General features: G+C 63.8%; 53 protein-coding genes and 1 riboswitch (1 of these 54 only partly in view). Of the genes, 21 read left to right on the top strand and 32 right to left on the bottom strand.

The genetic code is table 11. The features are described from left to right. Window positions 1-154 precede the first annotated feature (154 nt). Entirely contained in the window at window positions 155-1,099 is a 945-nt protein-coding gene (locus A6B35_RS21860; protein WP_006203327.1) for an alpha/beta hydrolase fold domain-containing protein, read from the top strand. A 95-nt stretch (window positions 1,100-1,194) separates the two neighbouring features. Here the strand turns inward: A6B35_RS21860 and A6B35_RS21865 are convergent, their stop codons facing one another. Next, entirely contained in the window at window positions 1,195-2,094 is a 900-nt protein-coding gene (locus A6B35_RS21865) for a LysR substrate-binding domain-containing protein (protein ID WP_006203326.1), read from the bottom strand. Between the two features lie 12 nt (window positions 2,095-2,106). After that, entirely contained in the window at window positions 2,107-2,304 is a 198-nt protein-coding gene (locus A6B35_RS35695; protein ID WP_139032226.1) for a hypothetical protein, read from the bottom strand. Here A6B35_RS35695 and A6B35_RS21870 point away from each other — a divergent pair. The 3 genes from A6B35_RS21870 to A6B35_RS21875 all read left to right on the top strand — a co-directional run bounded on the left by A6B35_RS21870 (window position 2,297) and on the right by A6B35_RS21875 (window position 4,225). After that, the gene (locus tag A6B35_RS21870) at window positions 2,297-2,482 is read left to right on the top strand and encodes a hypothetical protein (protein ID WP_006203324.1); all 186 of its coding nucleotides are present in this window, start codon (window positions 2,297-2,299) and stop codon (window positions 2,480-2,482) included. The genes A6B35_RS35695 and A6B35_RS21870 overlap by 8 nt on opposite strands. A 330-nt stretch (window positions 2,483-2,812) precedes the next feature. After that, window positions 2,813-2,947 (top strand): hypothetical protein, encoded by a 135-nt coding sequence (locus A6B35_RS37210; RefSeq protein WP_081482193.1) that lies wholly within the window; start codon window positions 2,813-2,815, stop codon window positions 2,945-2,947. 339 nt (window positions 2,948-3,286) lie between these two features. Further along, window positions 3,287-4,225, top strand: coding sequence for a GlxA family transcriptional regulator (locus A6B35_RS21875; RefSeq protein ID WP_246800940.1), 939 nt, complete (start codon window positions 3,287-3,289; stop codon window positions 4,223-4,225). A 53-nt stretch (window positions 4,226-4,278) separates the two neighbouring features. Here the strand turns inward: A6B35_RS21875 and A6B35_RS21880 are convergent, their stop codons facing one another. The 14 genes from A6B35_RS21880 to A6B35_RS21945 all read right to left on the bottom strand — a co-directional run bounded on the left by A6B35_RS21880 (window position 4,279) and on the right by A6B35_RS21945 (window position 21,391). After that, a complete protein-coding gene (locus tag A6B35_RS21880) occupies window positions 4,279-4,626 on the bottom strand; it encodes a peptidase inhibitor family I36 protein (protein ID WP_006203321.1) in 348 nt (115 codons plus the stop codon). Window positions 4,627-4,861: 235 nt separating this feature from the next. After that, window positions 4,862-5,710, bottom strand: a complete 849-nt coding sequence (locus A6B35_RS21890; RefSeq protein WP_040583085.1) for a DUF1194 domain-containing protein — start codon at window positions 5,708-5,710, stop codon at window positions 4,862-4,864. Between the two features lie 104 nt (window positions 5,711-5,814). After that, complete coding sequence (locus tag A6B35_RS21895; protein ID WP_006203319.1) at window positions 5,815-6,933, bottom strand: hypothetical protein; 1,119 nt, start codon at window positions 6,931-6,933, stop codon at window positions 5,815-5,817. Window positions 6,934-7,114: 181 nt separating this feature from the next. Continuing rightward, window positions 7,115-7,261: a hypothetical protein gene (locus tag A6B35_RS35700; RefSeq protein ID WP_006203318.1), complete on the bottom strand. Its 147-nt coding sequence runs from the start codon at window positions 7,259-7,261 to the stop codon at window positions 7,115-7,117. 64 nt (window positions 7,262-7,325) lie between these two features. Continuing rightward, window positions 7,326-8,273: a metalloprotease gene (locus A6B35_RS21900; RefSeq protein WP_081482186.1), complete on the bottom strand. Its 948-nt coding sequence runs from the start codon at window positions 8,271-8,273 to the stop codon at window positions 7,326-7,328. A 28-nt stretch (window positions 8,274-8,301) separates the two neighbouring features. Beyond that, window positions 8,302-10,863: a GcvT family protein gene (locus A6B35_RS21905; protein ID WP_006203316.1), complete on the bottom strand. Its 2,562-nt coding sequence runs from the start codon at window positions 10,861-10,863 to the stop codon at window positions 8,302-8,304. 277 nt (window positions 10,864-11,140) lie between these two features. Further along, window positions 11,141-12,367: a hypothetical protein gene (locus A6B35_RS21910; protein ID WP_006203315.1), complete on the bottom strand. Its 1,227-nt coding sequence runs from the start codon at window positions 12,365-12,367 to the stop codon at window positions 11,141-11,143. A gap of 8 nt (window positions 12,368-12,375) precedes the next feature. After that, entirely contained in the window at window positions 12,376-13,806 is a 1,431-nt protein-coding gene (locus A6B35_RS21915) for an aspartate aminotransferase family protein (protein WP_244425961.1), read from the bottom strand. A gap of 71 nt (window positions 13,807-13,877) precedes the next feature. Beyond that, the gene (locus A6B35_RS21920; protein WP_006203313.1) at window positions 13,878-14,885 is read right to left on the bottom strand and encodes an NAD-dependent epimerase/dehydratase family protein; all 1,008 of its coding nucleotides are present in this window, start codon (window positions 14,883-14,885) and stop codon (window positions 13,878-13,880) included. After that, window positions 14,882-15,313 carry an EamA family transporter gene (locus A6B35_RS21925; RefSeq protein ID WP_006203312.1) on the bottom strand — a complete coding sequence of 144 codons (432 nt, stop codon included), beginning with the start codon at window positions 15,311-15,313 and terminating at the stop codon, window positions 14,882-14,884. Before A6B35_RS21925 ends, A6B35_RS21920 begins: the two co-directional genes overlap by 4 nt. Window positions 15,314-15,435: 122 nt before the next feature. Next, a complete protein-coding gene (locus A6B35_RS21930; protein ID WP_006203311.1) occupies window positions 15,436-16,788 on the bottom strand; it encodes an FAD-binding oxidoreductase in 1,353 nt (450 codons plus the stop codon). A 2-nt stretch (window positions 16,789-16,790) separates the two neighbouring features. Then, window positions 16,791-18,224 carry a UbiA family prenyltransferase gene (locus tag A6B35_RS21935; RefSeq protein WP_006203308.1) on the bottom strand — a complete coding sequence of 478 codons (1,434 nt, stop codon included), beginning with the start codon at window positions 18,222-18,224 and terminating at the stop codon, window positions 16,791-16,793. Window positions 18,225-18,471: 247 nt separating this feature from the next. After that, a complete protein-coding gene (locus tag A6B35_RS21940) occupies window positions 18,472-18,735 on the bottom strand; it encodes a hypothetical protein (RefSeq protein WP_006203307.1) in 264 nt (87 codons plus the stop codon). Between the two features lie 172 nt (window positions 18,736-18,907). After that, complete coding sequence (locus A6B35_RS21945) at window positions 18,908-21,391, bottom strand: mechanosensitive ion channel family protein (protein WP_006203306.1); 2,484 nt, start codon at window positions 21,389-21,391, stop codon at window positions 18,908-18,910. Between the two features lie 230 nt (window positions 21,392-21,621). On the opposite strand from A6B35_RS21945, the gene A6B35_RS21950 reads away from it, so the two are divergent. The 5 genes from A6B35_RS21950 (at window position 21,622) to A6B35_RS21970 (ending at window position 28,340) form a co-directional block, all read left to right on the top strand. Beyond that, window positions 21,622-22,881 carry a sarcosine oxidase subunit beta gene (locus A6B35_RS21950; RefSeq protein WP_006203305.1) on the top strand — a complete coding sequence of 420 codons (1,260 nt, stop codon included), beginning with the start codon at window positions 21,622-21,624 and terminating at the stop codon, window positions 22,879-22,881. An 11-nt stretch (window positions 22,882-22,892) separates the two neighbouring features. Further along, window positions 22,893-23,186 (top strand): sarcosine oxidase subunit delta, encoded by a 294-nt coding sequence (locus tag A6B35_RS21955; protein WP_006203304.1) that lies wholly within the window; start codon window positions 22,893-22,895, stop codon window positions 23,184-23,186. Next, on the top strand, window positions 23,183-26,176 hold the full coding sequence (locus tag A6B35_RS21960) for a sarcosine oxidase subunit alpha (RefSeq protein ID WP_006203303.1): 2,994 nt from the start codon (window positions 23,183-23,185) through the stop codon (window positions 26,174-26,176). Before A6B35_RS21955 ends, A6B35_RS21960 begins: the two co-directional genes overlap by 4 nt. After that, complete coding sequence (soxG, locus tag A6B35_RS21965; RefSeq protein ID WP_006203302.1) at window positions 26,169-26,756, top strand: sarcosine oxidase subunit gamma family protein; 588 nt, start codon at window positions 26,169-26,171, stop codon at window positions 26,754-26,756. Before A6B35_RS21960 ends, soxG begins: the two co-directional genes overlap by 8 nt. Before the next feature lie 141 nt (window positions 26,757-26,897). Continuing rightward, entirely contained in the window at window positions 26,898-28,340 is a 1,443-nt protein-coding gene (locus A6B35_RS21970) for an MFS transporter (RefSeq protein ID WP_006203301.1), read from the top strand. A gap of 51 nt (window positions 28,341-28,391) precedes the next feature. Here the strand turns inward: A6B35_RS21970 and A6B35_RS21975 are convergent, their stop codons facing one another. Further along, a complete protein-coding gene (locus tag A6B35_RS21975; protein ID WP_006203300.1) occupies window positions 28,392-29,096 on the bottom strand; it encodes a nitroreductase in 705 nt (234 codons plus the stop codon). Window positions 29,097-29,338: 242 nt separating this feature from the next. Between A6B35_RS21975 and A6B35_RS21980 the strand changes: the two genes are divergently transcribed. From A6B35_RS21980 to A6B35_RS22005, 6 genes are all read left to right on the top strand, one after another. Next, window positions 29,339-29,926, top strand: coding sequence for a helix-turn-helix domain-containing protein (locus A6B35_RS21980; RefSeq protein WP_006203299.1), 588 nt, complete (start codon window positions 29,339-29,341; stop codon window positions 29,924-29,926). 21 nt (window positions 29,927-29,947) lie between these two features. Beyond that, window positions 29,948-32,401: a GcvT family protein gene (locus tag A6B35_RS21985; protein ID WP_006203298.1), complete on the top strand. Its 2,454-nt coding sequence runs from the start codon at window positions 29,948-29,950 to the stop codon at window positions 32,399-32,401. Then, entirely contained in the window at window positions 32,398-33,297 is a 900-nt protein-coding gene (locus A6B35_RS21990; RefSeq protein ID WP_006203297.1) for a homocysteine S-methyltransferase family protein, read from the top strand. Before A6B35_RS21985 ends, A6B35_RS21990 begins: the two co-directional genes overlap by 4 nt. Next, window positions 33,297-34,478 (top strand): pyridoxal phosphate-dependent aminotransferase, encoded by a 1,182-nt coding sequence (locus A6B35_RS21995; protein WP_006203296.1) that lies wholly within the window; start codon window positions 33,297-33,299, stop codon window positions 34,476-34,478. The genes A6B35_RS21990 and A6B35_RS21995 overlap by 1 nt, the downstream gene beginning before the upstream one ends. Next, window positions 34,475-36,925 (top strand): GcvT family protein, encoded by a 2,451-nt coding sequence (locus A6B35_RS22000; RefSeq protein ID WP_006203295.1) that lies wholly within the window; start codon window positions 34,475-34,477, stop codon window positions 36,923-36,925. Before A6B35_RS21995 ends, A6B35_RS22000 begins: the two co-directional genes overlap by 4 nt. A gap of 164 nt (window positions 36,926-37,089) precedes the next feature. Further along, complete coding sequence (locus tag A6B35_RS22005; protein ID WP_006203294.1) at window positions 37,090-38,232, top strand: NAD(P)/FAD-dependent oxidoreductase; 1,143 nt, start codon at window positions 37,090-37,092, stop codon at window positions 38,230-38,232. 33 nt (window positions 38,233-38,265) lie between these two features. Here A6B35_RS22005 and A6B35_RS22010 read toward each other — a convergent pair whose 3' ends face one another. The 7 genes from A6B35_RS22010 to A6B35_RS22040 are packed head-to-tail and all read right to left on the bottom strand — an operon-like array spanning window position 38,266 to window position 44,835. Next, window positions 38,266-38,853: an NAD(P)H-dependent oxidoreductase gene (locus A6B35_RS22010; RefSeq protein WP_006203293.1), complete on the bottom strand. Its 588-nt coding sequence runs from the start codon at window positions 38,851-38,853 to the stop codon at window positions 38,266-38,268. Further along, window positions 38,853-39,434 (bottom strand): NAD(P)H-dependent oxidoreductase, encoded by a 582-nt coding sequence (locus A6B35_RS22015; RefSeq protein ID WP_006203292.1) that lies wholly within the window; start codon window positions 39,432-39,434, stop codon window positions 38,853-38,855. Before A6B35_RS22015 ends, A6B35_RS22010 begins: the two co-directional genes overlap by 1 nt. Next, window positions 39,434-40,834, bottom strand: coding sequence for an FAD-binding oxidoreductase (locus tag A6B35_RS22020; protein ID WP_006203291.1), 1,401 nt, complete (start codon window positions 40,832-40,834; stop codon window positions 39,434-39,436). Before A6B35_RS22020 ends, A6B35_RS22015 begins: the two co-directional genes overlap by 1 nt. Continuing rightward, complete coding sequence (locus tag A6B35_RS22025) at window positions 40,831-42,132, bottom strand: cytosine deaminase (protein ID WP_006203290.1); 1,302 nt, start codon at window positions 42,130-42,132, stop codon at window positions 40,831-40,833. The genes A6B35_RS22020 and A6B35_RS22025 overlap by 4 nt, the downstream gene beginning before the upstream one ends. A gap of 33 nt (window positions 42,133-42,165) precedes the next feature. Beyond that, window positions 42,166-43,017: an ABC transporter permease gene (locus tag A6B35_RS22030; RefSeq protein WP_006203289.1), complete on the bottom strand. Its 852-nt coding sequence runs from the start codon at window positions 43,015-43,017 to the stop codon at window positions 42,166-42,168. After that, entirely contained in the window at window positions 43,004-43,828 is an 825-nt protein-coding gene (locus tag A6B35_RS22035; protein WP_006203288.1) for an ABC transporter ATP-binding protein, read from the bottom strand. The genes A6B35_RS22030 and A6B35_RS22035 overlap by 14 nt, the downstream gene beginning before the upstream one ends. A 2-nt stretch (window positions 43,829-43,830) precedes the next feature. Further along, window positions 43,831-44,835: an ABC transporter substrate-binding protein gene (locus A6B35_RS22040; RefSeq protein WP_006203287.1), complete on the bottom strand. Its 1,005-nt coding sequence runs from the start codon at window positions 44,833-44,835 to the stop codon at window positions 43,831-43,833. Window positions 44,836-45,088: 253 nt separating this feature from the next. Between A6B35_RS22040 and A6B35_RS22045 the strand changes: the two genes are divergently transcribed. Next, complete coding sequence (locus tag A6B35_RS22045) at window positions 45,089-45,472, top strand: RidA family protein (RefSeq protein ID WP_006203286.1); 384 nt, start codon at window positions 45,089-45,091, stop codon at window positions 45,470-45,472. A 52-nt stretch (window positions 45,473-45,524) separates the two neighbouring features. After that, a complete protein-coding gene (locus tag A6B35_RS22050) occupies window positions 45,525-46,328 on the top strand; it encodes a creatininase family protein (protein ID WP_006203285.1) in 804 nt (267 codons plus the stop codon). Between the two features lie 110 nt (window positions 46,329-46,438). Here A6B35_RS22050 and A6B35_RS22055 read toward each other — a convergent pair whose 3' ends face one another. Next, the gene (locus A6B35_RS22055) at window positions 46,439-46,945 is read right to left on the bottom strand and encodes a tyrosine phosphatase family protein (protein ID WP_006203283.1); all 507 of its coding nucleotides are present in this window, start codon (window positions 46,943-46,945) and stop codon (window positions 46,439-46,441) included. Further along, on the bottom strand, window positions 46,942-47,997 hold the full coding sequence (cobD, locus tag A6B35_RS22060) for a threonine-phosphate decarboxylase CobD (protein ID WP_006203282.1): 1,056 nt from the start codon (window positions 47,995-47,997) through the stop codon (window positions 46,942-46,944). The genes A6B35_RS22055 and cobD overlap by 4 nt, the downstream gene beginning before the upstream one ends. On the opposite strand from cobD, the gene cbiB reads away from it, so the two are divergent. Beyond that, window positions 47,996-48,973 carry an adenosylcobinamide-phosphate synthase CbiB gene (gene cbiB, locus A6B35_RS22065; RefSeq protein ID WP_006203280.1) on the top strand — a complete coding sequence of 326 codons (978 nt, stop codon included), beginning with the start codon at window positions 47,996-47,998 and terminating at the stop codon, window positions 48,971-48,973. The genes cobD and cbiB overlap by 2 nt on opposite strands. A gap of 39 nt (window positions 48,974-49,012) precedes the next feature. On the opposite strand, the gene cobO is transcribed toward cbiB, so the two are convergent. The 5 genes from cobO to A6B35_RS22090 all read right to left on the bottom strand — a co-directional run bounded on the left by cobO (window position 49,013) and on the right by A6B35_RS22090 (window position 52,110). Next, window positions 49,013-49,627: a cob(I)yrinic acid a,c-diamide adenosyltransferase gene (gene cobO, locus A6B35_RS22070; RefSeq protein ID WP_006203279.1), complete on the bottom strand. Its 615-nt coding sequence runs from the start codon at window positions 49,625-49,627 to the stop codon at window positions 49,013-49,015. Between the two features lies 1 nt (window position 49,628). Beyond that, entirely contained in the window at window positions 49,629-50,144 is a 516-nt protein-coding gene (gene cobU / locus A6B35_RS22075; protein WP_006203278.1) for a bifunctional adenosylcobinamide kinase/adenosylcobinamide-phosphate guanylyltransferase, read from the bottom strand. Then, window positions 50,137-50,925 (bottom strand): CbtA family protein, encoded by a 789-nt coding sequence (locus A6B35_RS22080; protein WP_006203277.1) that lies wholly within the window; start codon window positions 50,923-50,925, stop codon window positions 50,137-50,139. Before A6B35_RS22080 ends, cobU begins: the two co-directional genes overlap by 8 nt. Before the next feature lie 15 nt (window positions 50,926-50,940). After that, the gene (locus tag A6B35_RS22085) at window positions 50,941-51,120 is read right to left on the bottom strand and encodes a CbtB domain-containing protein (RefSeq protein ID WP_006203276.1); all 180 of its coding nucleotides are present in this window, start codon (window positions 51,118-51,120) and stop codon (window positions 50,941-50,943) included. A 35-nt stretch (window positions 51,121-51,155) separates the two neighbouring features. After that, a riboswitch (cobalamin riboswitch) is annotated at window positions 51,156-51,350 on the bottom strand. A gap of 67 nt (window positions 51,351-51,417) precedes the next feature. After that, entirely contained in the window at window positions 51,418-52,110 is a 693-nt protein-coding gene (locus A6B35_RS22090) for a gamma-glutamylcyclotransferase (RefSeq protein ID WP_065518252.1), read from the bottom strand. A 144-nt stretch (window positions 52,111-52,254) separates the two neighbouring features. Here A6B35_RS22090 and A6B35_RS22095 point away from each other — a divergent pair, with 144 nt between their 5' ends. Then, window positions 52,255-53,436, top strand: a complete 1,182-nt coding sequence (locus A6B35_RS22095) for an aromatic ring-hydroxylating oxygenase subunit alpha (RefSeq protein ID WP_006203210.1) — start codon at window positions 52,255-52,257, stop codon at window positions 53,434-53,436. Window positions 53,437-53,439: 3 nt separating this feature from the next. Here the strand turns inward: A6B35_RS22095 and A6B35_RS22100 are convergent, their stop codons facing one another. Next, the gene (locus A6B35_RS22100; protein ID WP_006203211.1) at window positions 53,440-54,639 is read right to left on the bottom strand and encodes an MFS transporter; all 1,200 of its coding nucleotides are present in this window, start codon (window positions 54,637-54,639) and stop codon (window positions 53,440-53,442) included. Between the two features lie 260 nt (window positions 54,640-54,899). Between A6B35_RS22100 and A6B35_RS22105 the strand changes: the two genes are divergently transcribed. Both A6B35_RS22105 and A6B35_RS22110 read left to right on the top strand, forming a co-directional pair. Beyond that, entirely contained in the window at window positions 54,900-55,868 is a 969-nt protein-coding gene (locus tag A6B35_RS22105) for an acetyltransferase domain-containing protein (RefSeq protein ID WP_006203212.1), read from the top strand. Beyond that, window positions 55,865-56,154, top strand: partial view of a methyltransferase family protein gene (locus A6B35_RS22110; RefSeq protein WP_006203214.1) — the 5' portion only. 187 nt of this gene lie beyond the right edge of the window; 290 of the gene's 477 nt are visible here — the first part of the coding sequence; the start codon lies at window positions 55,865-55,867; its stop codon lies off the right edge, out of view. Before A6B35_RS22105 ends, A6B35_RS22110 begins: the two co-directional genes overlap by 4 nt.

Genomic DNA, 56,154 nt, shown 5'->3' on the forward strand with positions numbered 1-56,154 from the left:
GCTGCCGCGGCGCTGAGCACTGCCGCGTATCGCCGGCAGGATCACACCAGCGTGTTGTTTCCGGCGCAAATCTTGACATTTTTCGCGGAGATACGATCTTCGAATGAGTGGGGGATTTCTTTTAGTCGGCTCCGGCCGAAGTCCGTGTATCCGCATGCCCAGTTTCAAAAGCCACGTCGTTTCCTTTGTCCTCAGGCATAGCCGCAAAAAGGCTTTTTCCAGCCCGGAAAACCTGCAGCGCTGGATCGCCTATGCGCGCAAGACCGAGGACCACCATCCGCCGGCGTCGATGCGCTACCGCCTCGAAATAGCTGAGCGCAGCGTCAATGGCTTCCCCGTCTATGACATCGCGCCCAAGGCTGGCGAGCACAAGCGGATCCTCTATCTGCATGGCGGCGCCTATGTCTTCCAGATCACCTCCTATCATTGGGGGCTGATCGCCGAGATGGCCGAGCGGCTGGGCTATGGCATCACCGTACCGATCTACCCGATCGCGCCCGAACACGATTTCCACGCCATGTTCGGCATGGTGAGCGAAGTTTACCGCCAGATGCTCGACGAGACGGAAGAAGACATCGTCTTCATGGGCGATTCCGCCGGCGGCAACATGGCCGTGGTGCTGACCATGATGGCAGCGGAAAATGGCCTTGCTCTCCCGTCACGCCATGTTCTGATCTCACCCGGGCTCGACATGTCGCTCTCCAACCCCGAAGTGTTCGAGGCCGAGCGCAATGATCCCTGGCTCGGCATTTCGGGCGGGATGGAGGCAGTCCGGCTCTACAGCGCCGGCTTTGATCGCAGCGACTGGCATATCAGCCCGCTTTACGGCGACCTCTCGGTCTTGCCGAAAACGCTGCTCCTGACCGGCTCGCATGACCTGCTCAGCCCCGACAATTTGATCTTCGCCGAGAAGGCGCGTGCCGCCGGCGTCGAGGTCGAGGTCGTCTACGAGGAAGGCATGTTCCACGTCTGGCCGCTGATCGAGATGCCCGAAACGCGGCGTGCCAGGGACAGTATCGTGACGTTTTTGGCCGGCGAGGCCAGGACACGGCGGGCGAAAGCCGGGCAATGGTCGCTGCAAGGTCAGGCCGCGACCTGACCATCACGGGCCAACTGCGCCGTCCAGGTTACCACTTTGGCAAAAGCCCGCCCCGATCGAGCCGAGGCGGGCTATTTCGTAGCAGCGCAAAAAATTCAGAACTTGCCGGTTTCCCTGAACACTTCGAAGGTCGCCCGGATGTGGTCGGCGACAGCCTTCACCGGCGCGCTGGCATCCGGTGCCACCACCATGGCGAGATTGTAGGTGCCGATGTCAGGCATGCCGTCCTTCGGGCAAAGCTCGACCATGTCGTTGCCGAGGAAGGATTTCGGCAGCGGCGCCACCGCCAGGTCGGACATGATGGCGGCGCGCTGGCCGGCCGTGTGCGCGCTCATATAGGCGATGCGATAGTTGCGGCCCTCGCGGCCGAGCGCCTCGAGCGCCCCTGCCCGCCAGGCGCAGCCCTCTTCCCACAGCGAGACCGGCAGTGGCTCGCGCAGATGCGCGCAGCCGCCCTTGGCACCGGCCCAGACGATCGGTTCGGTGAGCAGGATCTCGGCGCCGAGCGCGCTGGTCTTGTAGGAATTGGTGAGCAGCGTGATGTCGAGCGCGCGGTCGTCCATGCGCCGGCGCAGATTGCTGCTCTGGTCGATGGTGACGTCGACCGCGATCGACGGATGCGACTGCGCGAAACGCTTCAGCACATGCGGCAGCACACGCTCACCATAGTCGTCCGGCGAGCCCAGCCGCACCACGCCGACAATGTCGGGGATGATGAACTTCGACACTATCTCGCGGTTGATCGAAAGCAGCCGGCGCGCATAGCCTAGCAGCATCTCGCCATCCGTGGTCAGCGTCACCGAACGCGCGTCGCGCGCGAAAACGGAACGGCCGAGGATGTCCTCGAGCTTCTTGATCTGCATGGAGACGGCCGACGGCGTGCGGAACACCGCATTGGCGGCCGTGGTGAAGCTGCCCGTCTCGGCAATGGCCACGAACGTGCGCAGGACATCGAGATCGAGCAGCGGCAGCGGATGATTGAGTGGGGCGTTCATCGGGATCGACCTTCAATTTTTCTGATGTGAACGATCATTCCATTTCGTTTGATTGAACATCACTTTGGGAGGATAGTCAACTCCATCGAAGTAGCAGGCATCGAAAGCGGTCACGAAACGACCACCACGCAGACCTGCAATCGACATGAAATGAAGTTGAAACATGCCGGCCCGTCCCGGCCCCAACACGAAGGAAAATGAAATGTCCATCCTGTCATCCATTGGTCGCCTCGCGACCGAATTCAGCGCAGCCCGCGCCCGCTACCAGACCGAACGCGCCATCCATTCGCTGCCGATCGAACTGCAGAAGGACATCGGCTGGCCTGAAGCCGCCGACACCAGAACCGGTTCGCGCCTCGGTGTCGGATCCTGGGCTGGAGCAAAGTAAATCGTGTGTATCAAAGTCTGAAGGCCTGCCGCAGAGATCCGGCAGGCCTTTTTATTTGCATTCAAACGATTCCTGCAGCCATGTCGCCGTTGCATGACGCATATGAGCCGCTTGCATAACAGCCCATTTTTCGAATTAACGCATTGTAAATAATCGTAAATTCTGGGCAGTTTGCCCAACAATGTCGCAATCCGTGTCGCTTTTCATATCAAGTGCTTCGCATTTGCGATTTAGTTTTTGCTCACACAAGCCTATATCAGCGCCAGCAAACGAGCTGCCCCACTCCATCAAGCGAAGGCGACCCGTCTGAGCAACCGAATGGAGATGAACATGAAGCTTTTTGCCCGCCTCTTCGCCCGCCGCGAGATGAACCTGACGACCGCCCTCGAGCGCCAGCGCCTTGCCAAGACCATGCCTGGCCAGACCGGCGCCATGAATGCGGCGCGCCTCGGCTTCGTCGCCTGAGATACCGACTTCAAGCGCAGCGCTCCCTGCCGCTGCTTCGAGGTTGACGCCGCTTCGGTCCTGCCGGGGCGGCGTTCTATTTCGGCCAGTCGGTTCGGCAATTGCCCGATCCGCTGGCACGGCCTGCCCGTCGCGCAAGACAATTGCCCATTTGCGACCCATGTCGCAAATTTAGTTGCCGCTAAGCCTTCTACCCGATTGACAGGACTGGTTTTTCCTGATGACGCTATGCTGTTCGCGACATCCTGTTCGCGTCATGGCCGCGTGAGGTTTCCCGTGAATGCCGTAAAGCATCCGATCAGAAGATCGTTTGTATTCTTCCTTGTTCCCGATTTCACCATGATCGCCTTTGCGACGGCGCTCGACCCGCTGCGGTCGGCCAACCGGATGCTCGGCTACGAGGCCTATCGCTGGCGCCTGGCCAGCATCGACGGCAAGCCGGTGCGCGCCTCGAACGGCGTCGAATGCGCCGTCAACACCTCGCTTGAGGAAGAGCGCAAGAAGATGGCCGGGCCGGACCGGCCCAACATGGCCATCGTCTGCAGCGGCACCAATGTCGAGCGCTATCAGAACAAGTCGGCCTTTGCCTGGCTGCGCGAAGAGTACAATCGCGGCGTCGCCGTCGGTGGGCTCTGCACCGGCGCGCACATCCTGGCCGCCGCCGGGCTGCTGTCGAACAAGCGCTGCGCCATCCATTGGGAGAACCTGCCCGGCTTTTCGGAGGCCTTCCCCAAGGCCAACGTCTTTGCCGACCTTTTCGAGATCGACCAGAACATCTACACCTGCGCCGGCGGCACCGCCGCCCTCGACATGATGCTGAAGCTGATCGGCGACGACTTCGACGAAAGTCTCGTCAACCGGGTGTGCGAGCAGGTGCTGACCGACCGCGTGCGCAGCCCGACCGACCGGCAGCGCCTGCCGCTGCGCGCCCGCCTCGGCGTGCAGAACTCCAAGGTGCTGACCATCATCGAACTGATGGAAGCAAACCTGTCCGAGCCGCTGTCGCTGATCGAGATCGCCGACCATGTCGACCTGTCGCGCCGGCAGATCGAGCGCCTGTTCCGCACCGAAATGGGCCGTTCGCCGGCCCGCTACTATCTGGAGATCCGCCTCGACCGAGCCCGCCACCTGTTGATCCAGTCGTCGCTGCCGGTGGTCGAAGTCGCGGTCGCCTGCGGCTTCGTGTCGGCGTCGCACTTCTCCAAATGCTACCGCGAACTCTACGCCCGCTCGCCGCAGCAGGAGCGCGTCGACCGCAAGCAGTTGCTGGCGGCCTAGAGCACTGCTCTAGCCCTGCCAGACCTTGGTCAATTCAGGTGCAGCGGCCTGCCTCAATACCGGTCGTCGCAATAACACTCGGCTGAGGAGATGCGGTCGTTCCAGCCGCTGCCACCGAAATCGCGGACCCGGCGATTGAGCTCGATCGACTCGCCCCGCATCCTCGAATGCTCATAGGCGACGAACGTGCAGCCGCGGCGCACGATCACCGACGATACGCGGTCGTTCCAAAACTGGCCGCCGCGAAAACTCACCGAGTCGTTGGACCCCATCTCAATCGCGCGGCCGCGAAAATTGGCATGCTCGAACATGACGCAGCCGGTCTCACCCTCATATTGGGCGCTGGCGGTGCCGGCACAAAGCATCGAGGCAATAGCCGTCAGGATGACAAGTTTCTTCATAAGCATTCTTCTCCTCAACCGCATTGATCTCGCCCTGCGCATGCGAGTTTGCCATTGCGCGGGCCAAACAGGCAACCCACCGCATCAGCCAAGAACGGAAGCATGCGCAGATTGAGCGTGTCCGCTCTACGCGCTTGAGCGGTTCAGCGTTTCACGGAAACGCAGAACCGCTCCATCTCTTTGTTTTGACGCAATTCCGGACGGAAAACCGCTTCGCACTTTTCCTGGAACTGCTCTAGCGGGCGTCGAACATCCAGCTGCGGTCGCGCCACATCTTCTCACCCACCTGGCAATCGGCGACTTGTATGTCCTGCGCCAGGACAACAGGCGGATGATCAGCCTCTTCCGCCGCCCATTGCGGCGAGGCCGGGCCGGCAAGTTCCAGCACCAGCTTGCGGCGGATCGCTTCGGGAAATTGCGTCCAGTCATTGACCGGGATCATGAAAGCACCAGGGCCACCGATGACACAATCGCTGTAATAGCGATCGAGATTGTTGACGTCATAGGCACCGCTGAAGCCGCCTCGCGTCATCAGCGGCAGCCCGTTGATGGTAATGCCTTGCCTGACCACCTGGTCGCGGATCAAATTGACCGGCGCGCCCTGATTGTTGGGACCGTCACCGGAAATGTCGATGACGCGCTTGACGCCCTGGAAGCCGCTTTCGGCGAAAAGGTCGCTGCCGAACTGCAGCGCGCCGGAAATCGATGTACGCCGGGCGCTGCCCGGCGGATGAGCGGAAAGCTGCGCGGCCACCCGCTCGGCATCGGCACGGCTGGCGATCACCGTCCATGGCACGACGACCTGCTGCCAGGTGGCGCCGGCCCATTCGACATAGGTGACGGCGATCTTGCCATAGGCGCCGTCGGCAATGGCCTTCAGAACACTGTCATGCGTCAACGCCGCCGAATAGCCGTGGCGCTGGATTTCGAGTTCGTCCGGCGACATCGACAGCGAAACATCGACGGCCAGCACAAGCTCGATGTCGACGGGTTCCGCTGCGAGGGTTCGCGAGGTCATGCCGAGCAACAGCGCCAATACGGCGGCGCTCGGGAGAAAATACCCTGCATGACCAGAAGCGGACATGACGCAACGGTAAGCGAGAATCGTTGCGCTACAAAGCGAAAACGCCCGACCGAGACTCGGTCTTGCCCCGGCAACTTCTCCTGATGAGAACTCGCTGGAAGCCCCTACTTTGCGACGTTCTTCTGTCCGGCCGCGCGCGCAACCTTGAACGTGGTGACGGGAACGGAATCCGGCTGCGGCGCGGCATCCTGCGGGACAGCCGCTTTCGCCGTCGCGACCCCGTTGGGAGCAACGATTTCGGCGATCCGGCGGCTCACATCGCGGGATGCGGTCAGCGACGACACCGCCTGCGCCCAGAACGGCGCTCCCAATCCAACCAGAAGCCCGCCGACCAGCAGCCAGAAGGCGTTCGCGATCGAGGGCAAGGTCCAGTTGGTGCCGAAGGCGCCAAATGAACAATCCACGGTGACGGCACCCAAAGCGCAGGACTTCAATGCGGGATTGACTTCCCAACCCACCGGCGCGCCGAGGGTCCTGAGTTCCTTGGTCTGGTTTTCAGCTTCCGTCAGTTTTTCCTGCAGCGCGGCAATCGCGCCTTTCAGGTCTTCCGTGCTTCCGGCGCCGGTCTCCGGCTTAGCCGCGGCAGCGGTGTTCAACTTCTCCATCAGCACGGCGTATTGGGCGTGAACGTCCGCGGCCTTTTCGGCAACGGCCCCGGCGATTTCAGGATTCTTGAGAAAAGCGACGGCAAGCTTGTAAGGGTGAACGTAGAACGTCCAGGCCACGAAGAACGCGACGCAGACAGAAAACAGGCGCGCCCGGCTTTCGAAATACAGGCTGACTTCCTTGCCGAATGCCTCGTATTTCTGCGAAATATCCATGACCACTTCGTCGGTCAGAACGTCGGCGGCGCCCACGAGCCGGCTGGAGGCGAGTTTTTGTGTAAACACCTCCACCGGAATGTCGGTCACCACGGCCCAATCGACAAACCAGCGCAGAAATCCGCTGATCCATCCGGTTGATGGATCGCCCTTCTCGGTGGTCGCCCGGTTTTCCATGATCAGCGCGGCGAATTCCTGCGGTGTCAGCAACTCCTTCGCATCCCCCTCCGACTTGGTAAGCTTTGGCAAGATGACCCGCGAATAGAGATTTCCGAGCATGAGCTGCATACCCTTGGCTCGCAGCCCAAAGATGCGGTGGATCATTTCCACCAGTGTCGACACGACGATCGAAAACATAAGCATCGTCGTGGCGAATGCCAGCAACGCGGTCAGCCACTGCATGATTGTACCCCCCGGGGCAAAATATCCGCAGCTCCAGAAGAGCGGGGCAATGTAAAATAGTACTCTTTATTTTAGAGAAAACAACGGGCCGCAAGTCGAACAGCCAATTCGACATGGGTCTTGCGGCGGCAACATGGTGCAAAAAAGGCAAAAGATGGCGCCTAGCCGGGCTCCTGCATTGTCATTCCTCGTCTGAGCCTGCCTTGGAAAGGTCGAGACCATCAGCTGCGTCGCTCACCGTCGCCCAGACTGCCCGCGGCGCCAGCATGGCCGCACCAAGTGCCGCGGCTCCAAGGGCCAAACTCTGACGTCTGCTGATCCCGGCCATCAGAGCCTCCCCTATGCTTGCGCATCGCTTCTGACAATTTGGGGCGTCAGAACAAGTATCATTGTTAGTCGTCTTGCCGCTCAACTCCCTGGTTGACCGGCCATCCTCCCTTGCCGCGCCATTCCACCTCGTCACCAGCGGCTTTTGCCGCTTCCCGGCGTGAACCGGTCTTCTTTCTGCCGGTGCCGCGCAGCGCCCTCCAGTTCGGCTTGAATGACGGCGGCAGCCACAGCAGGATGCCCGCCACCGCGGCCGGCAGGATCACAGCAAAACGCAATATTGAGAGCACGACACCGCAGAACCCGACGATCCGCGCCGCCCGCCCCTCGCCGAAGCGCTGCGCAAGCAAATGCCCGGCGATCATTCCACCATCGAGAGGGTATGCCGGTAGAATGTTGAGAATGGCCAGCACCCCATTCAACAAGGCGCCGACCCACAGCGTCCACGCCAGATAAGTTATCGGCATTGGTGGCGGCGCACTAAAGAGGCTGTCCGCTTCGACGGGCGCCAAAGGTCTGGCGATCAGATAATAGGAAGCAGCAAAAAACGCCGCCAGCAGGATGTTGGCCAAGGGGCCGGCAAATGCAATCCACGCCCAGCCATAGGGCGAGGTTGCGCCGCGTCTGAAGTAGGCAAGCCCGCCAAACAGATAGAGCTCGATCCTGTCGGTGCCGATCCCTTGCCGGCGGGCAGCCCATGCATGCGCCAGTTCATGCAGGAACACCGATACGAAGAACAGCGCGGCAAAGATCGATGTGTGGATCAGCGCGGCTTTGGGACGCGCCGACCACTCATGCAGAAAGGGCAGGACAACAGGAATGGCAAAGGTCCAGCTGACGCGAACCGGGATGTTCCCCTTCAGGCTGAACACCAGCGCATCGTTCTTTCGATCCCAGCCAAATCGCCGCAAATGCTTCACTCCGCCCGAAGCGACGGTAGGCGAGAACTGCGTGCTTAAAAAGAGAAAAGCCCGGCAGAGAGCCGGGCTTTCATGTGCTTGCTTGGCATCCACGCCAAAACAGCTCCGCTGTTGTCGAGGCTTAACTCCTCGGCTTCAGATTCTCCGGGTCGTAGAGCGGCTTGTAGCCGACGGAAACGACCTCGACCGGATAGGTCTCGCCGAAATACTCGACCTTGAGCCTGCGGCCTTCCTGGCAATACGCCCACGGCAAATAGGCGAGCGCGATGTTTTTGCCGATCGTCGGGCCATAGGCGATCGACGTGGTGAAGGACCGGCGGCCCAGCTCGTCAACGAGCGTTTCGCCCGTGTCCGGGTCCATTACCGGCAAGGTCCCCACGGGATAGCGGGCCACGCCCGTGGAATCGGTATTGCTCGTCATCACCAGCGTGCACAGCATGGCCGGCTGGTGCTCGCGAGCGCGATACTCCACGTGCTTGGCCTTGCCGCAGAAATCATTCTCCTTGACCTTCGGGCGGGCTAGGTCGGCTTCGAGCAGATTGTACTCGGTCAGCAGATCGGCGTTCTGCAGCCGCAGGCTCTTTTCCATGCGGCGCGTGTTGGCATAGGTCTCGACGCCGAAAGGCATCACGCCGGTCGAGCGCAGCGCGTCCCAGACGGCAAGCCCGTCCTCGTAGCGCATATGCAGCTCCCAGCCCTGCTCGCCGACATAGGAGATGCGGAAGGCGGTGACATCTTTGCCGCCGATCCTGACCGGCTTGATCGCCGCGAAGGGGAAGTTTTCGAGCGAGAGCCCGTCCGGATTCTCGACCACCTTCTGCAGGGTCGTCCGCGCATTCGGGCCCCAGATGCCGATGGTGACGAATTTTTCCGTCACGTCGGTGATGGTGACATCAAAGCCCTTATCCTGCGCGGTGCGGCGCATATACTGGAAGTCACGCGGCCCGGCATCGGCGCCGTCGATCACCCGGCAGCGATCGGCCATGCGGATCACCGTGAAGTCGGCGCGCACCATGCCTTCCTCGTCGAGGAAGTGGGTGTAGATGCCTTTGCCGATGTTGTTGTCGCCGCCGACCTTGGCCGCGCACAGCCACTCAAGCAGCGCGACATGGTCCGGACCTTCGACGTCGTACATGGAGAAATGCGACAGGTTGACGATGCCGCAATCCTCGCTCATGGCGAGATGCTCGGCATTGGAGACGCGCCAGAAATGGCGGTTGTCCCACTCGTCCTGGCGCACCGGAACGCGGTTGCCGTATTTCTCCAGGAGGTGCTCGTTGGCGGCATAGCCATGGGCGCGCTCCCAGCCGCCGAGCTCCATGAAGTAGCCGCCGAGTTCCTTCTCGCGCTCCCAGAACGGCGAACGGCGGATGTTGCGGCCCTTGGAGAAGGGTTCGCGCGGATGCACGGCCGGATTGTAGACCTTCATCGCCGTCTCGGTGCAGCGATCCCAGATGAACTGCTCTTTCATCTGATGCGGGTAGAAACGCGAGTAGTCGATGGCGTGGTGGTCGATCGCCGTGCGGCCGTCCGTCATCCAGTCGGCGATCAGCTTGCCCATGCCGGGGCCGTCCTTGACCCAGATGGCGACGGCATACCAGAGGCCCCTCACCTTCTGGCTTTCGCCCATCGACGGGCCACCATCGGTCGTCACCTGCAGCAGGCCGTTGAAGGAATGGCTCTCATTGTAGCCGAGCTCGCCGAGGATCGGCGTCAGCTCCATGGCGCGCTCGAGGGGCGCCAGGATCTGCTCCATGTCGAGGTCGCGCTGCGAGGGCGAAAGGCGCGCCTGGTCCTTCTCCAGCAGGTCGCGCGGATGGCAAAGGCGCGGATTGGTCTCTTCGTAATAGCCCCATTCAATCTGTCCGCCTTCGGCGGTCTTGGGGTCGCCGGTGTCGCGCATATAGGCCGAATTGCCTTGGTCGCGCAGCAGCGGCCAGCCGATCTCCTTGCCGGTGCCGGCGAACTCGGTATAGGGGCCGAAGAAGGTCAGCGGATGGTCGATCGGCATGACCGGCAGATCCTCGCCGACCAGTTCCGCGGTCAGCCGGCCCCATATGCCGGTGCAGACCACGACATAGTCGGCCATGATCGTGCCGCGCTCGGTCACCACGCCCTTGATCCGGCCATTCTCGACGATCAGCGACTTGGCGGACGTATTCGCGAAAGCCTGGAGCTTGCCCGAGGCGACACCCTGGTCGACCAGCTTGCCGGCCACCGTCTGCGAGCGCGGGATGACGAGACCGGCATCGGGATCCCACAGGCCGCCCTGCACCATCTCTTCCTCGATCAGCGGGAATTTCTGCTTGATCTCGGCCGGCTCGATCAGCCGGGCGCGGGTGCCGAAGGCCTTGGCCGAGGCGATCTTGCGCTTGATCTCGGCCATGCGGCCGTCATCGCCGACGCGGGCGACCTCAAGGCCGCCGATACGGGCGTAGTGGCCCATCTTCTCATAGAAATCGATCGAATAGAGCGTCGTCCAGCAGGACAGGAAATCATGGCTGGTCGTGTAGCAGAAGTCGGAGGCGTGCGCCGTCGAACCGATGTCGGTCGGGATGCCGGATTTGTCGATGCCGACAATATCGCTCCAGCCGCGCTCTATCAGGTGATGGGCGACCGATGCGCCCACGATCCCACCCAGCCCGACGATGACGACCTTCGCCTTTTCCGGAAACCCTGCCATTGCCCGCGACTCCAAGATGACATGCGGGCGCGTCGGCGCCCGTTCGATTGGCGCACAATATGCAGAGGACGGCGGTTGAGCTACCGCCTGTTTGCGACACGCCGCAGGTACGGCGCGACCCTGCCCACAAGCTCGATGTCAGAGGCTTCGCGGGCGCCGACATTGACCGTCTGGCACGGTCTGCCGCCTCAGAAGCGCGCCTTCAGCGCCGCCTTGGCGAGGAATTTTGTGCCGTGCAGCGAGGGTCCGCGATCGAGGAGCCCAGCTGGGCTCGAACCTATGGGTTGTCTCCGGGAATTGCGTGGAGCGCAGCGCGGCGAGGATTCGCCGATGCCCACAATGCCATCAGCGGGCCGGCAAGCAGCAGATAGGGTGGCAGCAGATTGGGAAAATAGATACGCGTGTCGTGGATCGGGAACACCGCGAACTTCGCCAGCACGCCGAGCACCAGTGCCGCGAGCAGGATGCCGGCGCGACGGTCGAGGCGGAAACCGGCGCGGCCCAACCCATACCATCCGGCCAGGGCCAGCACCGAGACACCGACCCAGCTGTTCATGTCGACGGCGCGAAGCAGTGAAACGGCGAACGCCCTGAAATAGGCGGCAAGCGAAAATGGCGGCTCGAACCCGTCCATATTGTAGTGCTGCTCGATACTGGAGAACCACAAATGCGGCCACCAGCCGGGATGATGAGCCCAGTGCGAGATGGCGAAGTAGGCGACGAAGGACGCGGCAAAGCCGGCCAACGCGCCCCACGCCCTCTGCCGGAACGCGATCAGCAGCACGGCGAAGATGGCAAGGAAAACAATATTGTCCGGCCGCGCCATGAAGGCGAGGAAGAGCAGGATCGCGGTTGCCGCCTCGCGTCCCCGCACATAGGCAAGCAGCCCGCCGAGGAACAGCGCCGAGCACAGCAGGTCCGGCGTCGCTGCCCGCGCCGCGTCGCCGAATTCGGCCATGATCAGCACCGCACCGACCACCGGCGCCAGCGCCAGCGCGCCCTCAGCGCGCAGCCAGAGCAGCACAATAGTGCCAAACAACAGCACCGAGAATACCTGTAGCGCCCGCATAGCCTCGACCGGCGACATGACCGAACTCATGGTCGATAGTATTTCGGCATAGAGGAACTTGATCCGGTACATGCCGAGCAGCGAATGGAAATCGGCGGCGTTCTCCGCCATGTGGCTGCGGTAGCCGCCGCCATCATCGATCAGCATCTTGTAGTCGGCCGCCGAGACGCCGGCCTTGACCGTGCTGTAGGCATAGTCGTGCAAGGCCTGCGGGTCGGGATAGTTGCCTTCCTCGGCGATCGCCAGATAGGGCAGCATGTCCCAGTTGGCGTCGGGCATGATCCACGCCATCATCGCCGTCAGCAGGATGTAGAGCGAAAAGGCAACGGCCCCGATCGGTGCTGCGAACCGTGCATAGGTCCCCTCGCCCCACGCCAGGCCGGCTTCGGTAAGCCGGTCGAGCGGGTTGTTCGGAACGGGCGACTTGGTCAGCATTGTCGAACTCAGCGAACCTGGCTTTTGACGAAATCCTTCACGATCGACACGATACCGCGCGACAGCAGGCTGTCGAAAGCATCGACGAAACCATCGACATACTCGCGCCGGCAGATCAGCGGCGGCTCGAGCCGGATGACATTGCGGTTGTATTCGGTGAAGGCGACGAGCACGTCGTAGTCGCGCAGCAGCAGCGCACCCACGAAGCCGGACAGCGAACCCTTCAGCTTGTCGTCGAGCACGCTGACGATAGGCCGCAGCACCATCGGCAAGGTCTGCGAGAAGTCGTGGAACTCGAGCCCGACCATGAGGCCCTTGCCGCGCACGTCCTTGATGATCTTCGGATATTTCTCCTTCAGCGCCTGCAGCCGCTGCAGCAGGTAGTCGCCGGTGGCGGCGGCATTGTCGATCAGCCCCTCGTCATAGAGCACATTGAGCGCCTCGATCGAGGTGACGCAGGCCTCACCCATGCCGCCGAAGGTGGCCATGGCATGGATCATCGCCGTCTTCGGCGTGCCATAGGCCTTCATGTAGATTTCGCGCCGGGCGATCATGGCGCCGACCGCCGCCTTGCCGCCGCCGAGCGACTTGGCCAGCGCCGTCACGTCGGGAACGACGCCATAATGCTCGAAAGCATAGAAGCGCCCAGAGCGGCCATAACCGCACTGCACTTCGTCGGCGACCCACAGCACGCCATACTGGTCGCACAGCGCGCGCAGCTTCTGCCAGTATTGCGCCTCTGCCTGGATGATGCCGCCACCGCCCTGGATGGTTTCGAGCACGATGACACCGATCTCGGGATCGTTGCGGAACGCACGCTCGACCGCCTCGATGTCGGCAAAGGGGATGCGGACCGTATTGTCCGCCATCTTGAACTCGGCGCGGTAGAGCTGGCCGTCGGTGATGCCCAGCACGCCCTTGGTCTTGCCGTGAAAGGAGTTCTCGGCATAGACGACCTTCGGCCGCTTCGGGCCGGCGGCGCGCTCGGCGAGCTTGACCGCCGCTTCCATCGCTTCCGAGCCGGACGAGCCGAGGAACACCATGTCGAGGTCGCCGGGCGAGCATTTGGCGATGTTGTGCGCAAGTGCGGCCGCATATTGCGACATGAACGCGATGGCGATTTCCTGGCGCTTTTCCTCCTGGAACTTGCGGCGCGCTTCGAGGATGCGCGGATGGTTGTGGCCGAAGGCCAGCGAGCCGAAGCCGCCGAAGAAATCGAGGATCTTGCGACCGTTCTGGTCGATGTAGAACATGCCTTCGGCACGCTCGATCTTGATCTTGTGGAAGCCGAGCAGCTTCATGAAATGCAGCTGGCCCGGATTGAGATGCGCCTTGAACAGGTCGGTCATCCGCGCCACGTCCATCGTCTTTGCCTGCTCGACGCTGATCAGGTCGGGCTTGGCAATGGTGGCGGGCGACAGCGACGGCGCGTCGACCATGGTGCGCGCGTTCGTGTGCTCGGGTTTGGCCATGACGGTCATCTCAAGAATCCTCTGTTCGGCGGAGCCCGTTATTCGGCAGGCACATGTTTGGTGGCGACGGCGTGGCCGTCCTTCTTGGCGCGGTATTCGCTGTAGGCGGCGATCAGCATGTCCTCGTCGCGATATTGCGGCACCCAGCCGAGCTGGCGCCCGGCCTTGGACACGTCGAGCACGCACTCCTCGTCGGCGATCAGGTACTGTTCAGGATCCATGATCGGCAGGTTCATGAGGTCGAGCAGGTCGAGCGTGCGCTTGACGGCCCAGCCTGGTGTCGGGACCAGCAGCGATTTCGACCCGGCATGCTTGATCAGGTCGCCGAGCAGCTTCTTGACCGGAGGCGGGTTGAGCGAGCCCAGATTGTAGGCCTCGTTCGGCACGCCGGCCTTCCAGGCGGCGCGTGCCGCTTCGGCGCAATCGAACACCGATATGAACTGATAGGGGTTCCTGCCCGAGCCGATCATCGGCACCGGAAAATTCCAGTCGATCAGCTTGAACAGTTTCTCCAGGATGCCGAGGCGGCCGGGGCCGATGATCAGGCGCGGCCTGAACAGCGAGATCGACATGCCGCGCTTGCGCCATTCGGCCGCCAGTTCCTCGGTCTTCTGCTTCGACCAGCCATATTCACCGAGCGGCGCGACCGGGTGCTCCTCGGTCATCGGCATCGTCACCGTATGGCCGTAGATCATGTCGGTCGTGTAGTGGACCAGCTTCGAGGCGCCGGCCTTGTCCATCGCCTGCATGATGTGTTCGGTGCCGTGGAAATTCACCGGGAAGAAGAAATCGTGCCGCTTGGCGCGCACCTGGATCGGCGACAGCATTTTCGCCGAGAGGTTGTAGACCATGTCGTCGCCCTTGAGCCCAACAGCGGCGACCGAGGCCGGATCGGTCACGTCACATTTGACGAAGCGGACCGGGCGGTAGTGCGGCAGGTCACTCTTGACGATGTCGGCGACGACCACCTCCTCGCCGTCGGCCACGAGCTTGGGAGCAAGATGACGGCCGACGAAACCGTCGCCTCCGAAAATCACATGTCTCATCGAACGATCTCGCTGTGAATCTTGTCGGACGAAAGGGAAGCCGTTTCCTCCTCATGCCCTCGACCACTCTGCGCGATCAGCACCGTGCCGACACAGATGCAGGCAATGCCGGCGATGCGCCAACTGTTGAGGTCTTCGCGGAAGACGAAATAGGCGAAGATCGCGACCGCGACATAGGCAAGGCTGAGGAACGGGTAGGCGAAGCTGAGCTCGACCTTGGACAGCACATAGAGGTGCGAGGCCATCGAGATGACGAAGGTGCACAGCCCAAAGAACACCCAAGGGCTGAAGACGATCTGCAGCAGCTTCAAAAGCGGATTGGTGCCTTCGAACGAAATCGGCCCGAGCGACATCATGCCTTGCTTCAGCATCAGCTGCGCCGCGGCATTGGTCATGACTGTAAAAAGAATGAAGACGATGTATTTCATGGTTGCCACCCGCCCTGCAGCGGTCCTACTACAAACCTGCAAAGATTTCGTGAAGTCACAAGAAAGTTCTGAGTAAACCTCGATATTTACGTTTGATTTACCAAGATTTATTCAAGTTCTATCTATTCCGCAGCCTCGACCGTTCCTCGCCGCACATCCAGTTTCTTCGCCGTCCGCGCCCAGAAGTCAGACATGAAGGCAGGGTCGCGAAGCGCTTCCAGCCGCTGCCATTCCGGAAAAGATGCCGCGAACGTTTCGGCGCCCATGCGGGCGTCCTTGTAAGGATTGACCGCGCCACCCGCCTCGACGGTGATACGGTCGAGTTCCCTGAGCAACGCCAGCGTCTTTTCACCCCGGTTGGGGAAATCCAGCGTCAGCGTAAAGCCCGGTCGAGGGAACGACAGCAGCGCCGGCGAGCGGACGGTGCCGAAGCGCTTGAGCACGGTGAGGAAAGACCCCTGCCCGGCCCGTCTCGCCGCCTCCAGCAGCGCCGGCACGGCGCGGCGGGCAGCATCTTCCGGCACCACGCTCTGGTGCTGGAAAAGCCCCTTCGGACCATAAAGCCGGTTCCAGTCTCCGACGCCGTCGAGCGGAAAGAAAAAACCCTGGTAGCCGACCTGGCGCGGCGCCGGCGAGCGGCCCTTCTTCCAGCGATAGGCGGCGTTGAAGGCGGTCAGGAACGGCCGGTTGAGAACATTGAACGGCGGCTGGAACGGCACCGAAAGGCGCCCGCCGGCGCGAGAGGCCTTGTGGGAGCCATGCTCGGCATGGTTGCCGGTGAACAAAAGGCCGCGCCCGCGACCATGGCTGGCGGCAAGCTGGTCGATCCAGGCAACGGCATATTCGTTGGCCTGGTCGGCGGCTTCCGCCAGGTCGAAGAACTCACCGAGATCGCGAAACGGCGTCGCCTTCTCGACGATGTCGAGCGAAGGCACCCGCATCAGCCGGATCGAGGCCGACAGGATCAGGCCGGTCAGCCCCATGCCGCCGATCGTCGCCCGGAACAGCCTTGCATTGCTTGCATCCGAGCAGCGGTAGCTGCGCCCGTCCGACCGCAGCAGCGTGAAGGAAACGACATGGCAGCCGAACGTGCCGCGCCGATGGTGGTTCTTGCCATGAACGTCATTGGCAATCGCCCCGCCGAGCGTCACGAACTGGGTGCCGGGAACCACTGCCGGAAAGAAGCCGTAGGGCGCGGCATGGGCGATGATGTCGGACAAAAGCACGCCGGCATCCGCATCGAGCACACCGGTCTCGACATTGAAGGCGCGGATGCGGTTCAGCGGCCGCATGTCGACGACCGAGCCCGCCTCGTTCTGGCAGGAATCGCCATAGGAACGGCCATTGCCATAGCCGAGCAGCGAGCCGTTCTTCGCCGCGCGGCCCTTGAGCAGCGCGATGGCGTCATTAGCCGCAATCACGCGCGGCGCCGGCAGCGTGGCGCGGCCGAAACTTCCGAAGCGCTCCGCCGTCATCCCTACCAGCCTCCGGCGACCAGCAGCGCGGCGCCGATCAGCACGACGATCTGGCTGCGCCAGTCGCGGATGATGAAGACGACAGGATCGTCGTGCATTTCGTCGCGGCGAGCGAGGATCCAGACGCGCATGGTGAGATACAGCACGATCGGCGCCAGCGGCCAGACCAGCCAGGGATGCGGATAGAGTTCGCGCACCGAGACACTGTCCATATAGAGAGCCAGCACCAGGGCGGAGGAAAAGGCCGAGGCCATGCCGGCTTGGGCGACGATCTCCTGGTCTTCGGTGCGATAGCCACGACCGGCAATGCGCTCGCCGGCCGGAATGGCGGTGGTGCGCAATTCGACATAACGCTTCACCAGCGCCAGCGACAGGAAGAAGAAGATCGAGAAGGCGAGCAGCCAGAACGAGACGTCGACACCGGTCGCCGCCGCACCCGCCAGAACGCGAATCGAATAGAGGCCGGCCAGCGTCAGCACGTCCACCAGAAGCATGCGTTTGAATGACAGCGAGTAGGCCGTCGTGACGACTATGTAGCCGCCGAGCACGCCAAGGAACTCAAGCGACAGGAACAGGCCGGCGGCGATGCCGATCGACAGCAGCACCAGGATCGCGCCCATTCCGAACGGGATCGACAGCGCGCCGCTGGCGAAAGGTCGGTTGCGCTTCGTCGGATGCCTGCGGTCCAGCGCGAGGTCGAAGAAATCGTTGAGGATGTAGATGGCGGACGCCACCGCGCAGAACGAAACGAACGCCACCGCGCATTCCCAGATCATATCGATGTTGAAGTATTCGTGCGACAGCACCATCGGCACCGCGATCAGCACGTTCTTCAGCCATTGATGCACACGCAGCATCTTGACGAAGGTCTTGAGCGTCGGTTTCGGCGTCGGCACCATCTCGGCGCCATGGGCGGCTTGCCAGCGCGCGGCGTGACGGTCTGGCGCCACGACGATCGCGCTGCGCGCCGCATCGAACACCCTGACATCGTGCCGGCTGTTGCCAGCATAGTCGAAGCCGCCATCGCCATAGGCGGCAACGAGCGAGGCGCGCTTCCTGCCCGACGTCATGTTGTGCGGACCGTCGGTCGCCAGCACGCGATCGAAAATGCCGAGATGGGCTGCGATCGCCTCCGCGAATTTGCGTGGCGTACCGGTCGCCAGCACGATCTTGCGGCCTTCGCCATGCTCCTTGCGCAGCCGCTCGAGCAGGACCTCGCGGTAGGGCAGCGAGGCTGGATCGATGTCGATGCGGTCGGCGATCGCCTGCTTCAGCCGTGCCGGGCCGCCGGCGAGCCAGAACGGCACCAGGAAAACATAGAGCGGATTCTTCTTGAGAAGGATGAACAGACCTTCCCACAAAAGGTCCGTTGCAATCAGCGTGCCGTCGAGATCGACCGCAAGCGGGATCGCGTTCCTGTCCGACCTCGCGTCCATTTTTCCTGCCCTGCCTGAAGCGCATGACACCGAATGCCGGTTCGGATGGAGTCATGCGCAGATACACCCGCGCCCTGTTTCGGCGTCTTCGTATCGGATATAGCGGGAGATGACGTAACGATCGTTAAAACGCCCGGTTGTGGCCGAGCGGCGCGCCGGTATTTCCCGCGTCATTGTTAAACAAGTCCTACCGGAAACAATAAAAGGCCGGGCATTGCCCGGCCTTGCAAGAGATGCTGCCCGACGTTTACTTGATGCGGGCGACGCCGCCCGAGATCTCGACCGTTTCGGAGCCGGTCAGGGCTTCGAGGTCACCATTGGGCAAGGTGACGAAACAGCCGTTCGGGCAGAATTCCACGGTCTCGCCGGCGGCCAGCGCCAGCTCCGTCTTGCCGCCGCCCTCGGTCACGATCAGCGTCCGGGTCTCGGCGTCCTTGTTGATCGCGCTGGCGGCGAAAGCCGAACCGTCCAAGGCAAGAAAAGCGATGGCGGCGACGACAGACTTCCACATTTTGCAATATCGGTGTTTCAACACCGCCTCTGGTTGCATTTTGCAAGGCATTCTCGCCCTTTGCATGCGAGCTTATATGACTTGCAAGCTGAACCGCAACTGAATGCCGCATTCATGCCGCAATTGGTTTGGTGGCACGAGAAGGCGGGCTCGCGGGCCGGGATCAAGAGACCTAATCCGGGTCGGGCTTGCGGCTCTTGCGCTTCGACTTCGCCAGTCGTTCCCGCTCGATCGCGGCTGCGGCTTCCGCCTCCTCGCGCTCAGCGAACTCGGCCTCGATCTTGTCGTCGTCGATCGGCCATGCCTCGTGCTTCTTGACCTCGGCGCGCGGCGTCGAGGGGATCTCGATATGCTCGCTATCGAAAACATCGAGAACTGTGAAGCGGATGTCGTTCTGCACGATGGCGCCGTTCAGCACATCGGCGAGAAACACCCGGATCTCGAATTCGAGCGCCGCCGCGCCGAAATTGGTGAACAGCACGAAGGGCTCCGGGTTCTTCAGCACCAGCGGATGGTTGCGTGCAATGTCGAGCAGGAGGGCGTGTACCCGTTTGACGTCGCTGCCATAGGCGACGCCGACCTTGATTTCGACTCGGCCGAGCTTGTTGCGGTGCGTCCAATTGCCGACCGCGTTGTTGATCAGGTTCGAATTGGGCAGGATCACCGACTGTCGCTGGAACGTCTCGATCTCGGTGGCGCGCACGCTGATCTTCTTGACGGTGCCGCTGATTTCGCCGGCAACGATCCAGTCGCCGACCTTGAACGGTCGCTCGGCGAGCAGGATCAGGCCCGAAACGAAGTTCGACACGACATTCTGCAAGCCGAAGCCGATACCGAGGGAAAGCGCACCGGCAACCAGCGCCAGGTTGGACAGATCGATGCCCGCCGCCGAGACGCCGACGAGTGCTGCCAGCGCGACGCCGGCATAGCCGACCGCCAGCCGGATCGAATTGCGCACGCCGGTGTCGACCCGGCCGCGCGCCATCACCGAGCCGTCGAGCCAGCCCTGGAACCAGCGCGTCAGGAAGTAGCCGATGACGAAAACGACGATGCCGCTGAGGATGCCAAGGACCGAAATGGTCACCGAACCGATGGTGATGCCGGTCGCCAGCTTGTAGGCCCAGGCCTGGATGTCGCCCGGCTGGAACCCCCACATCAAAAGAATCAGCGGCAGGAACACCAGCACGATCATCACGTTGATGGCGATGCTTACGACCAGGCCTAGTTGGTCGAGTGCGGTTTCCTCATAGCTGGAATTGGTCGAAAGCCAGCGCCCGACCGAGGTGTCGGCGAAGCCGCCTTCCTCGCCGATCGCCCGCGCCGACAGGAAGCCGATATAGGCAGTGATCAAGACGGTGCCCGTGACCACGACCTGCAGCGCGACGAAAAGGGCCAGGCCGATATAACCGAGCAGCGCCGCCGTAATGGTGAAAAGGCCGAGCGCAATGGCAGTGTAGCGCAGCCACGCAGGCCAGGGGCGCCAGCTTTCGTCGCGCGCCTTGAACGGTTTCAGCAACGCCATCAGGATCAGGATGACGCCGAAGATGATCGTGGCGACAAAACTTCTGACGATGGTAACCGACAGCGGCGAGCCCATCTTGTCATTGACCACCGCCAGGAAATTGTTGACGCCGATGACAATCGCCATGGCCGTTGTCAGCCGCACCAGCCTACGCGCCGGACCGGTCTCGACCGGTATCAGGCGCCAGTTCGGCAGCCGCGGCTCCAGCGCCGCATTGGTCAGCCGGTTGACGCAGAACACCACAGCGATGACGGCAGCCAGCGCGTTGAGGAAAACGCCGATATCGCCGCGCAGGACGTTGTAATAATTGAACAGGAATACCGTCGAAGCGAGGAAGGCGCCGACGGCCAGTGTCGGCAGCAATGTCGACCAGAACGCCACCGACAACCGGCTGAGATAGGAAGGATCCTCGATCGACGCATCGGCTTCGAAGATACGCCCGAACAGGCGGCGGCCGCCGACCAGCAGCACCACTGCTAGCGCCAGCGCTATGAAGGTCGCCGCCAGCATCGCCTTGAACTTGAACTTGAAGGCAAAGCTCAGCCAGGACGACACAGCCTTGTAAAGGTTGACGTATTCGTCCTGAGCGTCGGAAACGACCTGCGGGCTCAGTGCATCGGACAATTCGTAGCGCTTGGTGAGCAGATTGCGAAACAGCTCGCTGCGCATATTGCCGATCTTGTCGATCAGGCCGTTGATGCGGATCGACAGGTTCTGCGCAGACGCGATGACGGCATTGATCTCGGCCTTTTCCGAGGCCAGCGCCTGGCGTTCGCCGGTGACGATGTTGGGCTCTTGCGGCTGCCCCGCGGCCGGTGGCGGCCCGAGCGTCTCGATCCGGTTGTTGATGTCGGTGAGCCTTGAACGGAAGGCGAGCGCGCTGGTCAGCGCTGCCCGAGACATTTCCTCCAGCTGCAGCCGGATTTCCACCAGCGAGGCGTCGTCCTCGCCGTCCTCCTGGATTTTCTTCTCGAGCCCGTCGGTCTTGGCGGTCAGATCTTGGATGGCCTTCTGCTGGTCGGTGATCAAACCGGCCGCGCCCTGGCCGATCGCCTGCGCCAGCGCGTCGAACGACGGCGGCGCCGCGACGACAAGCGCAAGGATCAGGATCAGGCGGAGCAATCGAAAAAACATCTGTGGTCTGGCGACTCGCGGCAAAGGCCGGTTCAGAAAACCCATCCTTGATAAAGACGCTGATATGATGGGGCAAGCCATCCCGGGCGGCGCGCTTTCGGAGTCGGCCAGTCGAAAAGCGATGGCGTAATCTTGGCTTTGCGGCAGCGGCCTGCTCTATAGTCTGCCGCATCGCACAAACGGATGGCTGCAACGCGGTCCCATCCGAAGCTCATGACAGGCTCCAAAGAATGGCCGAATACTCAGCCCTTTCGCTCCTCAAGAACGCTTTCACCGGAAACAAGGACTGGAAGCCCGCCTGGCGCAAGCCGGACCCTAAAGCGTCCTACGATGTCATTGTCATCGGCGGTGGCGGTCACGGGTTGTCGACGGCCTACTACCTCGCCAAGGAGCACGGCATCACCAATGTCGCGGTGCTGGAAAAGGGCTGGCTCGGCTCCGGCAATGTCGGCCGCAACACCACGGCGGTGCGCTCCAACTACCTCCTGCCGTCCAACACGCGCTTCTACGAACACTCGATGAAGATGTGGGAGAACCTGTCGCACGACCTCAACTACAACGTCATGTTCTCGCAGCGCGGCTGCCTGAACCTCGCGCATACGCCGGCCCAGTTCGATGACTACGCCCGGCGCGGCAACGCCATGCGCCATCTTGGCGTCGATGCCGAACTGATGACGGTGGCCGAGATCAAACGGCTGGTCCCGGCTCTGGACGTTTCCGGGTCGGCGCGCTTCCCGATCTTGGGTGGGCTGATGCAGCCGCGTGCCGGCAGCGCCCGCCACGACGCCGTCGCCTGGGGCTACGCGCGTGGCGCCGACCGTCGCGGCGTCGACATCATCGAGAATTGCGAGGTCACCGGCTTCCTGCGTAACGGCGACCGCATCACCGGCGTGTCGACGACGCGCGGCGAAATCCGCGCCAAGAAGGTGGCGCTTGCGGTCGCCGGAAGCACCGGTCGGGTCATGCAGCTTGCCGGCATCGACAAAATGCCGATCGAGAGCCACGTGCTGCAGGCCTTCGTGACCGAATCGCTGAAACCCATCATCGATACGATCCTGACCTTCGGCATGGGTCACTTCTACATTTCGCAGTCGGACAAGGGCGGCCTCGTCTATGGCGGCGACCTCGATGGCTACAACAGCTACGCCCAGCGCGGCAGTCTGCCGATCGTCGATGAGGTGATGAGCGAGATGCTGGCGCTGTTTCCGGGTCTCGCCCGCGTGCGCATGCTGCGCTCATGGGGCGGCGTCTGCGACATGACGATGGACGGTTCGCCGATCATCACCACCGGGCCGCTGCCGGGCATGTATCTCAACTGCGGCTGGTGCTACGGCGGCTTCAAGGCAACGCCGGCCTCCGGCTGGTGCTTTGCCTGGACTATCGCCAAGGACGAGCCGCACGACTTCAACGCGCCCTTCACGCTCGACCGTTTCTATCGCGGCCTTGTCATCGACGACAAAGGCCAGGGCGCGACGCCCCGGCTGCATTAGGTAGAAGAAAAATGCTGATCACCTGCCCCTATTGCGGCCCGCGCGACGTCATCGAATTCACCTATCAGGGTGACGGCAACCGCCAGCGTCCGCAACCTTCTTCGCAGGACCTCGACGCCTGGAACGCCTATGTCTACGACCGGCTGAACCCGGCCGGCGACCACAACGAGATCTGGCAGCACTCCGGCGGCTGCCGCGCCCATCTCAGGGTCGTGCGCAACACGCTTACGCATGAAATCTCGAGCAGCGGCTTCGCACGTGGCGACCACAAGGCCGCCCGGCACAGACTGGAGACCAAGTCGTGAGCCCGCGCCGCACCGAGACCGGCGGTCGCATCGACCGGCTGCGCACCATCCGCTTCACCTTCGACGGCACGCCCTACACCGGCTATGCCGGCGACACGCTGGCTTCGGCACTGCTCGCCAACGGCGTCACGCTGTTCGGGCGCTCGTTCAAGTACCATCGCCCGCGCGGCGTGCTGACCGCCGGCGTCGAGGAGCCGAACGCACTGGTAACGGTGCTGCGCGGCGAGGTTCGCGAACCGAACATCGCCGCCACCATGGTCGAGATCTATGACGGGCTGGTGGCCGTCAGCCAGAACCGCTTCCCGTCGCTTGCCTGGGACGTCAACGCCATCAACCAGCTCGGCGGCAAGATCCTGTCGGCCGGCTTCTACTACAAGACCTTCATGGGTCCGGTGATCGGCCCGCTGAAAGGCACCCGCTTCTGGATGTTCTGCGAGCACTTCATCCGCCGCGCCGCCGGCCTCGGCAGAGCCGGCACCGCTGCCGATCCGGAGCGCTATGAGCGCATGAACGCCTTCTGCGACGTGCTGGTCGTCGGCTCCGGCCCGGCCGGATTGATGGCGGCAAAAGCCGCCGCCGACCAAGGCCAGCGCGTCATCCTCTGCGAGCTGGAGCCGCATTTCGGCGGCTCGGCCAACTGGTCCGGCGAGACCATCGACGGCACGCCGGCGGCCGACTGGGCGGCACGGGCCGTCGGCCAGCTCGAAGGCCATGACAATGTCCGTCTGCTGCCGCGCACCACGGTCTGGGGCTATTACGACGGCAACACGCTGGCAGCACTGGAACGGGTCACCGACCACAAGGAAGCCCCGGCCAGGGGCGAGCCGCGTCATCGCTACTGGGCGATCCGTACCAAGTCGGTGGTGCTTGCCACCGGCTCCTTCGAACGGCCGCTGGTGTTTCCCGGAAACGACCGGCCTTGTGTCATGCTGGCGCATGCCGCCGAGCGCTACGCCAACGAGTACGGCGTTTTGCCCGGCGACAGGATCGCGTTGTTCACCAACAATGACAGCGCCTATCGCTCGGCGCTGGCGCTGAAGAAGGCGGGCGCTGCGATCGTTGCCATCATCGATGTTCGCCAGGACCTGTCGAGCGAGATGCGCAAGCTGGCCACCGATGCCGAGGCCGAGATCCTGTCCGCTCATGCCGTGGTCGCCACCGAAGGCGGCAAGGCGCTTACCGGCCTCAAGGTGCAGCGTTTCGACATGGTGAGCGGCGCGCTGACCGGCGATGCGCGCAGCATCCATGCCGACTGCCTGTTGATGTCGGGCGGCTGGTCGCCGACCATCCACCTCGCCAGCCAGGCCGGCGCCAGGGCGGAGTGGGACGCCGCGCGCCAGGCCTTCCTGCCGCCGAAGCCGACGCAGAAATGGGTCGGCGCCGGCGCCTTTACCGGCAGCTTCTCGACCGCCGAGGCCATCGCCGAGGGCCGCGCCGCCGGTCTTTCCGCAGCCGGGGCAACGGGTGCGCCGACGATCTTGCCGGTCGTCGAAGCCGCACCCGGCGACCCCGATCCGGCGCCGGTGTTCGAGATCAAGGCGAAGGGAAAAAGCTTCGTCGATTTCCAGCATGACGTCACTGCCGAAGATGTGCGCCTTGCGCATCGCGAAGGCTTCGTCTCGGTCGAGCACCTGAAGCGCTACACCACGCTCGGCATGGCGACCGACCAGGGCAAGAGCTCGAACGTGCCGGGCCTCGCCATCATGGCCGAGGCGCTCGGCAAGCCGATCCCCGAAGTCGGCACCACGCGCTTCCGCCCGCCCTATTCGGCGGTGTCGATCGGCTCGCTCGCAGCGGAGCGCTTCGGCGATTTGAAGCCCGAGCGGCTGACGCCGATGCATGACTGGCACCTTGCCAACGGCGCGACCATGTACTCGGCCGGCCTCTGGTACCGACCGATGATCTACGGCCTTGCCGGCGAGACGATCGAGCAGGCCTATGTGCGCGAAGCCAAGGCGACCCGCGACAGTGCCGGCATCGTCGACGTCTCGACACTGGGCAAGATCGCCGTGCAAGGGCCGGACGCGGCCGAATTGCTCGACCGCGTCTACACCAACATGTTCTCGACGCTCGCCGTCGGCAAGGCCCGCTACGGGCTGATGCTGCGCGAGGACGGGCTGGCCTTCGACGACGGCACCACCTGGCGGCTCGGCGAACAAGATTTCCTGATGACCACCACCACCGCCAATGCCGGCAAGGTGATGCAGCACCTGGAATATTTCCTCGACGTCATCTGGCCGGAGCTGAAGGTCACCGTCACTTCGGTCACCGACGAATGGGCGGGTGCGGCCATCGGCGGGCCGAAGGCGCGGGCAATCCTCGCCGCTTGCGTCAAGGGTACGGCCGTCGACAATGCCACCCTGCCGTTCATGGGCATCGTGCACGGCAAGATCGCGGACGTGCCCGTCATGATCTGCCGGCTCTCCTTCTCCGGCGAAATGGCCTTCGAGGTCTATTCCGGCGCCGGCTACGGCGCCCATGTCTGGGAAGCCCTGATCGAGGCCGGCAAGCCGTTCGGGCTGGTCACCTATGGGCTCGAAGCGCTGGGCACGATGCGCATCGAGAAGGGCCACGTCACCGGCGCCGAGATCGACGGCCGCACCACGGCGCGCGATCTGCATCTCGACTGGATGCTGTCGAAGAAAAAAACCTTCATCGGCTCGGCGATGATGGACCGCGAGGGCCTGATCGCACCCGACCGGCTGCAGCTCGTCGGCCTGGTTTCGCTCGACAACCGGCCGCTCAACGGCGGTGCGCACATCGTCGAGGAACTGGATGAGGCCAATCCGCACGGTTCCATCGGCCACATCACCGCCTGCTGCTACTCGCCGGCGCTCGGCAAGCACATCGCGCTGGCGCTGGTAAGCGGCGGCAAGGCGCGGCACGGCACGCGCGCCTTCGTCTCCGATCCGCTGCGCAACCGGTTCGGGCCGATCGAGATCGTCTCCAACCATTTCTACGATCCGGACGGGAGCCGCATGCATGGTTGAGCGCCAATCACCGCTTGAGCCGGAATTCCACCCCGGCTCGCATGGCAATTTCGAGCACGGCGTCGAAATCATCCTGTCCGAAACGCGGCCGGGCTCGATCCTGCAGCTCGCGGCATGGCCGGGTGAGGAGAAGCGGCTGATGTCGAGCATATACAAGGTTGCGGGCCTTGCTCTGCCCGACGGCGCAGGCGGCGGTGTCGCCGACGGCGTCAAGGCTGCGTTCGGCTTTGCGCCGGGAAAGTTCACCGTGGTCGACGAAGCCGAGGGCCTGGCCTCGGCTTTTGCCGGTGTCATCACCCCGAACATCGGCACCGTCACCGATTTGTCGCATGGCCGCACCGCGATCCGCATCGCCGGCCCGAAGGCCGAATGGGTGCTGGCAAAGTTCTTCGCCATCGACTTCGCTTTGCCGGCCTTCCCGGTCGGCGCCGGCCGCTCGACCACCCATCATGACGTCTTTGCCCAAATCCAGCGCACCGGCGCGGACCAGTTCGACATCTATGTGTTCCGCTCCTTTGCCCGCTCGTTCTGGAAGGCGCTCTGCCATGCCAGCGAGGAAGTCGGCTACGAGGTGCAATAGAACTCTGCCGGCTGTCCGCTTGGCACTATCGACCGGCACAACTGCTGCTTGAGCCGTGGGCCAGCGGGGAGGATAGATAGGAATCACGGGCACATGCCTAGGCATGCCCCGTCCAGGCAACCGGCTCGACAATATCCTTCCATGACCGCAGAGACTTCGGCGACGGCCACAACCCGCTTTGCCCCGGCGGGCGAGGCGTCGATGCTATTGCCGGCGACGGTCGCCTGCGGCGTCTTCATGACCAGCCTCGACCAGAATGTCGTGGTCACCGCATTGCCCGGCATCGGCGAGAGCCTTTCCCGGCCACCGAGCCAACTTGGGCTTCTGATCACCGTCTATGTCGCCAGCCTGATCATATCGATGCCGCTCGGCGGCTGGGCCGCCGACCGCTTCGGCCTGCGCAACGTCTACTGCTTTGCCTTGCTGGTGTTCGCCGCTTCATCGGCGCTCTGTGGGCTGTCCAACGACATCTGGACGCTGGTTGGCGCCCGCGCGTTGCAAGGTTTCGGCGGCGCATTGATGGGTACGCTCGGCCAGGTCGTTATCCTGTCGACCTTCCCGCGCAGCCGCACGCTGAAGATCAACATGTATATCTCGCTGGCCGGGCAGTCCGGACCGTTGGTCGGCCCGCTCGTCGGCGGCGCGCTGACCACCTACATTTCGTGGCGCTGGATCTTCTTCATCAACGTGCCATTCGCGCTGGCGGCCGCCGTCCTTGCCGCCTCGCTGTTTCCGACCGTCACCAAACCGGTGCGCACGCCGTTCGATTTTGCGGGCTTCCTGCTGGTCGGCAGCGGCATGGTCCTGCTGGTCTTCGGCATGGACTCGCTTGCGGCGAAAGATGCCGCCGGCAGCATGATCGCGGCCGAGCTGGCACTGGCGATCGTCATCCTGACGCTTGCCTCCTTCTACTGCCTGCGTGCCCGCAACCCCCTGCTTGACCTGAAGCTCTTGCGCATCCGCACCTTCCGCATCTCCTTTCTCACCGGCGGCGGGCTGGACACGATCGGTCTTAGCTCCGTCGTCTTCCTGCTGCCGCTGATGTTCCAGCTCGGCTTCGGCATGAGCGCGGTGCAGGCGGGATCGCTGACCTTCATTGCCGCGATCGGATCGCTGATCATGCGTGTCTTCATGCCGCGCCTGCTCAACCGCTTCGGCTTCCGCCGTGTGCTGGTCATCAACACGCCGATCGTTGCCGCGATGGTTGCGGGCTTCGCCTTGATCCAGGCGACCACACCCCTATGGATCGTGCTTGCCTATATCTTCGCCTTCGGTGTTTTGCGCTCGGCGCAGTGGGCCTCGACCGGCAACCTCGCCTATTCCGACATCGCGCCGGAACAGCTCGCCCGCTTCAGCGCCCTCTACTACATCCTTTGGCAGCTGGCGGTGGCGATCAGCGTCGGATTGGCGGCCGCGTTGCTGTCCTTCCTGGCCGGCGGCGGCCCGGCCGTGACCAACGACTTCCGCATCCTGTTCGTGATCGAAGGCGTCATCACGCTGTGCGCGCTGTTCGCCTATCTCAGGCTGACGCCGCAGGACGGCGCCCATGTCAGCGGCCATGGCGCGCAAATGAGCGTGGACTAAAGCAATTCCAGGAAAGGTGTGATGTGGCTGTCCGTCCGGCCGAGGCACACCTCACTCGCTGAACGTCACCCATTCCTCCAGCGGCACGCGGTCGGTGCGGAACTCGTTTTCGGGCTTGGACGTATCCTCATGGCCGAGTGCCATGCCGCAGACGACGATCTCCTCGTCGGGAATGTTGAGAACCGGCCTGATCTGCCGGTGATAAGGCGCGAAGGCGGCTTGCGGGCAGGTGTGCAGGCCCCTGCCCCGCGCCGCCACCATGATGTTCTGCAGGAACATGCCGTAGTCGATCCACGAGCCCTGGTTTAGCCGCCGGTCGATGGTGAAGATCATGCCGACCGGCGCATCGAAGAAGACGAAGTTGCGGTCGTGCTGCGCGCGCATCCTGTCGACCTCGCGCCGGCCGATGCCGAGCGCGCCGTAGAGGCCGAAACCGTTGGCGCGGCGACGGGTGAGATAGGGCTCGAAGAACTGGGTGGGATAGTAGCGATACTCGTCCCAATCGGCCTTCTCGGCGCGGATGCCCGAATTGAGGATGGCGTCCGTGATCTGCTGCTTGATTTCCCCCTTGGTCACATAGACCCGCCAAGGCTGCATGTTGGTGCCCGAAGGCGCCCGCGCCGCAACGGCGAGAATGTCCCGGATCGTCTCGTCGTCGACCATCTCGGGCAGGAAGGCGCGCACCGATCGGCGTGATGTGATCGCCTCGTCTACGATCGCCGCATCCTTGGCAATCCGGGCGTTGTTTTCCAGCATGGGCCGTCCCTTGACGCATGGCCTTGGGAAACCGGGACCGGCTTCCGGACAGGACCCATGCGCGAATTCCAAATACCCTGGTCCTCGATCGGACGTCCCCACCCGCCGTTCGTGGCCGAGCCTTTGCATGAACCGTCAAAATGGCGCAAGCAAATCTTGTGGTCTTGTGAAAATCCCCTTGATTTTTTCATAGAGCTGGCCTTTCATGAAATTTGTCTGGGATTTTTCATCGAGAGAATGGCTTGGCCTCAATCGCCGTCAGATCGGAGCAGGAGAGCAGCGAACGGCTGCTGGCTGGCGACATCCGCGCGCTGCGCAAGGCGCGCGGGCTGACTCTGGCCGAGATCGGCCTCAGGCTCGGCCGTTCCGTCGGCTGGGTCAGCCAGGTCGAGCGCGGCCTGTCGATCCCTTCGCTCGGTGACCTCAGGGCCTTCGCCGACCTGTTCGGCGTGCCGGTCAGTCTGTTCTTCAGCCACGACGTGCCGATTGAAAAAGAGCGCGGCGTCGTCGTGCGCGCCGGCAACCGGCGCAGGCTTGGCACAAGCGATTCCGGACTGGTGGAGGAGCTTCTGTCGCCCGATCTCGGCGGTAGCTTCGAGATGCTGCGTTCGGTCTTCGCGCCGGGCGCTGAATTGAAGACCGAGGCGCGTCGGCCGACGGAGGAAGCCGGCTATGTCGCGTCCGGCACCTTCGACATAGAGATATCGGGCGTCTGGCACCGGCTTGCCGAGGGCGATTCGTTTCGCTTCGACGGCAAGCCGTTCCGCTGGCGCAATCCCGGCGCCGAGCCGGCGGTGGTCATCTGGGTGGTTTCGCCGCCTGTCTATTGAGTGAATATTTGGGAGAGCAACATGGCCGGTTTGCCAACCACGGCACGCGTGGTGATCATCGGAGGCGGTGTCGTCGGCACCTCTTCGCTCTACCACCTTGCCAAGGCGGGCTGGACCGACTGCGTGCTCTTGGAAAAGAACGAGCTGACCTCCGGCTCGACCTGGCACGCCGCCGGCAACGTGCCGACCTTCTCCTCGTCCTGGTCACTGATGAACATGCAGCGCTATTCGACCGAGCTTTATCGCGGGCTTGCCGACGCGGTCGACTATCCCATGAACTACCACGTTACCGGCTCGCTCAGGCTCGCCCACACAAGCGAGCGCATGCAGGAATTCCAGCGCGCCAAGGGCATGGGCCGCTACCAGGGCATGGACATCGACGTTGTCGGCCTCGACGAGATCAAGCGCCGCTACCCGTTCATCGAAACGCATGAGCTGAAGGGCGCGCTCTACGATCCGAGCGACGGCGACATCGATCCGGCGCAGTTGACGCAGGCGCTGGCCAAGGGCGCGCGTGACATGGGGGCAAAGATCATCCGCTTCTGCCCGGTCACCGGCGTGCGCCGCGAGAACGATGAATGGGTGGTCGAGACGGCGCAGGGCGAAATCCGCTGCGAGATCGTCGTCAACGCCGCCGGCTACCGTGCGGCCGAGGTCGGCAAGATGTTCGGCCGCGAAGTACCGATGATGGTAATGAGCCATCAATACATATTGTTCGAGGAAATCCCCGAACTGGCGGCATGGTCGAAGGAACAGGGCAAGAAACTACCGCTGCTGCGCGACGTCGACACGTCCTACTACCTGCGCCAGGAAAAGACCGGCATGAATCTCGGGCCCTATGAGCGCAATTGCCGCGCGCACTGGGCGACCCACAACGATCCGATGCCGGAGGATTTTTCCTTCCAGCTGTTCCCCGACGACCTCGACCGTCTCGAGCACTATCTCGCCGATGCCGTAGCGCGCGTGCCCGTCCTCGGCACCGCCGGCCTGTCCAAGGTCATCAACGGCCCGATCCCCTATGCGCCGGACGGCAACCCGCTGATCGGACCGATGCCCGGCGTGCCCAACGCCTTCGAGGCCTGCGTCTTCACCTTCGGCATCGCGCAAGGCGGCGGCGCCGGTAAGGTCCTGGCCGAATGGGTCACGCAAGGCCAGACGGAATGGGACATGTGGTCCTGCGACCCGCGCCGCTTCACCAGCTTTGCCGCCGCACCCGATTACTGCGTCGCCAAGGGCATGGAGATCTACGGCAACGAATACGCCATCCAGTTCCCGCGCCATGCCTGGCCCGCGGCACGCGACCGCAAGCTGTCGCCGCTGCATGATCGCATCAAGGCGCTCGGCGGCCGCTTCGACGCCTACAATGGCTGGGAGCGCGCCACCTGGTACGCTCAAGCTGGCGACGATGTCTCGGAAGAATCGACGCTGACCTTCCGCCGCGACGGACCCTGGCTGCACCGCGTGCGCGAAGAGTGCCTGGCGGTGCGCGATGCCGCCGGCATTCTGGACCTGCCGGGCTTCTCCCGTTTCAACCTCGAAGGTCCCGGCGCTGCCGATTGGCTGAGCCTCCAGGTCACCGGCCTGGTGCCGAAGCCGGGTCGCATCGGCCTCGTCTATTTCTCCGACGACAAGGGTCGCATCGTCACCGAAATGTCGGTTGTGCGCCACGGCGAGGACCAGATGACGCTGATCACCGCCGCGGTCGCGCAGTGGCACGATTTCGAATGGCTGAAGTCGCGCATGCCGAAGAATGCGCCATTCACGCTGATCGACCGGACCGAGGAGTACTCGACACAGATCCTCGCCGGTCCCAACTCGCGCAAAATCCTCGCCGAGGTCTGCGCCGCCGATCTTGCCTTGCCCTGGCTGACCCATCAGGAAACCAGCATCACCGGACGCTGGGCCAAGCTGGTGCGCGTGTCCTTCGCCGGCGAGCTCGGCTGGGAAATTCACACCAAAGTTGGCGACACCGCCACGGTCTTCGACGCCGTCTGGGCTGCCGGCCAGAAGCACGGCCTGAAACCGTTCGGCATGTACGCGCTGGATTCGCTCAGGCTGGAAAAGGGCTACCGCGCCTGGAAGGGCGACCTGTCGACCGACTATTCGATCCTGCAGGGTGGGCTGGAGCGCTTCGTCAAATGGGACAAGCCCGCCTTCCGCGGCAAGGCCGCTCTGCTGAACGAAAAGCAGCAGGGCGTAAAGAAGCGATTCGTCACGCTGGTCGTCGAGAACCCCGGCGATTGCGATGCGCCCTATATGTCGACGCTCTGGCATGACGGCCAGATCGTCGGCGAGACGACATCCGGTGGCTGGGGTCATCGCATCGACAAGTCGATCGCGCTCGGCATGCTGCGCGCCGACCTGACCGAACCCGGCACCGCGGTCGAGTTGGAGATCTTCGGCGACCGTTTTCAGGCGGTCGTGCAGAAGGACGAACCACTGTGGGATCCGAAGAACGAAAGACTGAGAGCATGAAGAAAGTCGTCCTCACCGATGGCGGCATGGGCCAGGAACTGGTCCGCCGCAGCAAGTCCGAGCCGACGCCGCTGTGGTCGGCCAGGGTATTGATCGACGAACCGGATCTGGTGCGCGACCTGCATGCGGAATTCATCCGTGCCGGCGCCTGCGTCATCACCATCAACACCTACTCTGCGACGCCTGAGCGGCTGGTGCGCGAAGGCGCGGAAGACCTGTTCAAGCAGTTGCAGAAGCGCGGCATCGAGCTGGCTAGGCAAGCGTGCGAGCAAGCCGGAGAGGCAACCATCGCCGGCTGTCTGTCGCCTTTGTTCGGCAGCTATGCGCCGGCGCTGACCATCTCCTACCAGGAGACGCTCGACACCTATCGCCGCATCGTCGCGGAACAGGCCGACGGCGTCGATCTGTTCCTGTGCGAAACCATGGCCTCGACCGACGAGGCCCGCGCCGCCGTCACCGCGGCATCGGAAAGCGGTAAGCCGGTCTGGGTGTCCTGGACGCTCGCCGACCACGGTGCACCACGCCTGCGCAGCGGCGAAGCGATCGCGGCCGCATCCGGCGCGCTTGACGGCATGCCGCTCGCTGCAAGGCTGATCAATTGCTGCCGGCCCGAAGCCGTCAGCGCCGCGCTCCCCGAACTGATCGCACTCGGCGGCCCGGTCGGCGCCTATGCCAACGGCTTCACCTCGGTCGAGGCGCTGAAACATGGCGGCACCGTCGAGGTGCTACATGCGCGCCACGACCTCGATCCGGAGGCCTATGCCGATCAGGCGATCGGCTGGGTCGAGGCCGGCGCAAGCATCGTCGGCGGCTGCTGCGAAGTCGGCCCTGCCCATATCGCCGCCTTGCACGACCGGCTCGAACAGGCCGGCTATCAGATTTCGGGAGTTCAATGATGCCCAGACCATCGTCCCGCATTACCGGCATCGTGCCTTCGGGCAAGGATGGCTGGGAGGTTCATTTCACGGCCTGGACCCGCAAGCAGGCCGGCGAGGACATCATCATGCTGTCGGTCGGCGACCATGATTTCGATACGCCGGACCAGACCATCGAAGCCTGCGTGACCGCAGTTCGCGGCAGCAACCATCACTACACTCCGCTGCCCGGCCTGCCGCGCCTGCGCAAGGCAATGGCGGCGGCCTCGACCGCCTGCACCGGCATCACGACAAGCCCCGACCAGGTCATCGCTACACCCGGCGGGCAGGCAGCGCTCTACGCCGCCGTGCAGGCCGTGCTTGACAAGGGCGACCATGCCATCGTGGTCGCCCCTTACTACGCGACCTATCCCAACACTTTCAGCGCAGCCGGCGCCGACTTCACCGTCGTCGAGACCCCCGCCGAGGATGGTTTCCAGCCACACGCCGCCGGCATTCGTGCGGCAATCCGGCCGAACACACGCGCCATCCTCATCAATACGCCGAACAACCCGACGGGCGCGGTCTATTCGCGCCAGCACCTCGAAGAGCTGGCTGAGGTCTGCCGGGAGCATGACCTCTGGCTGCTGTCCGACGAGGTCTACTGGACGCTGGGGGGTGGCGAGCATTTGTCCCCGCGTTCCCTGCCCGGCATGGCCGAGCGCACGCTGGTCATCAATTCGATGTCCAAGAGCCACGGCATGACCGGCTGGCGCATGGGCTGGCTGACCGGCCCAAAAGAGATGATCTCGCTGCTGGTCAACCTCAACCTGGTGACCACCTACGGCCTGCCGGCCTTCATCAGCATCGCCTGTGCCGAGGCGCTCGAAAACGGCTACGGAGTCAAGGAGATTGCCGCGCGCTATGCGGCGCGGCGTACCGTCTTCCTCGATGCCATGCGCGGCATGAACGACGTCACCGTGCACGGTTCGGAAGGCGGCATGTTTGCCATGCTCGACATATCGGCCATCGAGCCCGACGACGAGAAATTCGCCTTTGCCTTCCTCGATGAGGAAAAGGTAAGCGTGATGCCTGGCTCCAGCTTCGGCGAGGCCGCCGCCGGCCATATCCGGGTCAGCCTCTGCCAGCCCGAACCGGTGCTGCTGGAAGCAGCACGGCGCCTGCGCCGTTTCGTGTCCAGCTATCGCCGCGAGGCCGCATGAGCGCCAAGACCATCCCGACCAAAGCCCGCGCGGTCATCATCGGCGGCGGCGTCTCTGGCTGTTCGGTCGCCTACCATCTGGCCAAGCTCGGCTGGACCGACATCGTGCTGCTCGAACGAAAGCAGCTGACATCGGGCACGACCTGGCACGCGGCCGGTCTGATCGGCCAGTTGCGCGGCTCGCAGAATATGACGCGGCTGGCGAAATATTCGGCCGACCTCTACGTCAAGCTGGAAGCCGAGACCGAGGTTGGCACCGGCATGCGCCAGGTCGGCTCGATCACCGTGGCGCTGACCGAGGAGCGCAAGCACGAGATCTACCGCCAGGCATCACTGGCGCGCGCCTTCGATGTCGACGTGCGCGAGATTTCACCTAATGAAGTCAAAGAGATGTACCCATATCTGAACATTTCGGATGTCGTCGGCGCGGTGCACCTGCCGCTCGACGGCCAGTGTGATCCGGCCAACATCGCCATGGCGCTGGCCAAGGGCGCGCGCCAGCGCGGCGCCACCATCATCGAGAATGTGAAGGTCACCAAGGTCCACACCAAGAATGGCCGCGTCAGCGGCGTGTCCTGGGCGCAGGGCGAAGAGCAAGGCACGATCGAGGCCGACATCGTCGTCAACTGTGCCGGCATGTGGGCGCGCGAGCTCGGGGCGAAGAATGGCGTCACCATCCCACTGCATGCCTGCGAGCATTTTTATCTGGTCACCGAGCCGATCCCCGGCCTCTCGCGCCTGCCGGTGCTGCGCGTGCCGGACGAATGCGCCTACTACAAGGAGGACGCCGGCAAGATGATGCTCGGCGCCTTCGAGCCGGTGGCAAAACCCTGGGGCATGGACGGCATCCGCGAAAATTTCTGCTTCGACCAGCTGCCGGAGGACATGGAGCATTTCGAGCCGATCCTCGAAATGGGCGTCAACCGCATGCCGATGCTGGCGACCGCCGGCATCCACACCTTCTTCAACGGTCCCGAGAGTTTCACCCCTGACGACCGCTACTACCTCGGCGAGGCGCCGGAGCTGTCTGGCTACTGGATGGCGACCGGCTACAATTCGATCGGCATCGTTTCGTCGGGCGGCGCCGGCATGGCGCTGGCGCAGTGGATCAACGACGGCGAAGCACCGTTCGACCTCTGGGAAGTCGACATCCGCCGCGCTCAGCCGTTCCAGAAGAACCGCCGCTATCTCAAGGAGCGCGTCTCCGAAACGCTCGGCCTGCTCTATGCCGACCATTTTCCGTATCGCCAGATGGCGACCTCTAGAAATGTCAGGCGTTCGCCGCTGCACGAACACCTGAAGGCGCGCGGCGCCGTGTTCGGCGAGGTCGCCGGCTGGGAGCGCGCCAACTGGTTCGCCCGTGACGGCCAAGAGCGCGAATACCGTTATTCCTGGAAACGGCAGAACTGGTTCGACAACCAGCGCGAGGAACATCTCGCGGTCCGCAACGGCGTCGGCCTGTTCGACATGACCTCGTTCGGCAAGATCCGCGTCGAGGGCCGCAACGCCTGTGCTTTTCTGCAAAGGCTCTGCGCCAACGACATGGACGTCGCGCCGGGCAAGATCGTCTACACCCAGATGCTCAACCAGCGCGGCGGCGTCGAGAGCGACCTCACCGTGTCGCGCTTGTCTGAAACCGCCTACTTCCTCGTCGTGCCCGGCGCGACGCTGCAGCGCGACCTCGCCTGGCTGCGCAAGCACCTGGCCGACGAATTTGTCGTCATCACCGACGTCACCGCCGCCGAGGCCGTGCTCTGCCTGATGGGACCGGATGCGCGAAAACTGATTCAGAAGGTGAGCCCGAACGACTTCTCCAACGAAACCAACCCGTTCGGGACGTTTCAGGAGATAGAAATCGGCATGGGCCTGGCCCGCGCCCATCGCGTCACCTATGTCGGCGAACTCGGCTGGGAGCTCTATGTCTCGACCGATCAGGCGGCCCATGTCTTCGAGGCGATCGCCGATGCGGGTGCCGATGTCGGCCTGAAACTCTGCGGCCTGCATACGCTGGACTCCTGCCGCATCGAAAAGGCATTCCGCCATTTCGGCCACGACATCACCGACGAGGACCATGTGCTGGAGGCCGGTCTCGGCTTCGCGGTGAAGACGGCCAAGGGCGATTTCCTCGGCCGCGATGCGGTGCTGAAGAAGAAGGAGGCCGGCCTATCACGGCGGCTTGTGCAATTCCGCCTGAAAGACGCGCAACCCTTGCTCTTCCACAACGAGGCGATCCTGCGCGACGGCAAGATCGTCGGCCCGATCACCTCGGGCAATTACGGTCATCATCTCGGTGGCGCCGTGGGGCTGGGCTACGTGCCCTGCAAGGACGAGAGCGAGACGGACGTGCTGGCCTCGTCCTACGAGATCGAGATCGCCGGCGAGCGCTTTGCGGTGGAAGCATCGCTGAAGCCGATGTACGATCCGAAGGCGGAACGGGTGCGCATGTAGCATCACCCAGCTGGCTGCGCCCCTTCCACGCCGATCGAAAATTTCCTTACCGTGAACTTTGCCGAGGACACTGCTACGCTGCTGTCCTGGCCCAACCGGCATCGCATAACGCCGGACGGCCGCAGGGCCGCATTTTGCATGCGGCAACACAACGGAGGGGAAAAATGAACACAACAAGCATGCCGCGCGTCCTTGTCCTTGGGGCGGGCTTCGGCGGCCTCGAACTCACCACCCTGTTGTCCGAGACTTTCGGTGCGGACATCGACGTGACCTTGATCGACAAGAGCGGCGCTTTCGTCTTCGGTTTTTCAAAGCTCGACGTCATGTTCGGCCACAAGACGGCGGATGCCGTGCGCATGCCGTACCGCAACTTCGTGAAACCAGGCGTGCGCCTGCTCAGGCAGACGGTCACCGCCATCGATGCCGAAGAGCGGCGGGTCACCACCGATGGCGGCGTCCATGAGGCCGACTTCCTGATCGTGGCGCTCGGTGCCGACTATGATTTCGACGCCACGCCGGGGCTGGCGGGCGCCAACGAATTCTATACGGTCGCGGGCGCCGAGCGCCTGCGCGACGTGCTGCCCACCTTCACCGGGGGAAAGGCCCTCGTCGGAGTCTGCGGCGCGCCCTACAAATGCCCGCCGGCGCCAAGCGAATGCGCCCTTATGCTGCACGACTATCTGGTCACTCGCGGTGTGCGCGGTGCCTGCGAGATCAACTTCGTGCTGCCGCTGCCGAGCCCGGTGCCACCCTCGCCGGAAACGTCGCGAGCGCTGGTGGCGGCCTTCGTCGAGCGCAATATCGGCTTCATCCCGGGCCGCCGCGTCGCCTCGATCGACAATGCCCGGAAAGTCGCCATTCTCGATGACGGGGTCGAGATGCAATTCGACCTGTTCCTCGGCGTCCCCAGGCACCGCGTGCCCGACGTGGTGATTGACAGCGGCATGGCCGAGAACGGCTGGATCCCGGTCAATCCGCGGACATTGGAAACCCGCTATCCCGGCGTCTACGCAGTTGGCGACGGCGCCAACACCGGCACGCCGAAGGCCGGTGTGTTCGCCGAAGGGGCCGCGCGCGCCGTGGCCAGCGACCTGATCGCCAGGCTGCGCAAGACCGGCAGCGGAACGCAGTATGATGGGTTCGGCACCTGCTATATCGAGTTCGGCGGCGGACGCATCGGCAAGGTCGAAGTCGATTTCTTTTCCGGTCCAAAGCCGACCGGCACCTACCACGAGCCGTCAGTTGCCTTGCGCGCGGACAAGGAGGTTTTTGGATCGAGCCGCCGTGCCCGCTGGTTCGGACTGTAACGTTCGAAGTCCGCAGCCGATACGGCAAGCAGCCTAGAACCGCTCCAGCTTGCGCCGCACCTTTGTCAGAAACGCCGCCCTGGTCGCCGGTGTCGAGGAATCCATCAGATAGTGCGCCAGGAAGAACGTCCGGCATCGCGTCGCGCACAGCGCCCGCATGCCGCGCAGGATGGTCTTGCGTCCCGGCTGGCCGACGACGACGCTCCACCAGGTCGGCGCGCCGCAGGTGGTGATGACGCCGACCCTGGTCACATGCGTCATCAGCGACTTGATCCGCCCCTTTCCCGGCGGCAGCTTGAAGGCGACGTCGGTCGCCCACACCCGGTCGAGCCAGCCCTTGAGCATCGCCGGCAGTCCGTACCACCAGGTCGGATAGACGAAGAGGATCGCCTGCGCCCAGCCGAGATGATCGAAATGCGGCTTGAGCGCCGGATCCTGCGGCGCGCGCTCATTGTAGAAGCGCCGCTCGTCGCAGCCCATCACCGGATTGAAATTCTCGGCATAGAGGTCGAGCAGCCGCACCTCCCAGCCCCTCGCCTTCAGCACCTCGACGGCACAGTCGCGGATCGAGGCGCAGAAGCTTTCGGGAACCGGATGGCAATAGACCACCAGCACCCGCATCAGAACGCGTCCATGCTCGCGCCGACCTTGGCCATGAATGCCCGGCGCGTTTCGTCGGTCGACAGGTTCATCGAATAATGCGCGAGATAGGAGACGGAAGCGCCGGGCTTGATCGTCGCACGCAGCATGCGGTTGACCAGCTTGCGCGGCGGATCGCCCATCAGCATGGCGCGGAACCGGCTGCCGCCATAGGTGGTGACGGCGGCCAGCTTGCGAATGTTGTGCAGCGACGGCTGCACCTTGCCGTCGACCAGCCTGAAAGACACGCCGGGCAGGAAGACGCGGTCGAAAAAGCCTTTCAACATCGCCGGAAAACCGAAGTTCCAGACCGGATAGGACAGCACCAGCGCCTCGGCCCGCAGCAGGCGCTCGACATAGCCAGCGGCAGCATCGCCCTCGCCGCGTTGGTCGTGATAGCCGAGCCGCTCGGCCCGTGTCAGCCGCGGGTCGAAATCCTCGGCATAGAGATCGCAATCGTCTACGGCATGGCCGGCCGCCGTCAGCCGCTCCACGATCGTCCGGTGCAGGCCGGCATTGAAGCTGGTCTCGACCGGATGCGCGTAGAGGACCAGGATCTTCATCAGCCCGCCTTTTGCAGCCCCTTGAACAGGAACGACTTGCCCGAACGGTAATCGTAGTCCGGATTTTCCCAGGCGATCATCTTGCCAGGGTTGAGCAAGCCCTGCGGATCGGTCTCGCGTTTGAAGGCGAGTTGGACATCGTCGGTCCGCTTCATGCCGCCCTCTTCCAGCGTGTAGCGGTGCGGGTTGAAGATCCAGCAGCCATTGTCCTCATGGATGCGGATGATCTCGTCCAGCCGCTCCGCCGTGGTGAAACGGACCAGCGGCAGGCCGGCCGCGCCGATAGCGCCGTCGAAGCGGATGAACTCGAGATGCGCCGGCACCTCGTCGCCGAAGCGGTCGACCATCGCCTTGACGTGGGCGAGATGATCCGGCGACGGATAGCGCGCCTGCAGATAGGTGATCGTTGGGTCGACCCTGATGGCGCGCAGCGTCGTGTGGTTCCAGGTCAGCTCATAGGCAGGCGGCAGTCCCTTGAGGTCAGCCTCCTGGTCGGCGCGGAAGACGATCTCGCCCTTGCTGCTCCTGACGAAGGCGACAAAGGCGTCCATCGCATGCGGCGCGATCATGCACACCACGATGCTCTGCTCGCGCCGGAAGAATTTCTGGTGCCGCTTGAAATAGTCGTAAGGGACTGGGGCAGCGATCGGCGTGATCAGCTTCGCCAAGATGCCGTCCTGGATGGCGAGGTCGTTGCCGAAGCTGGCGGCGTCCATGAAATCGTCGAAACCGATAATGACGTCGATCCAGTCATAGCTGGCCGTCAGCGGCATTTCGACCTCGGTGATGATGCCGTTGGTACCATAGGCGTGCATGACCTTCAGCACGTCCTCGCCGGTGAGCTCCATGACGCGCGGCTCGGCCTCCATTGTCACGGTCCGCAGGCGAATGACATTGCCGAGATCGCGCAACCCGCCCCAGCGGATCGAGCCGACGCCGCCCGAGCCGCCGGCGACGAAGCCGCCAATCGAGGCGGTGTTGTAGGTCGACGGCGACATGCGAAGTTCCTGGCCGGAATGCGCACGCGTCGCCTTGTCGATGTCGGCCAGCACCGCGCCCGGTCCGGTGACGACGCGGCCCGGCGCGATCGTCTTGACCGTGTTCATCTCGGCGAGGTTGAGCACCACACCACCCGACAGCGGCATTGCCTGCCCGTAATTGCCGGTGCCGCTGCCGCGCGGCGTCACCGGCACGCCATGCCGGTGGCAGGCGGCGAGCACGCGGATCACCTCGTCCTCGTTTTTCGGCGTCACGATCAGGTCGCCGGTGACGTGGTCGAGCTGTTGTTTCAGCACCGGGCTGTACCAGTAGAAGTCACGGCTCTTCTGCTGGACGATCGCCGGATGGTCGTCGATCTTCAGCCCGTCGAGGTCGCGCTTCAGCGCTGCGATGTCCATCATCCCACCATCAGTTCGTCGAGTTCGGCATAGTCGGGCAGCTTGCGTTCGATCGCCCTGCCGTCGCGCACCACGATGCGATCCGATTCCGGCCGCGACAGCAATTCTGTCCAGCTCCGGCCCTTGAAGACGACAAAGTCCGCCGCACCACCGGCGGCAAGCGTGCCAAAACCGTCGAGCCGCATCACCTCGGCCGGCGTTGACGCCACCGCTTGCGGCCAGTCGCCGACCGGGTGATCGAAATGCAGGATCCGCGTCGCCATACGGTAGACCTCGAGCATGTCGAGATCGCCATAGGCATAGAACGGATCGCGCGTGTTGTCCGATGCCACCGCGACTGGGATGCCCCTCGCCTTCATCTCATGCAGCAGCGTCACGCCGCGCCAGCGCGGCGTGGTGTTGTCGCCTCGCCGGTCCTGCAGATAGAGGTTGCACATCGGCAGCGACACCACGGCGACCCCCGCCTTCGCCACCTTGTCCAGCGTGTCGAGCACGTCGAGATCGGGCTGGCGTGCCAGAGAGCAGCAATGGCCAACCAGGATGTTGCCCTCAAAACCGTTCCAGAGCGCCGCCTCGGCGATCTTCTTCAGCGAGATCGCCGCAACGTCGTCGGTCTCGTCGGCATGGAAATCGAGGTCAAGCCCGTGCTTGATCGCCTCAGAAAACACCTTGTCGAGAAGCTCCTCGAGGTCAGGCACCATATAGGTGACGACGCCGAGCACACCCTTGGCGTCGGCGACACGCTTCGCCAGTTTCTCGAACCATTTTGTCTCGCGCACGCCTTCGATGCCGAGCAGGCAGGCGGCCTGCAACTCGATGCGCCCACGCCATTTGTCCCGCATCGTCTCGAACACCGGCCAGGAGATTTCCTCCTGCGGCGCGACGCTGTCGAGATGCGTGCGCAGCGCCTTGGTACCGTGCGCGTAGGCCGAGCGTAGCGAGAAATCCATGCGGCGCGCGACGTCCTCGGCACTCCAGCGCGCGGCGCGGTCGGCCCCCGTAGCGTTGAGCGCGCCCATGAAGGTGCCGTCGGGGTTGGGTTTTCGGGGCCAGATATGGCCCTTGTCGATATGGGTGTGACAGTCGACGAAGCAGGGCAGGACGATACGGCCGCCAAGGTCGACGGCATCAGCCGGCGTCTTCGACCGGCCATGCGCGACAATGCTGGATATCCTGCCGTCGGCGACGGTGATGTCGGCAAGCGCGAAGCCGTCGCTATCGAAGGTCGCGGCCAGGCCCGACGTCAGCGATGCGTGAAGCCGGACATTGGTAAGGCGATACGAGGCAGCGTCCGGGATCAAGTTCCGCCCCCAAGGATAAGAAAGGCAACCACCCTATCGCTCCTGCTTCAGCGCGCTCTCATGCCAGCGCCGCAAAATGAGATGCGACACCAGCGACAGCACCAGGAAGATCAATATACCGGTGAGCGAGATCAGGATCAGCGCCGCGAACAGGCGCGGTGCGTTGAGCCGGTAGCCGGCCTCGATGATGCGCGAGGCAAGCCCGGACGACTGTCCCTGCGCGCCGGCGACGAACTCCGCCACCACGGCACCGATCAGCGACAGGCCGCCGGCGATCTTCAGCCCGCCGAGGAAATAGGGCATTGCCGCCGGCAGCCTGAGGTAGCGCAATTGCTGCCAGCGGGTCGCGCCGTTGAGCTTGAACAGGTCGCGCAGATTGCGGTCGACGGAATTGAGGCCGAGCGTGGTGTTGGACAGGATCGGGAAGAAGGCGACGATCCAGGCGCAGAGCAGAAGCTTCACCGTCTGGTTGTCGACATAGATATTGATCAGCGGAAAGATCGCCACGATCGGTGTCACCTGCAGCACGATGGCAAACGGGAAGAACGACATTTCCACCCATTTCGATTGCGCGAACAGCACTGCCAGCCCAACGCCGCCGATCACGGCGAGAAGCAGGCTGAGGAAGGTGATCCTGAGCGTCACCAGCAGCGACGAGAACAGCAGCCCGGCATCGTCGTAGAGCGTCTGCAGCACGACGCCGGGGCGCGGCAGGATGTATTTCGGGATCTCGTTCCAGACGCAGACGCGATCCCACAGCCAGATCGCCAGGATCATGATCGCCAGCGGCAGCACCCAGCGGCCGATCCGCTCGAGCCGCTCCTGGCGCACGCGGCGTGCCTCCTCTGGGTCGAGCTTGAGCACAGTCTCTTCAATGGCCGTCATGATGCGGTCCGGCGGTTGAGTTGATGGCGCCGACCAGCACGTCGGACGCCTGCCGGCAGAGTGCGGCGTAATCGGGCGAGGTGCGAAACGCCTCGTCGCGCGGATAGGGCGCATCGATGGCAAGTTCGGCATGAACGCGGCCAGGCCGCGCCGCCATGACGACCACCCGGTTCGACAGGAACACGCTCTCGAAGACGCTGTGGGTGACGAAGACAACGGTGAAGCGCTCGTCCTGCCAGAGTTCCAGAAGATCGTTGTTGAGCTTGAAGCGGGTGATCTCGTCCAAGGCCGCAAACGGCTCGTCCATCAACAGGATGCGCGGCTTGGTCACCATGGCGCGGGCGATCGAGACACGCATCTTCATGCCGCCGGACAACTCGCGCGGCACGGCGTTCTCGAAGCCGGTCAGATGCACGCGTTCCAGCATCTCCGTCACCGCCGGCGCCGCCTTGGCCCGTGACACGCCCTTCAGCCTGAGCGGCAGCCAGACATTGTCGAACACATCAGCCCAGGGCAGCAGCGTCGGCTCCTGGAAGACGAAGCCGATATTCGAGCGGTCGATCGAACCGCGCCAGTCGAGCACGCCGGAGGTCGGCGTCGACAGGCCGGCGATCAGCCTCAGCGCCGTCGACTTGCCGCAGCCGGACGGTCCGAGAAGGCTGAGGAAATCGCCTTCCCGGATGGTGAGATCGACGTCGCTCAGCGCCGTCACGCCGTTGGAAAAGACCTTGCCGACACTGCGCAGCGCCAAAAGCATCGGGCCTTCACCCGATGCCATTGCAGGCGCCTGCGCCACTGTCTCCAGCTTCACGATTACTTCTTCAGGTCCAGCCCGACACCCTTGTTGATGAAGGCGAGCGTATAGGCCTTCTTGATGTCGATGCCGGGCTGCGCGACCTTGGCCTTGACCATCTTGTCGTAGAAACTCTGGATGCGCGCTTCGGTCATCGCGCCGATGCCGAGCTTTTCCGTATCGCCGGAATCGACCACGCCGAATTTCTTCAGCTGCTCGATCGAGAAGGCGATCTGCTCATCCGTCATGTCCGGATTGTCCTTCTTGATCATGTCGTTGGCGGCCTTGTTGTCGCCGTAGAGATAGTTGTACCAGCCCTTGGCCGAGCCATCAACGAAGCACTGAACAACCTCCGGCCGCTTGTCGATCGTCTCCTGCATCACCTCGACAGTGGTCGCATAAGTGTCCCAGCCATAGTCGGCGAGCAGGAACTGGTTCGGCATGAAGCCGCCCTGCTTCTGCACGGCGAACGGCTCGGAGGTGACATAGCCTTGCTGGATCGACTTCTTGTTGGCGATGAAGGGTGCCGGATTGAACGTGTAGGGCACGCGCTTGGCGGCATCGAAGCCGAGCTCGGTGACCATCCACTGGAAGAAGGTCTGCGCGCCCTCATCGCCGAGGATGTACTGCTCGGCGTTCTTCAGATCCTCCCATTTGTCCAGCCCCTGCCCAGGCTGGGACATGATGACCTGCGGGTCCTTCTGGAAGTCGGCGGCCACGACGCGCATCGGAATGCCCTGCTGCACGGCATCGAATGCCGACAGCAGATTGCCGCCCATATAGAAATCGAGCTTGCCGGCTAGCAGCAACGGCCGTCCGCTAACCTGCGGACCGCCCTGCGAAATGGTGACGTCGAGGCCGCAGGCGGCGTAGGTGCCGTCCGCCACCGCCTGGTAGTAGCCACCATGCTCGGGCTCGGCGAGCCAATTGGTGCCGAAGGTGACTTTCTCGTTCGCCGCAGCCCCAAGCGTGCTGGCGGCAAGCAGGACGATTGCGCCCGCCGTGATCTTCTCTTTTCCGTACATCGACACCACCCTCTGTTTGCTCCGGCGCGCCGCGCGCCGGGCTGGACACCATTGTTTCGAGAAGCAAGACACATGCCACCGCCGGGGGCCGCCAGCCTGCGCAGCAGGCGTGCGCCAAGCCATGACGGGTCATGCCGTATGGGAGGCATCGTGCCTATTTTTTGAACGCCTGTCCACAATCGCCCCGATCACATGCACTGCATCTTGAAGCGGCGTGCGATCCGGCCTTAGCTGCCGAAAACCGGAGATTGCCATGTTCAAATTCCTCATGCCGAAGTCGATCAAGCCGCCCTTCGCCCGCTACAGCCATGGCGTCGAAGTGCCTGCAGGAAAACGCCTCGTGCTGTGTTCCGGCCAGGTCGCGATTACCGCTGACGACCAGATCCCGGAGGATGCCGGCACCCAGGCCGAACTCTGCCTCCAGAATATAGCGGCGATCCTCGGCGAAGCCGGGCTCGGGCTCGGGGATATCGTGCGCATCAACGCCTACGTCACCGACCGCGCATTTCTCAGGCCCTACATGGACGTCCGCGATCGGCTGTTTTCCAGCCCGGCGCCGGCCTCGACGCTGATGATCGTCTCTGGTTTTGCCCGTCCCGAATTCAAGGTCGAGATCGAGGTCATCGCGGCTGGATGATCGACAGGCGCTGTCTGGCGCGCTAGGTCTCGGTCACATGAAAGAGGCAAATATGACCGTTGCAAACAGACGCGTGTGGTGGGGTGACTACCGGACCACCGAATACGCCACGATCGACCCGGAGGCGACGATCGCCGTCCTGCCGGTGGCGGCGATCGAACAGCACGGGCCGCATCTGCCGGTTTCGACCGACACCTCGATCATGAACGGCATGCTGGAAACCGTGATCGCCCGCCTGCCCGGCGAGCTCGACATCCGCATCCTGCCGGTGCAAGCGGTGGGTAAGTCGAACGAGCATTTGCATGCGCCAGGCACACTCACTTTGCCGGCGACGACGCTGGTCGATGCCTGGACCGAGCTTGGCTTGTCGGTCTCCCGCGCCGGCGTGCGAAAACTGATCGTCGTCAACTCGCATGGCGGCAATGAGGAGATCATGGGCATCATCACGCGCGAACTGCGCGTGCGCGCCAGGATGCTGGCGGTGAAGACCAGTTGGCAGCGCTTTGGCCGCCCGGCCGGCATGTACACCGAACTGGAGGACCGCCACGGCATCCATGGCGGCGATGTCGAGACCTCGCTGATGCTGCATTTCCGGCCGGACCTCGTCGACATGGGCAAGGCCGCCAACTTCGCTTCCAATGTCGGCCGGGCGGAAAAGGAATTCGGGCTGCTGCGCCACACCGGCACGCACGCCTTCGCCTGGATCGCCAGCGACCTCAACCCGAACGGCGTGGTCGGCGACGCCAGCATCGCCACGGCTGAGAAAGGCCGGCTGACCGCCGAGCATCAGGCCGACGGTTTCATCAGCCTGTTACAGGATGTCCGCAAGGCGAAGCTCGCCGACTGGCTGGCCTGATCGGAACTAATGCATGTCGCCCAAAAATGTGCAGCGGCTTTGGGATAACGACATGCATAAAAACAATAACCTAAAGCGCGTCGCATGAGGCCGTTCAGGCGCGACGCGCTTTAGTCGATCCTGAACTCGAAGGGCGTGCCCTCAAAAGCATCAGCGCCGCGCCCGATCGCCTCTATCGCCTGGATCATGCGGCCATTGCGGTCGAGCAAGGCATCGGCGACGGCGATCAGCCGCGGGTTGGGCGTAGCCGAGGGCGACAGCGCCCGCAGCGTCTCAGCCAACTCAACCTCGTCGCGCTTCGGTGCCAGCGCTGCGGCGATGATGTAGGCCGACGCCGTCGACCGGCTGATGCCGGCATAGCAGTGGACGACCATGGGCTTCACGCGATCCCATTGGCGCGCGAACTGGAGCAGGTTTCGCACATGCTCTTCGCCCGGCATGGTCATGCCTTCCTGGGCCACCGCAATGTCGTGCATCACCAGATGCAGATGGTTCTCCCTGGCGATCGAGGTTGGCCGTATCACCTCGGTGCCGGCGGCAAGCAACGAGAGCAGCCGCTCGGCACCGGTTCTCGCCACGGTCTCCTCGACTTTCGCCAGCGAACAGACATGGATCATCGCGCGATCTCCTTCGGCCCATCGTCGCGCCGTGCGGCCCAGTCGGCAAGCGCCGATTCGAGCCGCTGCCATTCCTCGTCGGAACCCGGCAGCCCGGCGCGCAGCACCTGTGGCCGGTCGGCAAAATGCCGAAGCAGCACGCCGCGCTCGCCAAGCGCCGAAAACAACCCGGCCGCATCGGTCAGACGAAGATAACGGAACAGCGCGGTTCCGCCGGCGACAGGCACATCGAAGCGGCCGAACAGCGTGTCGAGCCGGGCCGCATCCTGCGCCAGGCGCAGCCGCATGGCGGTCTGCCAATCCGTGTCGGCCAGCGCGCGGATGCCGTAGTCGAGCGCAGGGCCGGCGACCGCCCACGGCCCCAATTGCGCCTCCAGCCTCTCGACGGTCAGCGTGTCGGCCAAGGCAAAGCCGAGCCTCAGGCCGGCAAGGCCAAAGAACTTGCCAAAGGAGCGCAGCACCACGATACCGCCCTGCCCGACATCGCCAGCCAGGCTTTCGGCGCGTGGGCCGACATCCATGAAAGCCTCGTCGACGACCAGCAGGCCGCCTGTGCCACGCAGTTTTCCGGCAAGATCGAGCAGCCTGCCGCGCTCGACGACACGTCCGTCGGGATTGTTGGGATTGACCACGATGGCGAGGTCAGCCGCGGCAAGTGCCGCGAAATCGTCGACCTCAGCCGCCGCATGGCCGGCGATCGCGGCCGCGCGCTTGTGCTCGGCATAGGTCGGCCCGAACACGAGAGCCTTGCCGGGCCTCACCAGCGAGGCGACGCGCGGCAACAGGATCTGCGTGCCGGGCGCCGCCGCCACGTGTGCGGCCGACGGCGCGCCATAGGCGCGCGCCGCGACCTCGGCCAGTTCACGGGCTCGCGCGGTTTCAGGCAATCGCGACAGGGTGGTAGCGGGCAGTTCGAAAAGCGGGTAGGAGAGCGGATTGATACCCGTCGAGAGGTCGACGAAAGGCTGTGGCGCGTGAGGGAAGAGCGCGCTCGCCCGGCCAAGGCTCCCGCCATGATCCACCGCAGCCATCGCTCCATCAAGAAGCTTCATGTCGATCCTGATTGCCTTCCTGTCGCTAGCCATCGAACGTATCCTGGGTTACCCGGACGGGCTGTTCCGCGCCATCGGCCATCCCGTCACCTGGTTCGGCAGGCTGATATCCTTTCTCGACCGCAGGCTCAACCACGCCACTGATTCCGACGCGCTGCGTCGCCGCCGGGGCGTCAGGGCATTGCTGATCATCGTTCTGGTGCCGGCGGCCATGGCTTTCGCCGTGCAAATCCTGCTCTGGCAGATCTTTCCCGCCGGCCTGCTCGTCACGGCAATCCTGGCATCGTCGCTTCTCTCGCAGAAGAGCCTGGCCGAGCATGTCGAGGCAGTGGCCGATGCACTCGATACAGGCGGGCTGACGCTCGGCCGCATCGCCGTCTCGCGCATCGTTGGCCGCGATCCGGAAAAGCTCGACAAGCCGGGCGTTGCCCGCGCCGCAATCGAGAGCCTGGCCGAGAATTTTTCCGACGGCATCGTCGCGCCCGCCTTCTGGACGGGTGTCTGCGGGTTGGCCGGCGGCGTCGCTTATAAGGCCGCCAACACCGCCGATTCGATGATCGGTCACCGCACCCCACGCCACGAGGCGTTCGGCCGGGCTGCCGCCCGTTTCGACGATTTCATCAACCTGCCGGCCTCCAGGCTGACGGCGCTGCTGATCGTGCTTGCCGCTTTCATCGTCAAAGGCGCCGACCCGCGCAACGCCTGGCAGGCCGTGCGGCGCGACGCGAGAAAGCACCGCTCGCCCAATGCCGGCTGGCCGGAAGCAGCAATGGCCGGCGCGCTTGGTCTGGCGCTGGCCGGACCGCGCAGCTATGGCGGCGTCGTGGTCGAGGATGCCTTCATGGGCGAAGGCGGCCGGCGCGAGGCCGACAGCACCGATATCAGGCGGGCTCTGAAGCTGTACCAAGTTGCCGACTATCTGCTGATCGGACTGTTTGCGATCCTATCCGTGGTGCTCATCTACCTGACGTTCTGAGCCGCGCCTTACCCTCACCCTTGTGGGAGGGTAAGGCACTCAGAACTCGATCCCTTGCTGCGCCTTCACGCCCGCCGCGAAATGGTGCTTGGTCAGACCCATCTCGGTGACGAGATCAGCCACCTCGACCAGCGCCGGCTTGGCGTTGCGTCCGGTGACGACCACGTGCAGGCCTTCACGCCGGCCTTTCAGCGCCGCGACCACCTTGTCGAGATCGAGATAGTCGTAGCGCAGCGCGATGTTGAGTTCGTCGAGCACCACGAGGCTGATCGACGGATCGGCCATCAGTTCCAGCGCCCTGGCCCAGGCCGCCTCGGCGGCGGCGATATCGCGCTTCAGATCCTGCGTTTCCCAAGTGAAACCCTCGCCCATCGCATGCCAGACGACGCGGTCGCCGAAGGCAGCGAAGGCTTCCTTCTCGCCGGTGTGCCATTTGCCCTTGATGAACTGGACGACGCCGACGCGCTTGCCGTAGCCGAGCATCCTGAGCGCCAGCCCGAAAGCGGCCGTGGTCTTGCCCTTGCCCGGACCTGTGTTGACGATCAGCAGGCCCTTCTCGATCGTCTTGCCCGCCACCTCGGCATCCTGCACCGCCTTGCGCTTGGCCATCTTGGCGCGATGGCGTTCCTCGTCCTTGGGATCGATATCGGTCATCTCACTTCACCTTCAGCGGCAGCCCCGCCACCATCAGCAGCACCGTGTCGGCAATTGCCGCAACCTGCTGGTTGAGGCGGCCCGCGGCATCTCGAAACCGGCGGGCAAGCGCATTGTCCGGCACGATGCCCTGGCCGACTTCGTTGGACACCACGAACCACGGCCCGCGCGGCCGCGACAGCACATCCGTCAGCCGCAGGCATTCGGCCTCGACGTCGTTCTCGGCCAGCATATGGTTGGTCAGCCACAGCGTCAGGCAGTCGACCAGCACCGGCTGTCCGTCGGGCAAGGCGGCGAGCGCGCCGGCAAGATCGAGCGGCGCATCCATTGTTGCCCAGCCTTCGCCACGCCGCGAGCGGTGCAGCGCGATGCGCTCGCGCATCTCCTGGTCATAGGCTTCCGCGGTGGCGATATAGGTCCAGGGCGCCGGCGCTGCCGTCACCAGAGTTTCGGCATGCGCGCTCTTGCCGGAGCGCGCACCGCCGATGATGAAGGTCAATCCTTTGCGATCAGGCAAAGCTGTCGCGCAGGCTGGTCGCCGTGCCGGTGAATCGTCCGCGCACCACGCCGACGACGGCGCCGAGCACCAGCCAGAACACCAGATTGGTCACCGTCACCGCCACCACGAACTGGTGATGCAGGCCTTCGGGGATCGGCGTCTCAAAACTGTCGGGCTGCGGCGCGCCGACGATATGCGGCGCGACGATCAAGGCCACGGCCAGGATCGCCAGCGGCAGCGACTTGCGGAAGGCGATCAGGCCGAGACCGGCCGCGGTCGCCGCCACCGTTGCCCACCACCAGATCTGGCGTTCGGTGAGGTCGGCCGCCGGCATGGCCGGCAGTTCCGGCGGCAGGCCGAGGCCCGGCGCCAGCGTGAAAGCGGCAAAACCGGCCAGCCCCCAGAACACGCCCTGGCGCCAATTGCCGATGCCGCCGGCAAACTCCGAAACCGCGACCAGGACCAGTGCGAAGCCGATGCCGGTGACGATGTTGGCCAGCACGCTGAAGGCGAAGCGCTCGAATCCATCGGCCGGCGCCCAGCCTTCGTCCTCCGCCGGAGCCGCCGCCTCAGCCGGCGCCGGTGCGGCGCTGCTCATGGCATTGGTATCCGTAGCGTTGGCGGCCGGCGCTGCCGGCGCCGCGGCATGCTCATGCTGGTGGCCACCTCCGGCCTGTTCATAGACCTCGGCCTTCAGGATGAGCGGCACGGTGGCGAAGGCCTGCATGCAGGCGAGAACGACGCCGGCCACGAGCCCTGCGATCGCCGCGATGAACACGACGTTGCGAAACAGATTCATGATCTCAGACCCTCGTCAGTGGCAGGGAAACGCCATCGAATGGCGATAGTCGTGCGCGGCATTGTGGACCGCTTCGATATGCGAGAAGCCGACAACGCCGATGACGAAAATGCCCAGAAACGCGCTCAGCACGAGCTGCGTGAAGCGCGACTGCGAGGAGACGGAAGCGCCGAGAGAGACCGAAGCGGTATTCATGTCTTGTCCTTTCGCCCTCCACCCGAGGGCACAGAAGTCAGTTCCTGTCGCCGGCAGGTCTCCTGGCTCGCGGATCAGCGCCCTTCCCCACCTTCCCGAAGAAAATCTTCAGTGGCTTATGGAGAGGACTACCGCACACAGTTGCGGGGGCAGCCACGGCATTGGGCGTTTTTTTGCCCGCACCGCATTCCCTCTTGGCTCCAAACGGAACCGACGACAGTTTGTGACTATACGGAGAATCGCCGCGCCCGGCAAACCAAATTCCGCCACCGGCCATCGTGAAAGCGGCGCATGGCTCTACCCCCGCAATGCAGCGATCCGCTCAGCCACGAGATGCTGCAACCGCCACAGATGGCGGTCGTGAATGCCGCGCTGCTCGAGGTTCTTCACCGTGTTGTAGAGATAGTCGGCGCCGGAGCCCCAGTGCCCGCAACACGTCGCCAGCCTTTCGACCACCTCGTCTTCGTCGAGCGGCCCGGCATAGGTAGTGCCCTTGCGGTTGATGACGAAAGCCAGGCCCTTGAGCGGCCCGCTGTCGCTCGCCAGCGTGAGCAGGCGCGGATGGTAGCTGGTCGGCTTCAGCGTCACTTCGCGCCGCAAAAGCTTGTCGAGTTGCTGGCGCCGATCGCCATCGCCCAGCCGGAAGGCGACGCCCTTGCATTGCCCGCCGCGATCCAGCGCCATCATCAGGCCGGGCTGGTCCTTGGTGCCGCGCCAGCGGGTCATCTTCATGCAGAAGGAGCGGTGCCAGCCGCGCGCCACCGCCACCCGCTCCTCGACATGATCGATTTCGGGCTTCCAGATCAGCGACCCGTAGCCGAACAGCCACAGTGGTTCCGTCGCAGGCAGCTTTGCCTCCAGCGCGTCCACCATCGCCTCATAGTCGCTGTCGTCCAGATGCGCCGCGTCCGGGTCCGGTCCGGTGTCCTCGACCGCGCGAAAACAACGGGCGACCAACTCCTCGGTGAGCGACATTGTTCTTGCGGACATGACTTGCGACCTGGGCGACCGGCGGAATACCGGAGAGGATGAATCGACCATAAAGTTCGCGATCGCGAGCCACAATGGCGGCGGCGCGCGCCAATTGACAAAGGTCCCGGCCGGGTGTCGGCTGCTCCATCCAGGGAGCCAGCCATGCAACCCGATCAGAGCGAACGCGACCTCTACAATGGCCTGACGCGGCTTGAGCCGACGCTGCCGTCGCCGGCCTATTGGGACGCCGATGCCTACCAGCGCGACCTCGACGCCATCTGGTACAAAAGCTGGCTGCTGGTCTGCCGCGAGGCCGACCTTGGCCAGCCGCTGGCATTCAGGACCTTTCGTGTCGGCACTCAGGAGATCGTCGTGCTGCGCGACGACACCGGCGAATTGCGTGCCTTTCACAACACCTGCCGTCACCGTGGTTCGCAGCTTTGCCAGGAGAGCGAGGGCCGGCTGAAGGCACGACTGATCACTTGCCCCTACCATGCCTGGTCCTATTCGCTGCGCGGCGATCTGGTGCGCGTGCCGTCGAAGTCGCTGCCCGAGGGCTTCGACAAGGCCGATCATCCGCTCTACCGCGTGGCGCTGTCGGTATGGCGCGGTTTCGTCTTCGTCAATCTGGCCGAAGATGCCGGCGGCTCGGCGGAAACCTCCTTCGATCCCGCGTCCGGCAACCTTGCCAACTGGCCGCTTGAGACATTGGCCAGCGGCCATGTGCTGCGCAAGGTCATGAATTGCAACTGGAAGATCTTCTGGGAGAACTTCAACGAATGCCTGCACTGCCCCGGCGTCCACAAGGACCTGTCGCGGCTGGTGCCGATCTATGGCCGCGGCCTGATGGGCAGGCACGACGACCCCGAATGGGCCCTTCACGCCGACAATGATGCACCGGAATTTTCCGGCGGCCTGCGCGCCGGCGCCGAAACCTGGTCGCGCGACGGGCAGGCGCATGGTCCGGTTTTTGCCGGCCTGACGTCGGCCGAACGCGCCGCCGGGCAGACCTACGCCACCAGCCTGCCGTCGATGTTCATCGTCGGCCATGTCGACTATGTCCGCACAGTGCGGCTGGTGCCGCTTGGCCCGGAGCAGACCGAACTCACCGCCGAATGGCTGTTTCCGGCCGAGGCGCTGGCGGCGCCCCAGGCCGACATCGACAACATCGTCGCCTTCGGCCGGCAGGTGCTGGAGGAAGACGCCGCGATTTGCGAGGTCAACCAGAAGGGTCTGCGCTCGCTGCGCCACGAGGCCGGCGTGCTGATGCCCGAGGAGTATGACCTGCACCGTTTTCACGAGTGGGTGCGCGAGCGTCACAGCGCAGTCTCACCCAAGGCCTGAACATCAAAGCGATTTGGGCAGATAGCGCCAGGTGACGAACCCGCAGGCAGCGGCAAGTAACCCGAGCGTGGCAAAGACCGAGCCCAGACCGAAAAACGCCAGCACCACCGAATAGACCAGCGGCGGCGTCAGCTCGGAGAAGTCGAGATAGGTGCGGTAGACCGCCGCCATCTGCGCCCTCTCGTAGAACCTGACCGAACGCATGAAGGCGGTCGAGCCGAGTGCGTCGAGCGCAATGGCGAAGAAGGCCCCGCACAGCAGGAAGGCGCCGGTGAGCAGCGGCACGGTTTCGCCCACCGCACCCGCCGCCAGAAGCGTGGCCGACATGGCGAAATAGGCAAATGTCATCGTCCGTCGGCCGCCGAAGCGCTTGCCGGCCCTGCCCCAGAAGATCGCCGTGAACAGAAGCGCATTGCCGGCCGACACCAGCAGGCCACCGGCGAGTTCGCCCTCGCCTGTGATCACCATGAACAGCGGCCCGTAGACGAAGAACGTCGTCCAGAAGCAGGAGCGGCCGAAGGCGATCAGCCAGGCAAGCCTCAGCCTGGGTTGCGCGACGAAGCGACCGATATTGGCAAGCGGGTTGGCCGGTCGGCTCTTGCCGGGGCGGATCGACGGGTTGTCGCCGAGCCGGTAGGTCCAGAACAGCACGAGCAGCGCCAGGGCAAAGATCGCGACCGCGCCATGCGCGGCATAGATGCCGAAGCTGGTGTAGAGGAAGATTCCCAGCGTCGGTCCACCGGTCCAGGCGAACATCGACCACGCCATGCGCAACGATTCCGCCTGCATGAAGTCGGACTTGCGGATGTGGTCCATGATGTAGAGGTTGAGCGTGATCGACAGCGCGCTGGCGCCCATGACGCGGCAGAGCATGCCGATGAGCTGCCCGGTCAGCGTATGCGTGACGAAGAACAGCGAGCCTATGGCGAGCAGGCAGGCGCCGGCGGTGTAGACCCAGCGCCGGGCAAAGCGTCGGATCAGCATCGGCATGAACAAGGTCACCGACAGCCCGAGCAGCGCCACGATGGTGTAGAGGATCGAGACGATCTGCTCGTTGTGCAGGATCTCGTAGGCCTGGATCGGGATGACGCTGGAAATCGTGGCGCGCGCGAAGGACTCGACCGCATAAAGCGAGGCGAAGGTGCGCGCATCCGCCGGCCTGAGAGCCGGAAGCCAGATCGGGTGGCGCACATGGGTGGACATTGACCCTCCGGCCGTGGAATCGCCGGTCAAATCTGGCCGGACCAGTGACTAGCCGGTAGCAGGAAATCGACCCGCTCAAGCCGAAAAGCGAAACCGGCCAAAGGCTTTCCGCCACTGGCCTAAAGCGAATTCCGATGCGGCTTCGCACCGGAAGGAAGACGTCAAACGGGAGATTGACGCGGAAGCGGCGGCGGCCCGCCTTCTGTTGCCCTGTGCAACCGTGATAGTCGTTTGGCACCAGTGAATCGGAATGCGAGACGATGAGCCTTCAAACGCCGGCAGAACCCGTTCAGGACCCGTCGAAGCCGAGGCGCATCACAACCATCGACATAGTGCGCGGCATCGCCCTGCTGGCCATGGCGAGCTACCATTTCACCTGGGATCTCGAGAATTTCGGCTATACCGATCCCGGCCTCACCGCCTTCGGCTGGTGGAAGATCTATGCGCGCTGCATCGCCTCGACCTTCCTGTTCCTGGTCGGCGTCAGCCTGTTCCTCGCCCATGGCAGGCAAATCCGCTGGCCGGGCTTCTGGAAGCGTTTCGCCATGGTCGCCGCGGCGGCGCTCGCCATATCGGCTGTCACCCACTTCGTTACGCCGGGCGGCGTCATCTTCTTCGGCATCCTGCATGAGATCGCGCTGGCCAGCCTGCTCGGCCTTGCCTTTCTGCGGCTGCCGGCGCTGCTGACGATCGTCGTTGCGGCGCTCGTCATTGCGGCGCCATTCTATCTGCGGTCAGAATTCTTCGACCATCCGGCGCTGTGGTGGGTCGGCCTGTCGGCCACCAATCCGCGCTCCAACGACTATGTGCCGCTGTTCCCCTGGTTCGGCGCCGTACTTTTGGGCATAGCCGCGGCGAAGCTCGCTTCAACGTCCGGCTTGCTTGCCCGGCTGGCCGACCTTGCACCCGGCCGCTGGTCGAACCCGCTGGTCTTCATCGGCCGGCACAGCCTCGCCTTCTATCTGATCCACCAGCCGCTGCTGTACGGTGCCGTGTCACTGTACTCTCAGGTTTGGCCAGGCGAAGCTGAGCTTAGGCAGTGCCAAGCCGTCTGCGAGCAGACGAATGATGCCAAGCTCTGCTCGAATTATTGCACATGTATGATCGACACCCTGAAAGGTGAGAAAACTCAGTACCCGACGCAGGAGGCACTGCAAGCGCACCTTATCGAACTGGGCAAAACCTGCACGGCCGTAGCCGAAAGCACGATGGAGGGAGGCCAACAATGACCGACGTCACCCCGAAACCCGGGCTCATCCCATGGCCGCCGCTGATCTATGTCGCGGCAATCATCATCAGCGTTGTGCTCGGCCTGCTCTATCCGCTGCCGTGGATCGGCGATCTGCTGGGCGAGATCCTCTTCGCCGCCGGCTGGGTGGCTTTGTTCGGCGTCGCCGCGCTGTGGTTCACCGCCATCCGCGTCATGCTGCGGGCAAAGACCACATTCAATCCGAACGCCGTGCCGGACCATCTGGTCACCTCCGGCCCCTTCTCGGTCAGCCGCAACCCGATGTA

Source organism: Mesorhizobium amorphae CCNWGS0123 (assembly GCF_001686985.1).
GTDB classification, from domain to species: Bacteria; Pseudomonadota; Alphaproteobacteria; order Rhizobiales; family Rhizobiaceae; genus Mesorhizobium; species Mesorhizobium amorphae.

Bases quoted from the DNA above. Each gene is read 5' to 3' on its own strand.
- A6B35_RS21860 (WP_006203327.1), top strand. From the start codon at position 155: ATGCCCAGTTTCAAAAGCCACGTCGTTTCCTTTGTCCTCAGGCATAGC.
- A6B35_RS21865 (WP_006203326.1), bottom strand. From the start codon at position 2,094: ATGAACGCCCCACTCAATCATCCGCTGCCGCTGCTCGATCTCGATGTC.
- A6B35_RS21870 (WP_006203324.1), top strand. From the start codon at position 2,297: ATGTCCATCCTGTCATCCATTGGTCGCCTCGCGACCGAATTCAGCGCA.
- A6B35_RS35695 (WP_139032226.1), bottom strand. From the start codon at position 2,304: ATGGACATTTCATTTTCCTTCGTGTTGGGGCCGGGACGGGCCGGCATG.
- A6B35_RS37210 (WP_081482193.1), top strand. From the start codon at position 2,813: ATGAAGCTTTTTGCCCGCCTCTTCGCCCGCCGCGAGATGAACCTGACG.
- A6B35_RS21875 (WP_246800940.1), top strand. From the start codon at position 3,287: ATGATCGCCTTTGCGACGGCGCTCGACCCGCTGCGGTCGGCCAACCGG.
- A6B35_RS21880 (WP_006203321.1), bottom strand. From the start codon at position 4,626: ATGAAGAAACTTGTCATCCTGACGGCTATTGCCTCGATGCTTTGTGCC.
- A6B35_RS21890 (WP_040583085.1), bottom strand. From the start codon at position 5,710: ATGTCCGCTTCTGGTCATGCAGGGTATTTTCTCCCGAGCGCCGCCGTA.
- A6B35_RS21895 (WP_006203319.1), bottom strand. From the start codon at position 6,933: ATGCAGTGGCTGACCGCGTTGCTGGCATTCGCCACGACGATGCTTATG.
- A6B35_RS35700 (WP_006203318.1), bottom strand. From the start codon at position 7,261: ATGGCCGGGATCAGCAGACGTCAGAGTTTGGCCCTTGGAGCCGCGGCA.
- A6B35_RS21905 (WP_006203316.1), bottom strand. From the start codon at position 10,863: ATGGCAGGGTTTCCGGAAAAGGCGAAGGTCGTCATCGTCGGGCTGGGT.
- A6B35_RS21910 (WP_006203315.1), bottom strand. From the start codon at position 12,367: ATGCTGACCAAGTCGCCCGTTCCGAACAACCCGCTCGACCGGCTTACC.
- A6B35_RS21915 (WP_244425961.1), bottom strand. From the start codon at position 13,806: ATGGTCGACGCGCCGTCGCTGTCGCCCGCCACCATTGCCAAGCCCGAC.
- A6B35_RS21920 (WP_006203313.1), bottom strand. From the start codon at position 14,885: ATGAGACATGTGATTTTCGGAGGCGACGGTTTCGTCGGCCGTCATCTT.
- A6B35_RS21925 (WP_006203312.1), bottom strand. From the start codon at position 15,313: ATGAAATACATCGTCTTCATTCTTTTTACAGTCATGACCAATGCCGCG.
- A6B35_RS21930 (WP_006203311.1), bottom strand. From the start codon at position 16,788: ATGACGGCGGAGCGCTTCGGAAGTTTCGGCCGCGCCACGCTGCCGGCG.
- A6B35_RS21935 (WP_006203308.1), bottom strand. From the start codon at position 18,224: ATGGACGCGAGGTCGGACAGGAACGCGATCCCGCTTGCGGTCGATCTC.
- A6B35_RS21940 (WP_006203307.1), bottom strand. From the start codon at position 18,735: ATGTGGAAGTCTGTCGTCGCCGCCATCGCTTTTCTTGCCTTGGACGGT.
- A6B35_RS21945 (WP_006203306.1), bottom strand. From the start codon at position 21,391: ATGTTTTTTCGATTGCTCCGCCTGATCCTGATCCTTGCGCTTGTCGTC.
- A6B35_RS21950 (WP_006203305.1), top strand. From the start codon at position 21,622: ATGGCCGAATACTCAGCCCTTTCGCTCCTCAAGAACGCTTTCACCGGA.
- A6B35_RS21955 (WP_006203304.1), top strand. From the start codon at position 22,893: ATGCTGATCACCTGCCCCTATTGCGGCCCGCGCGACGTCATCGAATTC.
- soxG (WP_006203302.1), top strand. From the start codon at position 26,169: ATGGTTGAGCGCCAATCACCGCTTGAGCCGGAATTCCACCCCGGCTCG.
- A6B35_RS21970 (WP_006203301.1), top strand. From the start codon at position 26,898: ATGACCGCAGAGACTTCGGCGACGGCCACAACCCGCTTTGCCCCGGCG.
- A6B35_RS21975 (WP_006203300.1), bottom strand. From the start codon at position 29,096: ATGCTGGAAAACAACGCCCGGATTGCCAAGGATGCGGCGATCGTAGAC.
- A6B35_RS21985 (WP_006203298.1), top strand. From the start codon at position 29,948: ATGGCCGGTTTGCCAACCACGGCACGCGTGGTGATCATCGGAGGCGGT.
- A6B35_RS21990 (WP_006203297.1), top strand. From the start codon at position 32,398: ATGAAGAAAGTCGTCCTCACCGATGGCGGCATGGGCCAGGAACTGGTC.
- A6B35_RS21995 (WP_006203296.1), top strand. From the start codon at position 33,297: ATGCCCAGACCATCGTCCCGCATTACCGGCATCGTGCCTTCGGGCAAG.
- A6B35_RS22000 (WP_006203295.1), top strand. From the start codon at position 34,475: ATGAGCGCCAAGACCATCCCGACCAAAGCCCGCGCGGTCATCATCGGC.
- A6B35_RS22005 (WP_006203294.1), top strand. From the start codon at position 37,090: ATGAACACAACAAGCATGCCGCGCGTCCTTGTCCTTGGGGCGGGCTTC.
- A6B35_RS22010 (WP_006203293.1), bottom strand. From the start codon at position 38,853: ATGCGGGTGCTGGTGGTCTATTGCCATCCGGTTCCCGAAAGCTTCTGC.
- A6B35_RS22015 (WP_006203292.1), bottom strand. From the start codon at position 39,434: ATGAAGATCCTGGTCCTCTACGCGCATCCGGTCGAGACCAGCTTCAAT.
- A6B35_RS22020 (WP_006203291.1), bottom strand. From the start codon at position 40,834: ATGATGGACATCGCAGCGCTGAAGCGCGACCTCGACGGGCTGAAGATC.
- A6B35_RS22030 (WP_006203289.1), bottom strand. From the start codon at position 43,017: ATGACGGCCATTGAAGAGACTGTGCTCAAGCTCGACCCAGAGGAGGCA.
- A6B35_RS22040 (WP_006203287.1), bottom strand. From the start codon at position 44,835: ATGTACGGAAAAGAGAAGATCACGGCGGGCGCAATCGTCCTGCTTGCC.
- A6B35_RS22045 (WP_006203286.1), top strand. From the start codon at position 45,089: ATGTTCAAATTCCTCATGCCGAAGTCGATCAAGCCGCCCTTCGCCCGC.
- A6B35_RS22050 (WP_006203285.1), top strand. From the start codon at position 45,525: ATGACCGTTGCAAACAGACGCGTGTGGTGGGGTGACTACCGGACCACC.
- A6B35_RS22055 (WP_006203283.1), bottom strand. From the start codon at position 46,945: ATGATCCATGTCTGTTCGCTGGCGAAAGTCGAGGAGACCGTGGCGAGA.
- cbiB (WP_006203280.1), top strand. From the start codon at position 47,996: ATGTCGATCCTGATTGCCTTCCTGTCGCTAGCCATCGAACGTATCCTG.
- cobD (WP_006203282.1), bottom strand. From the start codon at position 47,997: ATGAAGCTTCTTGATGGAGCGATGGCTGCGGTGGATCATGGCGGGAGC.
- cobO (WP_006203279.1), bottom strand. From the start codon at position 49,627: ATGACCGATATCGATCCCAAGGACGAGGAACGCCATCGCGCCAAGATG.
- A6B35_RS22080 (WP_006203277.1), bottom strand. From the start codon at position 50,925: ATGAATCTGTTTCGCAACGTCGTGTTCATCGCGGCGATCGCAGGGCTC.
- A6B35_RS22085 (WP_006203276.1), bottom strand. From the start codon at position 51,120: ATGAATACCGCTTCGGTCTCTCTCGGCGCTTCCGTCTCCTCGCAGTCG.
- A6B35_RS22090 (WP_065518252.1), bottom strand. From the start codon at position 52,110: ATGTCCGCAAGAACAATGTCGCTCACCGAGGAGTTGGTCGCCCGTTGT.
- A6B35_RS22095 (WP_006203210.1), top strand. From the start codon at position 52,255: ATGCAACCCGATCAGAGCGAACGCGACCTCTACAATGGCCTGACGCGG.
- A6B35_RS22100 (WP_006203211.1), bottom strand. From the start codon at position 54,639: ATGTCCACCCATGTGCGCCACCCGATCTGGCTTCCGGCTCTCAGGCCG.
- A6B35_RS22105 (WP_006203212.1), top strand. From the start codon at position 54,900: ATGAGCCTTCAAACGCCGGCAGAACCCGTTCAGGACCCGTCGAAGCCG.